Below are 57,671 nucleotides of genomic sequence, written 5' to 3' on the forward strand. Positions count from 1 at the left end.
TCACGATCCCGCTGCCCGACGAGGCGGTTGCCGTGGGTCACACCTGGTCGCGACCCTACGACATCGAGGTCACGCTCAAGACGGGCGAATTGAAGTCGATCAAGACCCGGCAGCGGTTCACCCTGGCCGAGGTCACCGGCGACGTCGCCCGAATCGAGATCGCCACCGAGATCCTGACGCCGATTCACGACCCGGCCATCGAGGCGCAATTGATCCAGCGCGAATCGGCCGGCACGGTGCAGTTCGACATCGCGGCGGGCCGCATCGTCGGCCAGCAGATCGACCTCGACAAGAGCGTCGTCGGCTATGCCGGCGAAGGCAGCTCGCTGCGCTACATCACCCGGTTCAGCGAGGAATTGCTCGACGCCGAGCAAGCGGCGCCCGGCACGGAAAACCGCGCCGCCGGCGGGCCGCGCAAGCCGGCCGCGCGCCGGCCGATTGGTCCGGGCCTGCCCCCCGGGCTGGTCGTGGGCGGCACGAGCGACTCGAAGGGCGCGATCGGCGACCGCACGGCGAGCCGGAAGCTCAACAACACGCGGCGCTAATCGTCAATTCCAGCTCTCGCGCAGGAAACGAATCCAGTTGCCGTGCATGATCGCGGCGACATCGGCGCTCGTATAGCCCCGCGCGGCCAGTAGCCCTGGCACCGTCTGCAGGTCGGCAATCGTGTCGAGATCGATCGGCGCTTGCTCGCGGCCGAAACCGCCATCCAGATCGGTACCGATGGCCGCGTGCCGCGCATTGCCGGCCAACTGGCACACATGGTCGATGTGATCGACCATGTGCCGCAAAGAGACGCCGGTTTCCTGGGGCGTCGTGCGGCCGCGCTGCCAGTCGGGCACCAACATCCACGCATCCAGCGCCGCGCCGATCACCGCGCCGCGCTCGATCAGCAGCCGCAATTGCTCGTCGGTGAACTGGCGCTCGTGAGGGACCAAAGCGCGGCAATTCGAATGGCTGGCCCAGACGCGGCCCGAGTAGCACGCCAGGGCCTCGGCGAAGCTGTCGTCGCACAAATGGGTCGCGTCGAGAATCATGCCCAGGCGTTCGATCTCGGCCAACAACTCGCGGCCGCGCGGCCCCAAACCACCGGTGGCGTGCGTCCCCTGTGCGTAGGTGCCGGGCCCGTAGTGCGCCGGCCCGATGGCCCGCAGACCGGCGGCAAAAGCGCGCTCCAAGTGTGCCGGCGTGAGGATCGAGTCGGCCCCTTCAAGGCTGAGTACATAGCCGATCGGTAGCCGCTCGCGCAGCTCGGGCGCAACGCCCGGCGCCGCGGCCTCGAACCAGCGGGCAACCTGTCGATCGAGCGACGCGCGGTCGACGATGGCCGCCATCTGTCCGGCCTCTTCCATGGCGCGGTACCAGGCCAACTGCCCCTGGGTCGTGGCCCAGGCAATCTCGGGGCTGTTGCAACCGGGCAAGCCGTTGGTCGGCTTCACATAACGGGCAATCAGCGTGGCGACGCACAGACCCACGCCACCGCGGCGCATGTCGGGCAGCGCCACGGTGCCCCGGCCACGGTCGGGTTTGTCGGACTGCCCCTGCTCGCGGCGGCGGATCTCCGCGACCGTCGCCGTCAGGTCGCGGTTCCACTGCAAGGCGTTCATCGACAGGTCAAGATGGGCGTCGAAGATGAGCATCGGTGATCCGTGAGAGAAATGGCGAGCGCTTATTCGCTCTGGCCGGAAAGGTGCTGGCGGACCAGATCGGAGACGCGCTTCCGTTCCGCAAAGTCGGCCTCCGGCTCCAAGGCCGGCACCGCGATGCCGCGCCGCGCAAGACGTCCCGTGGCCCACGAGCGCACGCGTCGGTCCGACGACATCAGCACCCGGGCCAGCCACTCGTCGGGCGGGGACTCTTGCAAGTCGCGCAAGTCCTCGGGTGCCAGCGGCTGCGGCGCCGCGGGCAACTCGATCGTGTGGCTCTTGAGCACGTAGGCGATCTGCGCGCGCTGCTCGGGCGATAGATCTTCGGCGGGCAGCGATCGCAGGTACCGCGCCACGTCGGGACCGGCCGCGATGAGCGCGTCGAGCGCCGCACGCCGCTCGGCGTATTCGTCGGCATCGAGTGCAGCCACCCACTGCGGCCACGCATCGGGCACCGCCGGGCCGGTCAACTCGATCGGCTCGCCCATCACCGCTTCGATCACCGTCGGGCTGTAGCGCGTCTCGGGGACGAACTGCAAGCCCGGCAGCGAGCATTCTTGCGCGGCTTGTTCCAGGTCGCGATAGACCTGCGGATATTCGAGCATCATTTCGACCAGCGACTTGGCGCGGGCAATCGTTTGTTCGGTGGCGCCGTCGCCCGACTCGCCCTTCGAGAGATAGAACATGCCGATGCCGCGCCGGAGGACGAAATGTTCCTGGACGACCCGGCCGTCGCGGGCACGCCGCACCTCGAAACGCAGCCGGTAACGATCGGCCACTCGCGTGGGTTCGAGTTCGACGGCAAAGCCGGTCTGCAAGGGACCCCGCGGACCGGCGACTTCGTCCCAGGATTCGACGCGGAATTGCCGCACGAGCCGTAGCGGCCCCTCGCCGGGCTCGACGAGGATCTGCGCCGAGGCCGAACGGTCGCGGACCGGCAGCTCGACGATGTTGTGATGGCCTGCCAGCAGATTTGACCAGAAGCGCAGTTGGTTGCTCTCTTCGCGGAGCAAGATCAGCATCTCGGCCGGCGCCGGCGATACGCAAGCGCCACAGCCGGCGATGGCCAGGATCAAGAGTGCCAGATTGCGCAAGCCAGAGTCTCCGCCGTCGCCACGGACCGCTCTAGTCTAACCGCAAACACCGAGCCGCGGCTGCCGGGGACGGCTCCGCCGGGACGATCCGCTGCGCGACGACGGCGACCTGCCGCCCCGCCTGCCGAGCGAGCAGCAGCGTCGCCGCGGAATCCCCTTCGAGGCGCAATTGCCGCCGCAGCAACTCGGGCTCGACTTCGACGCCCCGTTTCTTGATCTCCAGAACCCCGATCCCATGCTCACGCACGTACGATTTCAGCCGCCGGGTCTCCAGCGGCAGCACGTCGACGACGCGAAACGTGGACAAGGCCGGGTCCAGCACCGCCCGATTGCCCGTCAGGTAGGCCGCGCTCGCGTCGATTGCCTCGAGCGCGTGCTCGGCCGCCAGGGTTCCGAGCAGGTGCGCAGCCAACACGGCCGGATCGGGGTCGAAGACAAACTCGCCGAGACCAGCTGCGGTAGCAACCGGTTGATCCGGATCGCCGACGAGCGTGCGCGCGGTGGCGCCCAACACCGTGGCGGCGCGCCGGCCCGCGTGCTGCGCCAAGTCGCCAAACCAGGCGACGAGCTGCCGGCATTCGCCGCCGCGCGAGATCCACTCGCATTCGGCCTCGCGGGCCCAAGGCTCGGGGGGTGTCGCCCCGGGCGCGAGCTTGACAGCCGCATGCGGCACCTGGGCCCGCCAGGCATCGATCTGGCCAGCGCTGGGGCTGTGCAGTTCGGCGCGGAGTGAGCGTCGGCCACCGGTGCGGCGGTCAGGATCGACATGCCAGGCCCCGGCCTCGGCCAAATCGCCGGCGGCTGCGTCGCGGCAGGCAACGCGAGCCTGGGGACAGCTCGCCAGGTTCGCCCCGGCGAGCAGGGCCACGACCTGGTCCGAATCGATCCCCAGGACGGCTCCCTGATGGGCCAGCGCGGTCAGATCGCCTCCAATTCCACAGGCGAGGTCGACCACCGACGTGCGGCCCGCGAAACGAGAGGCCTTGTGCGCGGCCACCCCTTGGTCGGTCGACTGTTCCAGGCCGCGACGTGTGAAGAACATGTCGGCGGCGCGGGCAAACTTGTCCCGGGCCCGCCGCCGCAACTCGCAAGTCTCGAGGATCAGATGGGCCCGCGAGGCCGACAATTCGCGGCGCAGCCCGGCCGCCTGGCGCAGCAGGTCGCCCGGGACGCTGGCGCTGGTCCGATCGAGCCATGGCTGGGCCGCGCCGCTGACGAGCCAGCGGTAATCATCGATCGTGGCCATTTCGGTCATCGGTTACGCCAACAGCTCGAAGCGGCAACACGCTACCCGCGCAACGCGGGGCGCGAAAATGAGTATCATCACCTCTGCGGCCCGCTCAAGCCGTTCTTCCGCCCGTCGGGACGCTGCCGAGGTCATGTCTACGGCCAACTGCGATCTGCTCGGACTGTACCTGCACCTGGCGCGGGCCGCCGAGCAACGCCGCCGGCTGCTGGTGCGCGACAAGGTGCTGGTGCTGGCGGCCGCCACGGCCCAAGAGCTGGACTTGGACAGCGTGGCCGAATATTGCCGGCAAAAGGCCCTGGCCCACAATCCGGGGCATCTCGTCGGGCGTTTTGCCAACCTGGTCGACGCCTTGCAAGACGATCAGTTCCTAGCCTACCTGGCCCATCAGCGGCGGTCCTTCCCGCGCGAACGCGTGGAACACATGCTGCAAACGCTCGGGATTTCCTGGCATCGCGAGCGCGAGGCTTATTACACCGACGAAGAGTATGCGGCCGCGCTGCTGGGCATCTCACCGGCCGAACTGGCCCTGGGCTACTTCGCTCCCGCGCAATCGGCGCAAACGTCGTCTTCGGTCCCAAGCGGGGAGCCCACACGCGACGGCTATGGCCTGACGTTGGTGGCGGTTGCCGCCCTGATCGGGGTCGCCTACGAAATCGGTCGGCGATTCGGTTGGTGGTAGGCCGTCGCGCGATTCACGCGGAAGTGTCGGCTGGGCAAGTTGCGAAGAGAACCTCGCGTCGTGCGACATTCTTACGGCAACTCCGGCCGATACTCATTCGATGAGGCCTGCAGTTGCCGGCCGGCTCCGTCGCTCGGAACAGGAGATACCGTGCTCAGCCGTCGCCTGCTCTTGCCCGTGGTCGCTGCCACTGCGGTGGCGGGGCCTTACCTGTATTACGAATCGGGCGATCTACTGAAGCCGCTCGAGGGGCTCGTCAGCGCATCGAGCGCGGGCGACAACGTGCTGAGTGCAGCACAGCAGTATCTGGCCGCGAGCCAGTCGCCGAGTGCCGACGGGCAACTGCCACGGCCCGAGCTTGTCCCGCTTGAAGAAGCCCTGCAGTTCGGCATCACGCCGCAATGGGTCATGCGGCGCTGGGCCAGGGTCTCGACCCAGTTGGCCGACCTCGATCTGCAAGGCTATCGCGTGACGCTCGTCAGCGGCACGCAGCCGAGCGACGTGGCCGGATCGCTGACTTACTACTTCGACCGCGGCCATCAGCTACAGCGCATCGAGCTGCACGGCACAACAGGCGAACCGGGGCGCATCGCGGCGCTAGTGTCGCATGTTTATGGCTTGAAACGCACGGTCGGAGAACGACCCGGCGAGGTGCTGTTCCGCGAAAGTTGGGCCGGGCAGACGGGCAGCGAGCTGAGCGTCGTGCCGGCCGAGATCGTGCGCACCGAGATGCCGCACGCGCGGTTCGTCGTCGACCTGAAGCTTACCCGCCCGCGCGGTTGGCAATAGACCCGGCGCCCGGCGACCGCGCGGGGCGAGGCCTATTCGCCCACCGGCGGCTCGTACTCGAAATCTTTCCACTTCATCGGGCGGCGGAACGGCTCGATCCGCAGGACGACTTCGCCGTCCTGAAAGATCCGCACCGTACCGCTCGATTCGCTGACGGCCACGGCCACGGCCTTGGTGGCCCGGGTAATGGCCGCGGCAGCCCAATGCCGGGCTCCCAGCCCCTTGGAGAGCGTGATGTTCGTGGCCGGCGCATCGAGGTAGCGTGAAGCCGCCTCGACAGTGCCGTCGGGGGCCACGACGATGGCCCCGTCCATCTGGGCAATCTCCTTGATCCCTTCGCGCACGCGGGCGCTTTTCAGATTGCGATCCTTGCGGCTGTAACCCTTGACCGGATCGAAACCGGCCGCGCGGCTGCGCGACAGCACCTTGCGCGTGTCGCCGACGACGAATAACGTGCCGACCGGCTTGCCTTCGCGCCCTTCATGGCCGATTTCCAGCGCCAGATTGACCACCGTTTGCAGCGTCTCGAGCGGCACGCTCGTTTCGAGACGGCGCAAATCGCGGACGGTCAAACGGCCCAAGCGGTCGTCGAGCGCGATCACGCTCATCGAATCGATCGCGCCGGGCTCGAAGCCGCCGTAGAGCGCCAGCACCTTCGCCCCCGGGGCGAGCAGGTCGTCGGCCACGCACTCCAGCAGGGCCTGGCTCAGCTTGTCGTATACCGGGGCGTCGGGCATGTCGATCAGCACGCGCGCCAGCGGGGCTTCTTCGTGCCCTTCCAAGTGATCGGGCGACGTCGCGGCGACTACCAGCTTGACCCCGGCCAGGTGGCGTTCGCTCAATTTCCGCAAGCGCGGCCAATCGACCCGACCTTCGAGGAGCAGCAAGGCGCCGTCGGCCTCAACTTCGCGCACGATCCGCGCAGCCAGTTCGAAGAACAGCTCGAACTGCTCGGTGAAACGAAGCGGCTTGGCCGGTGAATCGGCAGGCTCGGGACGCACGTGAAGACCTGATAAGCATGGCAAGCGGGTCCGGTCGCCCGCATGGTACGCGCTCGGGCAAACTCGGGCAACCGCGGTTACGGCGGCGCACGCTAGGCCGACGCCGATTGCGGCAATCGGACCTTGACGACCGCCTTGTGAACCGGTTCGGACGCTTCGAGCGTACAGCCCGGCTGATGGGCATCGGTGGGAAAGAAGATCGCCACGTGACCGGCGGCCAGCTCGAAGCCTCGCGACCGGGCATTCTGACCGTAGAACATGATGTCGCGCTTTTCGTCGTAGGCGACGCGCACTTCGGCCGCCTCCGTGGTCGGGGTCCAAAGAATCTTTTCCCGACCCGAGATGATGAATTGCACGTCGACGTACTTGCGATGCGACTCGGGATCGACCACCCCGGGGTCGCGGGTCTGGTATTTCGAGACCACGGCGAACATGGCGTCGCCGTCGATCTCGTGGCGGCCCTCGGCCAGGCTCGGCTTGGCATTGATGCGCAAATAGGCCAGGGCCTGGTCGAGCCCCGGCAGCAGTGGCAAATAGCGCTGCGCGCCTTCGAGCGTATCGAGAATCATGACTGCGAAATCTCCGCCTGGGGGCCCTGCGAACTGGACAGGCCACGAGTGTAACGTCGAACGGTACCGGTCGTCGCGTCGAATTCGGCCAACAGGCCGACGGCGTCGACCGCCGCGCAAGCGGTTAGGTCGTCGTCGTAGCCGAGCTCGAGCAGGTTTAGCCCGCCCCGCGATCGGCGCAGCAGCTCCTCAAGTGGCGTCCCCCGCCGCAGCGCATCGCTCCATGCGGCGGCGGCCAACTGGGCCTCGTCGTTCAGCCGGACCAGGGGCGCGTGCTCGATCCAGCCCGTGGCCAGGGCGCCCGCCAACAAGGTGTCTTCCGCCGTCACATGCCCGTCGGTGCCCGCGCAGAGCAAATGCACGACCGGTTCGTGGCGCAAATGCTCGACCACCGCGGACCGGTTGGTGAAGGCGCCCAACAGGACGGTTCGCGCACGCGATGCCGCCAGCAGTGCCCGAGTGCCGTTGGTGGTCGTAAACACGACGTTCCGTCCGCCGACGCGTTCGGGGGAATACTCGGCGGGTGAATTGCCGAGATCGAAACCGTCGATGCGCACTCCGCCGCGCTCGCCACCCAGCAGGACGTTGCCGCCGCGAGACGCTGCCGCCGCGCGGGCATCGTCGATCGTCAGGCAAGGGATGATCTCGGTCGCTCCGCCGGCCAAGGCACCCAGCATCGTGGTCGTGGCCCGGAGCACGTCGATCACCACAACGGCATCGCCTGCGAGAGCCTGCGGAGTGACGAGCGAGGGCAATAGGTGGACGTAGATATCGCGCGACATGTGCGGCATGATACGCTCTCGGCCGGACCCTGGCTGCCCGGGCCCGGCGAACCGATTCTCTGGTGACCTCCGGCCATGCCCGTCGCGCGTCTGAACGATTTTCTCGAACAGCTTGCCGGCCAGCGGCAACTGGTTCGGGTGACGCAGCCAGTCGACGGCCCAGGGGAGGTCGCGGCGCTCATGGCCCACATGATCGCGTCCGGAGGACCGGCCCTGGTCTTCGACGCGGTCGCCGGCTCGAAGTGGCCCGTCGCGGCAAACGTGCTGGCCACCGAACCGCGCATCGCCGCGGCGCTCGGCGTGCCAGACCGAGCCGCGCTCAGCGAACGAGTTCGCCAAGGTCTCAGCGCGCCGCGTGAGCACCTGGCGCCGCGGCAGACGCGCCAGGCGCCCTGCCAGCAGGTCGCACGATTGGGCACCGACGTCGACCTGACGATCTGGCCGTTCTTGCGCCGCGGCGTCGAGGCCGCGCCTGCGATCCACGGCGCGCTGGTCGTCTCATCGAGTCCGGCAACCGGACAAGTGGCCGTTGAGCTGGCCGACCTGGCCGTCGCCGGTCCGCGCGAATTGGCAGGCTGGTGGAGTCCCACGCGCGGTGTGGGATTGCATCTGACCGAGCAGCGCGGTCGAGGGCCGCGGTTGCCCGTGGCCATCGTCCTCGGAGGCGATCCGGCACATGCGTTGGCGGCGGCGGGCTGGGTCGACGAGATCGATCCCTGGCGCTGGGCGGCCTTGATTCGCGGAGTTCCCCTCGAGCTTACGCCGGCGCGCACGCATGCCTTGGAGCTGCCCGGCGATGCCGAGCTGGTAATCGAAGGCTACCTCGACCCCGACGAAGCGCCGCGCCAGGTCCCGCCGATCGTCGCGCCCGACGGTGTGCCGTATGCCAGTTGCCCGGTGCCTGTGCTACATGTGACGGCGCTCACCCATCGCACACAGCCGATGGTCCCGGCGATGCTGCCCGGGCCACCCCCCGACGAGCGGTCGGCGATGCAAGCGTTCATGTCGGCGGCACGGCTCGAGGTCCTGCGCACGCGCACCGGGGCTGTGGCCGATCTGTTGCTCCCCTGTTGGGCCGGGTTCGAGCGGTTGGTGGTCGTCGCCGTCGACAAGCAACATCCAGCGCAGGGGTGGCAAGCCCTGCACGCGGCCGCCGCGTGGGAACCGTTGGCCGAGGTGGCCGTGTTGATGGCGGTCGACGCCGATGTGCCCTGTGACAATCCGGCAGCGCTCTGGCACGCGGTGGGCAACCAGGTCGATCCCGCCTACGATGTCCATGCTTGGCCGCGGCGGCTGCCGCAGGCCGAGGCGGGGGGGGCCGAGAAAATCGTTGCACAACGACTGGCGATCGACGCCACGCGGAAGCTGCCGAGCGAGCGGTCAGGCCGTCGGGGGCCTCGCACGCAACCACCGGCCGCATCGCACGGAGCGCTGGCCGAGCGGCTGCGCGAGCTGGGGCTTGCCGAGTTTGTCTCCCACGGCTCTGCGGCGCCTGCCCCATGGTCGAAGTGACGCCGCCGCGGTAGGTTACGCTATTTCCAGGCTGCATGCCCGGGAGGATGGCTGCGGATGCCGGTCGACAAGTCGGGCCAGCGCGTCCGGCAGATGTTTGGTCAGATCGCCTCGCGCTATGATCTGCTCAACCATTTGCTGTCGCTCAATACGGATCGCTATTGGCGCTGGCGGACGACGCGCGCCTTGAGCAACCAGGCAGGACCCGTGCTCGACCTGTGCACGGGCACCGGCGACCTGGCGCTGGCCTTCTACCGCGCCACCACGGCCGACACGCCGATCGTCGGGGCCGACTTTTGCCACGAAATGCTCGTGATCGGGCGCGAAAAGGGGCAACGGGCCGGCACCAACGGGCGGCTGACCTTCGTCGAGGCCGATGCCCAGCACCTCCCCTTCCCTGACGCCACGTTCGGCATCGTCACCGTGGCCTTCGGGCTGCGCAACGTGACCGACACCGACCAGGGGCTGCGCGAGATGGCGCGGGTTTGCCGGCCCGGTGGCAAGGTGGCCGTGCTCGAGTTTTCCCAGCCGTCGATCCAGCCGTTCCGCGCGCTCTACGGCTGGTATTTTCGCAATGTGCTGCCACGGATCGGGCAACTGCTGGCCAGCAACTCGCACGAGGCGTATCGCTACCTGCCTGAGAGCGTAGGCGAGTTTCCCTCGGGCGAGGCGCTGCTCGAACGGATGCGGGCCGCAGGCTTGAGCCAGGTTGTCCATCACCCCCTGACGCTGGGCATCGCCACGCTGTATCTCGGCACTCGGTGAGCGCGATGAATCGACAAGTCATCCTGGCGATCACCGGCGGCAGCGGCGCGGCCTATGCCGTGCGGCTGCTCGACGTGCTGTTGGCCTCGGGACACGACGTGCATTTGTCGATCAGCCCGGCCGGTCGCGCGGTGCTGCGTCAGGAGCTGGAAATCGACGTCGATCTGGGGCACTTCGATCCGGCGCTACTGCGGATCGATCCGGCCCGGTTGGGGATGACCGGGAATCCGCGCCCCGCCGACGGGCGCGACGCGCAAGGCCGTCCCTGGGTCGAACGCCCTGCGGGGGTCGAGCCGGGGCGCGTGGTGTATCACGCCTACACGAACCTGATGGCCCCCATCGCCAGCGGCTCGTTTCGCGGCGGCGGCATGGTTGTTTGCCCCTGCTCGGGCGGAACGCTGGCGGCGATTGCCACGGGCACCTCGCAAAATCTGATTCAACGTGCCGCGGACGTGCAGCTCAAAGAACGTCGCAAGCTGATCCTGGTGCCGCGCGAGACGCCGCTGTCGCTCGTGCATCTCGACAACATGCGGCGCGCCACCGAGGTGGGCGCGGTCGTGCTACCCGCCATGCCGGGGTGGTATCACGGCGTGCGGTCGGTGTTCGACCTGATCGATTTCCTGGTCGCGCGCATCTGCGATCAACTCGGCATCGAGCAGCGGCTGATGCATCGCTGGGGAGGCGCCGACGAGTGAACACCGCAATCGACACCTCGCCCTGGACGCGGCTGCGCCATTTGCTGGAGATGATCCGCTTCAGCCATACACTGTTCGCGCTGCCCTTCGCGCTGTTGTCGGCGGCCATGGCCTGGGCCTTGAACGCGGCCGCAACCCCGCCGCGCTCGATCCGCTGGCAAGAGATCGTCGGCATTCTGTTGTGCATGACGCTGGCCCGCAGCGCCGCGATGGCGTTCAACCGCATTGCCGACCGCCAGCTCGATGCAGGCAATCCGCGCACGGCGATGCGCCATTTGCCGGCCGGCATCCTGTCGCTGCGCAGCGTCGTCGTGTTTGCCGCGGGCTCGGCCCTGGGTTTCGTCGCCGCAACGCTCTTGTTCTTGCCGAATCGCTGGCCGCTGTATTTGTCGGTGCCGGTGCTGGCGTTTTTGCTGGGCTATAGCTTCACGAAGCGGTTCACGGCCCTCGCGCATTTCTGGCTGGGGGCGGCCCTGATGCTCGCGCCGATCGCCGCCTGGATCGCGCTGCGCGGCGAATTGGCGTGGGCGCCGGTCGTGTTGGGCACGGCCGTGCTGCTCTGGGTCTCCGGGTTCGACATCATCTACGCCACGCAGGATGCCGAGTTCGACCGCCGCGCAGGCCTGCACAGCGTGCCGGCCCGGCTGGGCGTGGCCGGAGCACTGCGGCTGGCGGCGGTTTGCCACCTGGCGATGGTGGGCGTGCTGTTGGCGCTGCCCAGCGTGTATCCGGCCTTCGGAACGGTGTTTTATCTGGGCGTCGCCGGGATCGCGCTGCTGCTGGTCTACGAGCACCGCCTGGTGCGACCCGACGACCTGACCCGGGTCAACGATGCCTTTTTCAACGTGAACGTGTGGGTGAGCATGGGCCTGTTGGTCGTGGGGCTCGTCGACCTTTGGGCCTGAGACTTCCCCCCACGGGCAGCACAGAGGGCGGCCCCGACGGCCTTGTCGAACCCCGTCCGACGGCTATTCTGAGGTTGCGGCGGACCAAGGCCCCCACCGGGCGATCGGAAGGAACTTGCGATGATTCGCGCTCAAAACGCACGCTTTCAAGAGATCGAGGCCAAAGTGGCCGCCGGCGAGCGGCTCAGCGCCGACGATGGAATCTACCTCTACTCGAACGAGGTGCCGCTGAACGATCTCGGCGCGCTGGCCAACCGGGTGCGCGAGCGGAAGAACGGCAACTACGCCTATTACAACATCAACACCCACCTGAATCCGACGAACGTCTGCATCTATCGCTGCACGTTTTGCGCGTTTCGCGCCGATCTGCGTTCGGATCGCGGCTATGTGATGAGCGACGAGCAGATCCTGGCCCGGGGGCAAGAGGCCGTCGCCTCCGGCTGCACGGAAATGCACATCGTCGGCGGGCTACATCACCTGAAGAAGTTCGACTGGTACCTGAACATCATCCGCATCCTGCACGAGGCCTATCCGAGCCTGCACCTCAAGGCCTGGACCGCGGTCGAGATCAACTGGTTCCGTGAGCTGACCGGCGGCAGCTACCGCTCGGTGCTCGAAGAGCTGCGGGCCGCCGGGCTGGGAAGCCTGCCGGGTGGCGGGGCCGAGATCTTTGATCCCGAGGTGCGCGACCAGATCTGCGAACACAAGGCCGGCGCAGACGACTGGATCGAAATCCACCGCACTGCGCACGAGCTGGGTCTGCGCTCGAACTGCACGATGCTCTACGGTCACATCGAAGAGCCGCGGCATCGCGTCGATCACCTGCTGCGGCTGCGCGGGCTGCAAGACGAGACCGGCGGCTTTCAGACGTTCATTCCCCTGGCCTTCCACCCGGAAAACACGAAGCTGTCGCAGATTAAGAAGCCGTCGAGCGTCCTCGACTTGCGGACCATGGCGATCAGCCGGCTGCTGTTGGACAACATCGACCACATCAAGGCCTACTGGATCATGCTCGGCATCGGTACGGCGCAAGCCGCGCTGGCTTATGGTGCCGACGATATCGATGGTACGGTTCGTCACGAATTGATCTATCACGACGCCGGCGCCCAGACGCCCGAGGTGCTCTCGGTCGACCAAATGTGCCGGTTAATCCGCGAGGCCGGGCGCGAACCGGTCGAACGCGACACGCTCTACCACCGCATCCGGCGCGAAGGCGAGGCCTGGCAAACCGGCGAGGCCATCACGGCCGCAAGGTGAGTTTTTCGCGGTAGAGTTGGGCAGACCGTCAGGTTCGGGTGCCCCGGCGCGCGCGAGCATGGGTTCTCGCCGCCGCAGCCATGGGCCACCCGTTCCATCTACCGGAGGAGCCCTGAGGATGCCGTCGCCATCGATGCGTTTGACATGTGTTGCGTTTGCGCTGATCGCGGCGCTGTCGTTCGTTGCACCCCTGGCCGTGGCTGCCGAGCCGCCGGTGATCGGCGACCCAGCGCCGGGCTTTGACCTCCGCACGATCGACGGGCAAAGCATTTCGCTGGGCGCGCTGACGACCGATTCGAACCTGGTGCTGGTCGTGATGCGCGGCTGGACCGGCTATCAGTGCCCGCTGTCCGCCGGCCAGATGGCGAAGTTCGCCAAGCAAGCCACGGCGTTTGCCAAGGCCGGAGCCAAGGTGGTGTTCGTCTATCCGGCTTCGGCCGAGCAAATCGACGCCCGAATGGCCGACTTCATGCAAGGCCGGACGCTACCCGACAATTTCCTGCTCGCGGCCGATCCCGACTTCGCGCTGACGACGGCCTACGGCCTGCGCTGGCAGGCGCCTTTCGAGACGGCCTACCCAGCGACATTCGTCATCGACCGGCAATCCGTCGTACGCTACGCGAAGGTGAGCCAGGGCCACGGCGGCCGCGCCACCGCAGCCGAGGTACTCGAAGCCCTCGGCAAACTGCAATAACCGGGGGGGCGGCACCCGCCTGCCCGGCCCGGCCGGCTTGCTCTCCGCCGTCGCGGCGCGTGATGATACCGCGCAAGTGTGGTACTTCTCGTCGCGAACTCCAGCGGAGGATCGAGCCATGGCGCGCAGCAATCGGCGGACCTTTCTGCAGCAGGCGGGACTCAGTGCGGCTGCCCTGGCGACGGCCCAGCAACTGGCCAGCGCGGCGGTCGAGGAGCAGCTCGTCGTCGGCGTGATTGGGCCCGGCGGCATGGGCAGCAATCATCTCAATCTGCTCGCGGCGCGTGGCGATGTGCGCGTGGCCTGGGTCTGCGATCCCGACTCCGAGCGGCTGGCCACGGCGGTCAAGACGGTCGAAACACACACGGGCCGCACTCCGCAAGCCGTCGCAGACCTGCGGCGCGTGCTCGACGACGCCGCGGTCGATGCCGTATTCATCGCGACGCCTGACCACTGGCACGCCCCGGCCGCGGTCCTGGCGCTCGACGCCGGCAAGCACGTTTACGTCGAGAAACCCTGCTGCCACAACATCCGCGAAGGCCGCCTGATGACCGCGGCCGTGCAGCGCAGTGGCCGGTGCCTGCAAGTCGGCACGCAAAGCCGCAGCGGCGAGTGCGTGCGCGAGGCGATCGAACGGATCGAGCGCGGCGAGATCGGCGAAGTGCTCGTGGCCAAGGCCTGGAACAGTCAGCGGCGCGGCTCGATCGGACACACGTCGCCCAGCGCGCCGCCGGCCACGCTCGATTTCGATCTGTGGCTGGGGCCCGCCCCGGTCGTCGAGTATCGCAGCAACCTGCTGCCAAGCGTGTGGCGCTGGTGGTACGACTTCGGCTGCGGCGACATCGGCAACGACGGCGTGCACGACATCGACGTCGCGCTGTGGGGCCTGGGCGTCGAAGGCCATCCGCACCGCGCGACCTGCATCGGGGGCAAGAGCTTCTTCGACGACGACCAACAGTTTCCCGACACGCAGTATGCGGTGTTCGAGTACCCGGCCGAGGGCGCGAAAAAGCCCCGGCAGATGATCTTCGAGCAGCGCATCTGGTCGCCCTACGTGCAGGAAGGCTACGAGAACGGCGCGGCGTTCTACGGCACCGGGGGCCTGATGATCGTGGGCCACAACGTGGGCTGGAAGCTGTACGGCGAGCGGAACAAGCTCGTGGCCGAGCGCGAAGGGCGCCCCGACCTGGCCCTGCATCATCAGAACTTTTTCAACTGCATTCGCGGGAGCGCCGAACCGTTGCACGCGGATGTTCACGCCGGCCACCGCGCGGCGACGATCGTACACCTGGCCAACCTTTCGGCCCGCCTCGGCCGGACGCTGAATTTCGACCCGACCGAGCAGCGGATCGTCGGTGACGACGAGGCCCAGGCGTTGACCGCGCGCAAGTATCGCGACCATTGGGCCGTGCCGCGAGACGCGTGAGCCCTCAGGGCGCGGCGCGGCATTACCAACGCTGCTTCATATGCTCCGCGAAGCCGAGCACGTCTTTGACCTCGAGCTTCGTACCGTCGTCGAGCACCAGCGTGCCGGAGTAGTAGCCGTGAATCTTGTAGAGCTCGGCGCTGATCAGGCCCAGGTCGGTCTTGGAGTGCTGGTTGTAGATTGGGCGGAACTCGAGCGTTAGCCGGTGGTCGTTGCTCGTGAACTGCCAGGGCTGCATGCGGTCGTCGGCGTTGAACCGGCAATCGACCACGTCGAGCTTGTGCAGGCGGCCGTCGACGAGAATCGCGTTGCAAGTGCCGTGTGCGTCGTCGCCGTAGCCGTGCCCCAGGTTCCAGGCGACTTGCCGGTCGCCGACCCGGCCGGCTGCCTGGCCCCAGAACCATTGGGACTCGTGCGGCCAGAGCCCACGCCCCCAGTCGAAGATGGCCCACGACTTGTCCGCGGGCAACGTGTAGGTTTGGTCGTCGACCGAGACGGCGCCGCTGGCGGGCAGTCCGAAGATCTTGTTCTCATAGAAGAACTCGCCTTCGCCGGCAAACGGCCGCGAGATGGCCACACTGTCGTGTTCCGGATCGGCCATCAATTCGACTTTGCCCTCGAGCGCCGGTGCGGGTCCTTTCTTCGCGATGCGGAATTCGATCTGGCGCCGGCCGTCGGCGAATCCGAGCGCGACAAAGTCGTCGCCCTGTTCCAGCCGCGTCGTCCCGTAGGGATCGGCCGGGAGAATCGCCTTGCTCACCGGCGTGGGTCGAATGAATTGCGTGCTGCGAATCGTCCCGGCTGCATAGTCGATCACCTCGGCGCTGCCGCTCACCAAGGGGCCCAATTGGACGAGCGTCACCCCCACAGTGAACTCGGGCGACATGATCGTGTAGTGGTCCCACTCCTTGATCCGGGCCTGGCGATTCGCCGGGATCGCCTCGCGGTTGTATTGCATGAGCGCCCGACGGGCCCAACCCCAGGCGGCCAGCGAGCCGTCGGGATTCAACAGCGGCGTCGGCTCGGTGAATTCGCGCTGCGCGGTCGCAGGCGGGGTGTCTTGACCAACGCTTGTCGAGCCAAGACCAAACAGGCACACGAGAACAAGGATCGTCGTACGCACGGTGATGGGTCCCAGAAGAACATTCGCGAAAACGACAAGCGTACCACGCCCGGCCGAGCGATGTACGCTCCCGGTATGTGATCCGGCTGCGGGACGTCCTTCGTCGGGCGGTCGCCCGACCACGGCAGCCTGCCGCGCCCCAGCCTGGCCCGCCCCGAACGGTGCGAAATCCGACGGCTCCAGCCTCAGTGCAACCAGGCAACCGCGCATACGAACCCCAGGTCGGTTTGCGGCGGTCGTTTCGCGTCGAATCCGAGGCCCGGGCACCCGGCCGGCGCCAAACACCGCCTCACGAAATGGATCACTCGCTTGAAACAACCCTGTTTCTCGAATCCGGATTTCATCATCTCCTTTGTGATTCTCGTTAAACCTTTGAGCGTCGATAAACTTCGCACACGTTGCGAGGTAAACAAGGTGCGAGTTCGCCGGTTACGTACGGCGCTCGCCAGCCTGATCGAAGAAGGCCTGCTGCAACAGCCCCCTGCCGTGCCACCTCGACGCCGACTTGAGCGCTGGCGGATCACCTCCCGCAGGACCTGGCGGTGACGACGTTGGAGGCCTGATCCGCCAACCGCCATCGACGGGCCACACGCACGTTTAGCCTGGGCGCGCCTCAGGCTGAACCGGCGCTGTTGGGCCGTCCTCCGGGATGGCTGGCGGCGGAGCCGGACAGTGCGGCAGCGGCAGCGGCTTGAACACCGCCTCGAGGCCCACCAGCGCAAACGCCGCCAAGGCCAACAACCAGCCCTGGCGGCGCGTGAGATATTGCCGCCGCGCGAGGCGCGGTTTGCGCTGCGGCCGGGTAGAAGGCACAGCCGTCATGCGTTCCAAGGGATCAGGACCTCGCCCCTGCTCATCCTAGCCAGGCCGCCGGCGCGGCAGGATGCCTTCGAATTTGCAGATGATCCCCAACATGATCTCGTCGGCGCCGCCGCCGATCGAAAGCAGCCGCGAATCGCGGAAGTAGCGGGACATGGGATATTCCTCCATGTAGCCCATGCCGCCGTGGAACTGCATGCACCAATCGGCCGCTTCGCGCACCAACCGACCCGCCTTGAGCTTGGCCATCGACGCCTCGCGGGTCATGTCCTGGCCGTCGCACAGTTTGCGGACACAGTGGTAGCACATCTGCCGCAGGTGCTCGGCCTCGGTGATCAATTCGGCCAGGTGGAAATGAATCCACTGGTTGTCGATCAATGGCTGGCCGAACGTCTTGCGTTCGCGGCAATACTCGATCGTCATGCGGATCACCTTCTCGATGCCCGAGTAGGCCATGATCGCGCTGACCAGGCGCTCCTTTTGGAACTGGATCATCTGGTAGATGAAGCCGTCGCCTTCCTCGCCGATGCGGTTGCGCTTCGGCACGCGGACATTGTCGAACACCAATTCGGCCGTGTCGCTCGAATGATTGCCGAGTTTCTTCAGCTTGCGGCTGACGCTGAAGCCCGGAGTCTTGGTCGGCACGATGATCAGCGACATGCCGCGATGGTCGGTGCCCGGCGAGGTCCGCGCTAACAAGCAGATCCAGTCGGCCTGGGTACCGTTGGTGATATAGAGCTTGCTGCCGTTGATGACATAGTGGTCGCCGTCGCTATCGGCGCGGGTCCGGATCGAAGCGACGTCGGAGCCCGAACCCGGCTCGGTCACGGCGATCGAGCAGACCGCCTCGCCGCGAATGGCCGGCTCGAGGAATTCCTTCTTCAATTCGTGCGACCCGAACATGTTCAGGGCCGGCGTCGCCATGTCGGTCTGCACGGCGATGGCCATCGGGATGCCGCCACAGTTGATCCGCGCCAGCTCCTCGCACATGACGACGTTGTACCAGTAGTCCTGCCCGAGCCCGCCGTACTCTTCGGGATAGGACAGACCCATGAAGCCGAGCTCGCCCATCTTGCGGAACAGTTCGTGGGCCGGAAAGATTTCGGCCTCTTCCCAACGATCAACGTAGGGGTTGATTTCCTGATCGATGAACCGGCGGAGCGACTGTCGAAACGCCTGGTGCTCTTCGGTGAAATAAAGGCTCGACTGCGATTGTTCTGCCAGCGTCATGGGACGACGAACTCCAGATGCGTTTGGGAACCAGACGACGGACCGTCGCCGCCATTCTAGCCGGCAATTCCTCGACCGGCGATTGGCGGCCGGCCAGCCGGGGCGGCACAATAGCCGAGACGGCCGCTGCCCGTTCCCTGGCCCCCCGGCTCTCTCCGCCGTGAATTCATCACCCGACCGCATCGTTTACCTGTCGCGGATGCCCGAGGCGACCGTCGGCGGGATTGCCACGCTGTGGCGTCACGTCCGGCTGCTGAACGAAGCGGGATTTCACGCCGTGGCAGCCTTTCCCGAGGGCATGCCGCTGGCCGGCTGCCCGGTGCCCTCGATCTACGAGGCCCAGCTCCGCGCCGGCGACGGCATCGTGTTTCCCGAGGCCTGGCGAGCCCGGCTGATTCGCCTCCAGGGACTGCCGGCCACGAAGGTCGTGTTTGTCCAGAACCACTTTCTGCTCGAACATGGTCTGGGCGGAGCGAAAGACTATGGCGTCTTCGGTGTGTCACACGCCATGGCCTGTTCGCAGGTAATTGCCGACGCGCTCGGCGAGCGCTGCGGGTACCAGCATGTGGCCGTGGTCCGCTGTGGCGTCGACTCGGAGCTGTTCCGCCCGCGGCAGAAGCGGCCGGCGATTGCCTACATGCCCCGCAAGCGGCCGCTCGAGTGCGTGCACATCCTCGGCAGGTTTCGCTGGCGGTTTCCAGAGTTTCAGCACGTGCCGATCGTGGAAATCACCAACCGCCCGATGGCCCAAGTCGCCGAGATCCTCGGCCAGGCGGCCGTGTTCCTCAGCCTGTCGCACCTCGAAGGGCTGGGCCTGCCGCCGCTCGAGGCCATGGCGGCCGGGGCGTTGGTCGTCGGTTTTCACGGCGAAGGAGGCCGCGAATACGCCACGCCCGACAACGGCCTCTGGGTCGACGAGGGACAGCTCGACGCATGCGTCACGGCGTTGGGGCGCGCCCTGCAGATCGCGATCGGCGAACCGGAGACGTACGAGCAGATGCTCGCCGGCGGGCGTCAGACTGCCGCGCGGTTCAGTCCCGAAGCCGAACGCCGGGCGCTCGTCGAATTCTGGAGCGACGTGGCTCCCGCTGCGCGGCGAACGAATTCCTGACACCTGGTCGATGCCGGGCTGCTGCCACCCCTTGGAACTTGAGTTCGTTAAGATAGGGGACATTCGTTCTACGTTCGACCCGGGTTCGTTGCGGAGCTGCTTGCATGCGAGTATGGATGTGGCTCGGTTGCTTGGTGCTGGTCAGCGCGGTGCCTGCCCTGGGCCAGGAATGGACGCGCTTTCATGGGCCGAATGGGTCGGGCTACCTGCCCACGACGACCGTGCCCACACGGTGGACCGACCAGGACTACAAGTTCCGCGTCGAGCTGCCAGGCGCGGGGCATTCGTCGCCCGTCGTGTGGGGGGAGAGGGTATTTCTCACTTCGGCCACCGATTCAGGCGCCCGGCGGCTGGTCCTGTGTCTGAGCGCGGACGACGGCAGCCTGCTCTGGCAACGCGAGCTCGGTTTTACGACGCACCCGAAGCACCTGCAGAACAGCTTCGCCTCGCCCACTCCCGCGTGCGACGGCGAGCGCGTCTATGTGGCCTTGAGCGATCCCGACCAATATCTGCTCGTCGCGCTCGACCACGAGGGCCAGGAGGTCTGGCGGCAGAACCTCGGGCCTTTTGTCGGGCAGCATGGCGGCGGTCCCTCGCCGATCGTCTATGAAGACCTGGTCATCCTGGGCAACGAACAAGACGGGCCGAGCAGCCTGCATGCCTTCGACCGGGCGACGGGCCAGCCGCGCTGGAAGGTCGACCGCAAAGCCGACATGGTGGCCTACTCGACCCCGTGCGTGCTCGCGCGACCGGGCCGGCCCGACGAGCTGATTTTCGCCAGCAGCGCACACGGCATCACGAGCGTCGACCCGCGCAACGGGCAGGTCAATTGGGAGCTGCCGGTGTTCGACAAGCGCTCGGTCAGCTCGCCCTTGGTCGTGGCGGGGCTCGTGTTCGGCAGTTGCGGATCGGGAGCGGGCGGCAACTATGTGGCGGCGATTCGCCCGCCCGGCGACGGCCAACCTACCGAGGCGTATCGAGTGTCGAAATCGGCGCCCTATGTACCCAGCAGCACGGTCAACGATGAACTGATGTTTCTGTGGAGCGATCAGGGCGTCGTCACGTGCATCGAGGCGGCCGATGGCAAACAGGTTTGGCAGAAGCGCGTCGGCGGCAAGTACTCCGGTTCGCCCGTCTGCACCGGCGAGGCCGTCTACGGCGTCTCAGCCGACGGGGAAGTGGTCGTGATCGCCGCGAAGCGCGAGTTCGCCGAGTTGGGACGCATGCCGCTGGGCGAAGAGTGCCGTTCGACGCCGGCCATCAGCAGAGGGCGGCTCTACGTCCGGACGGTGTCGCATCTAGCTGCGATCGGCGGCGACCGCCGATAGCCCACCCGAAAACAATCGCTCAAGGGCTGCCGACGTGAGGGGCCCACGTGGACCAGCATTCATTTTGGGAGAAGCGGATGAACAGCAGGGCGCTATTGCTTTTCGCGTCCGGTGCCGCGGCGGCCATGCTGGGATTGTCCGGTCTGGCCGGGCTCTCGACGATCTCTCCGGTGGCGGCCGACGAGGCGCCGGCCGATCCCGTGCCGGCGCTGACCACCGACGTGCAGACGCTCAAGGACAAGGCGCCCGACCAGGCGCACGCCATGGTCAGCGTTGCTTATCACTTCAACAACCTGTGGTTTGCCGCCGAGGCCCGAAACTGGCCGCTGGCCGAGTTCTACTGGAACGAAACGCGGTCGCACATGCGCTGGGCGGTGCGCATCATCCCGGTCCGCAAGGGCAAGGCCGGCAACGAGATCAAGCTCGGTGAGATTCTGGCCGCTGCCGAGAATTCGCCGCTGGCCCAATTGCACGAGGCAATCGTGGCCCAAGATCACGACAAGTTCGTGGCCGCTTACCGGTTTTCGCTCGAGGCCTGCTATGCCTGCCACAAGGCGGCCGAAAAGCCCTTCCTCAGGCCGCGCATTCCCGAACGCCCGGCCGAGCCCACGATCAACTTCGACCCGGCGGCCGATTGGCCGTGACGTGCCGAGCCGGCAAGACGCCACGCTTGGCGTCGTCGGGGGCGTTGGCTCGTTGACGTACGCGTGATGAAACCGCAAGCATGTCCCTTCCGTCGCCCGAGGTGCAACCGGCTGAGATCTCCCCCCAAGCGATGCGCGCAGCCGTGTCGTGGGGCGAGGCGCTACGCACCTGGATCCGGATCGCGCTGCTCAGTTTCGGCGGGCCAGCCGGGCAGATTGCCGTCATGCACCGGATCCTCGTCGAGGAGAAGCGCTGGATCAGCGAAGAGCGATTCTTGCACGCGCTGAACTACTGCATGCTGCTGCCCGGCCCCGAAGCGCAGCAGCTTGCCACCTATGTGGGCTGGCTGTTGCATCGCACGCTCGGCGGGATCGTGGCCGGCGCCCTATTTGTCCTGCCCGGGTTTCTCTCGATCCTCGCCTTGAGCCTGATCTACGCGAACTATCAACACACGGGCCTGCTCGAGGGATTGTTCTACGGTTTGAAGCCCGCGGTCTTGGCCATCGTCGTCGAAGCGGTGCTGCGCATCGGCAAGCGCGTGTTGAAGAACGGCGTCATGCTGGCCTTGGCCGCAGCGTCGTTTGTCGCACTGTTCTTTTTCGCCGTCCCGTTTCCGCTGGTAATCCTGACCGCTGGCCTCGTCGGTTTCTGGGGGGGACGATTGTATCCGGGCCGATTCCTCGTCCTCCAAGGGCACGCGGCCAAGGCGGCCGGTGAATCGTTCGACGAGGTGCCGCTGCACCATGCCGCGCCCACGTGGCGACGCAGTTTGTTGGTGAGTTGCATCTGCCTGACGCTGTGGTTTGGGCCGTTGCTCGCGTGTCGGGCCGCCCTGGGGCCCGAGTCGATCTACGTGCAGGAAGGGCTGTTCTTTAGCAAGGCAGCCGTCATGACCTTCGGCGGTGCCTATTCCGTACTGGCGTATGTGGCGCAGCAGGCCGTCGAGCGGTTCGGCTGGCTTCAGCCTGGAGAAATGCTCGATGGGCTCGGCATGGCCGAGACGACGCCGGGGCCCTTGATCCAAGTCGTGCAATTTGTCGGCTTTCTGGGGGCATATCGGCAGCCCGGGCCTTGCTCTCCGGTCGTGGCCGGTCTGGTTGGCTCGGTCATGACCACCTGGGTGACTTTCGTACCGTGCTTCTTCTGGATCTTTCTGGGCGCCCCCTACATCGAGCAATTGCGGGGAAACCGGCTACTGACCGCGGCCTTGTCGTCGATTACGGCGGCCGTCGTGGGCGTTGTGTTCAACCTGTCCGTCTGGTTCACTCTGCACACGCTGTTCCACGACGTCGCCGCCCAACGCCTGGGCCCGCTGCGAGTGCTCGTGCCCGACCTGGCAAGCATCGAATGGGGCGCATGCGCAGTGGCCATTCTGGCACTGCTGCTTACCTTCCGCTGGAAACAATCGCTGGCCAGGACACTGACCCTCTGCACGGCGCTGGGGGCGCTGTACTACTGGATCAAGGCCTGATCAGCCGCCCGACCCTCGGGCCAGGCCCCTTGCCCGGTCGGGGCGCGGCGCAAGATCCTGACGTCGCCATGCTCCAACGCGCCGCGACCGATGCCGGATGAGCGCACGAGCCCGGCGCGGTAATATCCGGCCACGATGAGCAACTGGGAATTCTGGATCGACGTCGGCGGCACCTTCACCGATTGCTTGGCGCGCGGGCCGGCGGGGCAGATGCGCCGATACAAGCTGCTCAGCTCCGGCGTGACCAAGGGGGCCGCACACGTCGGGTCGAGTTCGCTGGCGATTGTCGATCCGGCGCGCCGCGGCGATCCGCCCGGTTTTTGGGACGGCTGGCGTCTCGCGCTCGTCGATGCCGACGGCACGGTGGTGGCCACCTCGACGGTCGCGCGCTTCGAGCGCGCGGGCAGCCGGCTCGAGCTGGCCGAACCGCTGGCCGTGACCCCGCAGGCACATCAGCCATATGAACTGACCAGCGATGACGACGCGCCGCTGGTGGCGATTCGCTTTCTGCTCGGCGTGCGACCGGGCGAGCCGCTGCCGCCGGTGACCGTGCGGCTGGGAACCACCCGGGGCACCAACGCCCTGCTCACGCGCCGCGGCGCCCGAACCGCCTGGATCACCACGCGCGGCTTCGGCGACGCGCTGGCCATCGGCTATCAGAATCGTCCGCGGCTGTTCGAGCTCGATATTCACAAACCGGAGCCACTGTATGCGGCCGTCGTCGAGATCGACGAGCGCGTCGCGGCCGACGGCACGGTGCTCCTGCCACTCGACCCAGACACGGTGCGCCGGCAACTCGCGGCGCTGCGCGACGCGCAGATCGAATCGCTGGCCATCTGCCTGTTGCATGCCCCGAAACGCCCCGCACACGAGCAACAGGTCGCCAACCTCGCGCGGGAACTGGGGTTTCGGCACGTCAGCACCAGCAGCGAGGTGGCGCCGCTGGTGAAGATCGTGGCCCGCGGCGACACGACCGTCGTCGACGCCTACCTCACGCCGGTGCTGCGCGACTATGTCGATCGACTGCGCGAGCCCTTGCGCGGCGGATGCTTGCGGCTGATGACCTCGGCCGGTGGGCTCGTCGATGCGGCCAGCTTTCGCGGCAAGGACAGCATCCTCTCCGGGCCCGCGGGTGGAGTCGTGGGATTTTCGCGCGTGGCCCAGGCCGCGGGCCAGCGGCGCGCGATCGGCTTCGACATGGGCGGCACGAGCACCGACGTCTCGCGATTCGACGGCCATTTCGAGCGCGAATACGAGACCGAAAAAGCCGGCGTGCGGATCGTCGCACCGATGCTGGCGATCGAGACGGTCGCCGCCGGCGGCGGCTCGATTTGCGGCTTCGACGGCGTGAAACTCACCGTGGGGCCCGCGAGCGCCGGGGCCGATCCCGGTCCAGCCTGCTATGGACGCGGCGGCCCGTTGAGCGTCACCGACTTGAATTTCTACCTGGGCCGCATCCTGGCCGAGCGCTTCGCGTTTCCCTTGCAGCGTGCGGCCGTCGAGCGGCGGCTCGACGAGCTGATCGCCGAGGTCGAACGGGCCACCGGCCGGCGATACGCGCCGGTCGAGCTGTGCACGGGCCTGCTGCGAATCGCCAACAACAACATGGTGCAGGCGATCCGGTCGGTTTCGGTGGCGCGCGGCGCCGATCCGCGCGATTACGTGCTCGTCGCTTTTGGCGGCGCGGCGCCGCAACACGCGTGTGCCGTGGCGCGCGAGCTGAATATGCGCGAGGTGCTGATCCACGACGACGCCAGCCTGCTGAGCGCCTATGGGATCGGTCTGGCCGACGTGGTGCGGCATGGCGTGGCCGGCATCTATCAACCGGCCGGCGCGAGCACTTTGCAAGAAGCGACCGCGCAGCACCAGCGGCTGGCCGCGGCGGCCACGGCCGAATTGATCGCCGAAGCCGTGCCGCCCGAGCAGATCGGCGTGCGGCGCTCGCTCGACTTGCGCTACCAGGGCACCGAGGCTGCGCTGCCGATCTCCGAACCCGACGACGGCGACTATCCGGCGGCTTTCGCAGCGGAGCATCGCCGGCGCTACGGCTATGTCCACGCGGGCCGGCCGATCGAGATCGTCGCGGCGCGCGTCGAGGTGGTGGGCCGCAGCCCGCAGACGCTCCCTCCTGCGCGCCCTGCACCTGCGTATGCGGCGAGGGCCGAGCGCAGCGTGTCGGTCTGTTTCGACGGCGCCTGGCACGAAACGGCCGTATTGAACCGGGCAGACTTGCAACCGGGCGCGCAGATCGTCGGGCCCGCGCTCCTCTATCAGGCCCACTCGACGACGATCGTCGAGCCAGGCTGGGTGGCCGAGGTGTTGACGGGCGATCAAATCCGGCTGACCGACGCCGGAACCATCGCGGCGCCGGCCGTGTCGACCACGGCCGACCCCGTGATGCTCGAAATCTTCAACCACCAGTTTGCCGGCATTGCCGAGCGGATGGGCATCGCGCTGCGCAACACGGCCGGCAGCGTGAATGTCAAAGAACGGCTGGATTTCAGTTGCGCGCTGTTCACGGCCGCGGGGCGCCTGGTGGTGAACGCGCCGCATATTCCCGTGCATCTGGGCGCGATGGGCGAAACGGTCCGCAGCGTTCTGGCCGATAACCCGCAATTGCGGGCCGGCGACGTGTTCGTCACCAACGACCCCTATCGCGGCGGCTCGCACTTGCCCGACGTGACGGTGGTCACGCCGGTGCATGACGCCGCCACGGGCCAGCTGGTGTTCTTCACGGCCAGCCGCGCGCATCACGCCGAGATCGGCGGCATCCGGCCCGGCTCGATGCCGCCCGGTTCGCGCAACCTGGCGGAAGAGGGCGTGCTGATTCGCAACTTTCGGCTGGTCGAGGCCGGCCGGCCACGGTTCGACGAGTTGCGCGCATTGTTGACCGGCGGCCCGTATCCCTCGCGGAGTGTCGACGAAAACCTCGCCGACCTGGCGGCGCAGGTCGCGGCCAACCAGCAAGGAGCGCTCGACCTGGCCCGGCTGATCGAGCGTTATTCGCTGCCCGTCGTCACTGCGTACATGCGCCACATCCAGGCCGCCGCCGCCACGAAAACGCGCCGCAGCCTGGCGCGCCTCGAGGGCCGGCAATGTTCGTTCGCCGATCAGCTCGACAACGGCGCGCGGATCGCCGTGTGTATCCGCATTGAACACCTGCGGGCGATGATCGACTTCACCGGCACCGACGGCGTGCTGCCGGACAATCTCAACGCCAACCGCGCGATCGTCACCGCGGCGGTGCTGTACGTGCTGCGCGCGTTGCTCGACGAGGACATCCCGTTGAACGAAGGCGTGCTCGAGCCGGTCGAGCTGGTGCTGCCGACGTGCTTGCTGAACCCGCTCCCTGGGCCCACGCCCGCGACGAGCCCCGCGGTCGTCGGCGGCAACGTCGAGACGTCGCAGCGGGTCGTCGACGTGCTGCTCGGGGCGCTCGGGCTCGCGGCGGCGAGCCAGGGAACGATGAACAACCTGCTGTTCGGCGGTGCGCAGTTCGGCTACTACGAAACGATCTGCGGCGGCGCCGGTGCGACGCCCCATCGCCCGGGCGCCGATGCGGTCCACACGCATATGACCAATACGCGGATCACCGATCCTGAGGTGCTCGAAAACCGCTACCCGGTGCAGGTCGTCGAGTTCGCCATTCGCCGCGGCTCGGGCGGCGCAGGGCGCTTCCGCGGCGGCGACGGCGCTCGCCGCCGGTTGCGATTCCTGGCGCCCTTGGCCGTATCGATCCTGTCCAATCGGCGACCGCCGTTCGCGCCGTTCGGGCTGGCAGGCGGCGAGCCCGGCGCATCGGGCCGCAACGTGCGAATCTTCACCGATGGCCGGCACGAGGAGCTGCCTGGACGCGCGCAATACGACGCCGCACCCGGCGAAGAATTGCTGATCGAGACACCCGGCGGAGGCGGCTATGGCAGGCCCGAGTAAGTCCGCCCAGTAAGTCCGCCCCCCGACGCGCGATTGATCTACTTCTCGGGTACAAAATCGTGCCCGCTGCGCACGCCGGCGAGCACGAGGACCAGGCTCACCACCATCAAGGCTGCGGCAACCCAGAAAGGCAGCACCACGCCCTGGAAGAAGAGCATCACGCCCAGCATCGGGCCGAAGATCCGGGCCAGCGCGGCGGCGCTCTGATTGATGCCCAGGATACCCCCCTGTTTCGCCGGATCGGTGCGGCGCGAGATCAGCGAGTTGAGCGACGGCGTGATCATGGCAAAGCCGGTGATCTCGATCGTCAGCGCCACGAGCAACAGCCCCAGGCTGGCCGATCGAGCAACCAGGGCCATGAACACGAAGCCCACGATGGCGGCGATCGATCCGACGGTGGCCATCGTGCCCTCGGGCACCCTGGCCGACAGCCGGCGGACGAGAAACCCCTGGGCAAACGTGAGCACGAAGCCGATGTAGGCGAACACGAGCAAGATTCGCTCGTTGACGTCGTGGCCGGTGCTGCCCACCGCGGCGGCGGCGGCAGCCGCCTCTCCGGCCGTGTCGAAGCGGGCCTTGAGCAGCAGCGACAGCGTCGACTCGAGATTGGCAAACGCCACGCCGTTGACGAACACATTGAGAATCAGCAATCCCACGCTCGGCGTGGTCAGGGCCATGCGCAGCGAGGCCCAATCGAACCCTTCGCGATGGGTGGCCGTGCTGGGATCGCGCGATTCGGGCAAGGCGAAGATGGCCACGGACAGGGCCACCGCTGAAAGGCCGGCCGCGACGTAGCCCGGCCAGGGGCTCAAGCCTCCCGCGCTGGCCGTCACCAAGGCGACGGCGCCCAACAAAGGGCCCAGCATGAAACCGAGTCCAAAGGCCACGCCGATCAGGGCCATGCCTCGGGCGCGCTTTTCGAGCGTCGTGCAGTCGGCAATGTAGGCCTGCGCCGTGGGAATCGTCGCGCCTGCCATTCCTGCGCCAATGCGCGAGGCGAACATCAGCCCCAGGCTGCGGTAGACCGTCGCCACGCCGAACAGCAGATAGCACAAGGCCGAAGCCGCCAGGCCGACCATGATCACCGGCCGCCGCCCGATGCGATCGGACAAGCGCCCCCAAAAGGGGGCGAACACCAACTGCATGGCCGAAAAACTGGCCATCAGCAATCCCAACTCGATGCCCGCGGAATCGACGTTGAATTCGCTCGCGTAGCTGGGCAACAGCGGCAACACCATGCCAAAGCCCAGCAAGTCGATAAACACCGTCAAGAAGATGACCGCGAGCGATGCTTTCCCGGGGGTGCGTTCAGACATAACCAGGCGGACCGGTCGCGGCGAGCAGGTGTCGAAAGGGTGTTGCGCCAATCCACCGGAAAACATGAGTTGCCCGCGGCGCAAGCGAGCCATCTTAGCCTTCCCGCAGCGACGTGACCATGCCCGGCGCGACGCGGCGAACGCCCCGTGCTAGTGCCTCGGCAGACGGAGGTCTATGATCGAGGAATGAGCCGCAACACCGCCGAACAGCGCCGCCGGATCGAAACGCTCGACGTGTCGGCGCTCGAAACGCATCAACTCGCGCGGCTCAATGGACTGCTCGACGAGATCCTGCCGCACAACCGCTTTTACGCGACCAAGCTGGCCGCCTGCCCCCGGCCGCTCACCTCGCTCAATGCGCTGGCCGACCTGCCCTTCACGAACAAGCAGGAATTGGTCGGCGGACAGGCCAACGGCGACCTGGGGCTCAACCATACGTTCGACATCGATCAATACGTCCGCTGGCATCAAACGTCTGGCACGCGCGGGCGGCCGCTGGTCGTGCTCGACACGGCCCGCGATTGGCAGTGGTGGATCGGCTGCTGGCAACACGTGCTCGATGCCGCGGGCCTGGCGCCGAGCGACCGCGTGCTGCTGGCGTTTTCGTTCGGTCCGTTCATCGGCCTGTGGAGCGCGTTCGACGCGCTCGTCGAGCGCGGCTGCCTGGTCGTGCCCGGCGGAGGTCAAAGCACCCTGGCGCGGCTCGAGTTGCTGCGGTCGAGCCGGGCGACCGCGTTGGTTTGCACGCCAAGTTACGCGCTGCACATGGCCGAGGTGGCCGCGGGCCGCAAGATCGACCTGGCCGGCCTGCCCGTCGAGAAACTGGTGCTCACCGGCGAGCCGGGAGCGAGCGTGCCGGGCATCCGCCAACGGATCGCCGCGGCCTGGGACGCTGCCGTGTTCGATCACGGCGGCGCGACTGAGATCGGGCCCTGGGGCTTTCCCGACGATCGCGGCCGCGGGCTGCACGTCTTGGAGACCGAGTTCCTGGCCGAGTTTCTCTCGGTCGAAACCGGCAAACCGGCCGACGAAGGCGAACTGTCGGAGCTGGTGCTGACCAGCTTGGGCCGCATCGGCTGCCCCGTGATTCGCTATCGCACGGGCGATCTGGTGCGACCCGTCTGGCAGCACGATGCCCGCTCGCGGTTTGTCCTGCTCGACGGCGGAATCCTGGGGCGCGCCGACGACATGATGATCATCCGCGGCGTGAACATCTTTCCCAGCGCGATCGAGCAGATTCTCCGCAGCTTCCCCGAGGTGATCGAGTACCGCATGACGGCGCGGCGCGTCGAAGCGATGGACCACCTGATCATCGAGATCGAGGACCGGCTCGACCAGCCGCTGCGCGTGGCCGAAGAGCTGCGGCTGCGGCTCGGATTGAAGGTCGAAGTGCAAGGCGTGCCGCTGGGCACCCTGCCCCGTTTCGAGGGCAAAGGAAAACGCTTCGTCGACGAACGCTGAAGCGCCGCAGGCGATCGACGGCACACAAGGCAGTTCCGCGCGAAAGCGAAGACATGTCTCACGTTTCATCGGCGGCCGAAGTCCAGGAGCTGCGCGAACGCCTGACCGGGGCCACGGCCGCCGAGTTGCGCGCGGCGGTGCGGTCCGGTACATGGACCGGTCCCACGGCCGGACTGGCGCGCGGTTTCGTGCAGGCCAACGTGGTGATCTTGCCGGCGGCGGTGGCCGACGAGTTTGCCGAGTTTTGCCGGCTGAATGCGCGACCGTGCCCGTTGATTGCCCGGACGCTGCCCGGCGACGCGGAGCCGCGCAGCGCTGCGCCCGGCGCCGATCTGCGGACCGACGTGCCGCGCTACCGGGTATTTCGCGGCGGCGTGGCCGAGGCAGATCAACCGCTCGAGATCGGCCCGTTGTGGCGCGACGACCTGGTCGGTTTTTTGCTGGGGTGCTCGTTCACCTTCGAGAATGCACTAGTCGAGGCAGGCCTAGGCGTGCGCCATCTCGAAGCGGGGAGCAATGTGCCGATGTATCGCACCCATCGCGCCTGCGTACCGGCGGGGCGGTTTGCCGGGCCGCTGGTCGTGAGCATGCGGCCGTATCGGCCCGACCAGATCGACGAGGTCGCGGCGATCACGGGGCGATATCCCCGCATGCACGGCGCGCCGGTGCACGTCGGCGATCCGGCGGCCCTGGGCATCGCCGACCTGGCCCGGCCCGACTTTGGCGATCCGGTCGAGTTGCAGCCCGGCGAAGTCCCGGTATTTTGGGCCTGCGGCGTGACGCCGCAATTAGCGCTGGCCGCGGCGCGGTGCGAGTTGGCAATTACGCACGCGCCAGGCTGCATGTTCGTGACCGATCTGCGCGACGAGGCCTACTGCGAACGATGACTCCACCAGCCAGCCCGACAGCCCCGCTCGACGTCAGCGCGGTGCGGCAACAGTTTCCGGCACTGGCCCGCGAGGTGAGCGGCCGCCAGGCCGTCTTTTTCGACGGGCCCGCCGGGAGCCAGGTGCCGCAGCGCGTGATCGACGCCATCGGCGACTACCTGCGGAACTCGAATGCCAATCACGGCGGCGTGTTTGCCACGAGCGTGGCGAGCGACGCCCTGCTGGACGAGGTGCACCGGGCCGCGGCCGACCTGCTGCACGCACCCGACCCGCACGCGGTGTGCTTCGGCGCGAACATGACGACGCTGTGCCTGGCGTTGTCGCGGGCACTGGCCAAGACCTGGGAACCGGGCGATGAAATCATCGTCACCCGGCTCGATCACGACGCCAACGTCACGCCGTGGGTGCTGGCCGCGCGCGACGCCGGCGTACACGTGCACCACGTGCCCTTTCGGCCAGAGGATTGCACGCTCGATTTGCAGGCCCTGCAGAACGTGTTGTCGACGCGGACCCGGCTCGTGGCCGTGGGGTGTGCGTCGAACGCCGTGGGCACGGTCAACTCGGTCCGCGAGATTGCCCGCGTGGTGCAAGGCGTCGGCGCGGAGATCTGCCTCGACGCGGTCCACTACGTGCCGCACGGCCTGGTCGACGTGCAGGCTTGGGGTTGCGACTACCTGCTCTGCTCGGCCTATAAATTCTTCGGCCCCCACGTCGGCATCCTCTGGGGGCGCGCCGAACGGCTGGCCGAGCTGCCCGTGTACAAGGTGCGACCGGCACCCAATGACCTGCCGGGGCGCTGGATGACCGGCACGCAGAATCACGAGTGCCTGGCGGGGGTCCTGGCGGCGATCGAATACCTGGCCGCGCTGGGGCGCTCGATTGCGCCGGCAGCCGCGTCACGGCGTCAGGCCCTGGTGGCGGCCTACGAAGCGATCACCGCGTATGAACGCGGCTTGCAAGCGCGACTCTTGGCCGGGCTCGCCGAATTGCCGAGCGTCAAGATCTACGGCATCACTGATCCGAAACGGCTGCACGAGCGCGTGCCGACGGTGTCGATCACGCATCGCCGCTATCGGCCGCTCGAGCTCGCCCAACGCCTGGCCGACGAGGGCGTGTTCGTCTGGCACGGCAATTACTATGCGCTGTCGCTGACCGAGGCGCTCGGCCTCGAGCCCGAGGGCATGGTCCGCATCGGCCTGCTGCACTACAACACCCGGGAAGAAGTCGAGCGGCTGCTCGACCTGTTGCGCGGAATGGAAGCATGACCGCGCCAGTGCCCAGCCAGTTGCAACTGGTCGACGAACGGACGCTGCGGATCGAGTGGAGCGACGGCCTGGTGCGCGACTATTCGATCCAGGAGCTGCGCACGGCGTGTCCGTGTGCAACCTGCCGCGAGCAGCGATTGGCGCCGCGGCCGCCGTCGCAATTGACGGTGCTTTCGCCGGTCGAGGCGCAGCCGCTGCGGTTGCGCGGCATGCAGCCCGTCGGCAACTATGCCTATGGCCTCGACTTCAGCGATGGCCATACGTCGGGCATCTACACGATCGAATTGCTGCGCACGCTCGGCCGGGACGTGCCGGCCGGCTGAGCAAGCGCGCCGCGAGCCACGCGGGCAGGGTTCAATTCTCCGGCGTGCCGAGCCCCTGATCCTTGATCTCGTTGAACTCGTCGAGCCCACCCTCGGTCGTGGGCGGCGCCGCGTCGGTGCCGGCAGGTGCCGTGCCATCGGCTGGCTTCTTCGGTTGCACCACGTCGGCACGGGTCAGCTTGATCTTGCGATAAACGTCATCCGAGATGACGTAATACCAGTCGGCGAAGCGGTTGTTGAGCGTCTGGACCTGTTCTTCACCCTTCTTGACCTTGCTGTCGTACTCGTCCTGTTTGCGCTTGTTTTCCTGTTCGATTTTTTGGCGTTCGGCCTGCTGCGGCTCGGCCGGCTCGCCTGCCTGTTTCTCGCCCTCCTTGTTCTCGGCGGCCGGTTGGCCCTCCGCGGTGGGCGGCGCAGCGGGTTCGGCGGGAGCGCCCGGCACCGGCTGCAGCTCGGGCGCAGGAATCGCGCTCTTGTCGAATTGCGCCGTGACGAACAGGTATCGATTCGAGCCCTTGGGCTGTTCGCCTTCGGCCGGCTGCTCGGCACCCTCGTCGGGCTTCGCCTCTTCGGTGTCGGCGGCGATTTCACCGAACCGCAAGACGTACGTCACGCCGTCCTTGAGCTCGACGACGACTTCGCCCTCGTTGGAGTAGAGCTGCCCTTGCGAGATGATGTAGCCACGGCTGGCCAACGACAGGAACGTTTCTTCGTCAATGGTCAGCCCTTCGGAGGTGCGCAGATCGCGACCCAGCCCGGCCGGCTTACGGCGCACGTCGACAATTTTCAGATCGTCGAGCGCCACTTTCATGTCGTTGAGCTTCTGCGCGTTGAGCTCTTCGTTCGGGGCCAGCCCCTCCATGTTCCACTTGGCGTCCTTGTCGTTGTAGGTGAGCGCCAGCTTGTCGCCCTCAACGATCCGCCGGTTGACCTCGTCGATCGAGTAGTTGTCGTACTTGACCTCCGTGATGTCCCAGCTGTTGAGCTTCAGCAGATCGGGCTCGATCCAATCCTGAAACCTCGTCGTGAGCTTTTCGGGCGAGAGCTTCGCTACGTACACGGCGTCTTGCGAGGGCAAACGCACGTAACGCAGGTCGGGCTTGTCCTTGACGGGCAAACCGATGATCAGTTGCGCGAGCTTCTTGCCGCCGGCGTCTTCCAGGATGACTTTCTTGCCGATGCCGGTCATGCCCGCCTTGCTGTCCATCGGATCGACGACGCCGTACATCTCGTGATCGGCCCGTTCTTCGCTCACCATGCCCAGCTTTTTGAGGTCGATCACGCTGGCCGCGGCCTCGGCCAACTGGCGATCGGCGTCGGCCGGGTAGTTGAGCTTCGAGGGGATCGCCCAGCGGCCGTTCACCTGGGCCACGCGAAACTGCTTGGGTTCGGCCTTGGCCTCGTCCCACTCGATGATCTCGAGCGACTTAGCGGCGAGCGGGTCCTTGAATTCGGCAAAGAACTCGCTGCTCGCGTCGTCCGCCTTGGCGGCGTCGGCCACGCTCGCCGGACGGCTGGCATAGGCCAACAGGGCGCCCAGCAGGGCAATCCCGACAAAGGTCAGAGTCTTCGTGGTTTCGTTCATGGCTTAATCGGATCTCACAACTGAGTCTGCACGGCGGGGCCTCGGGTTCGGGCCTAGCCGCGGAGTCGTTCCTTGGTGGTCGTCTGGCGCTCGCGCGCCCGGAGATTAAACATCACGATGCCGGCCAGCAGCAGCGGCATGATCGGCGCGGTGGCCACGGCCAGGATCTTGACGCGGTTCTGGTCGCCCTGGATCGAAGCGGTCTTATCGCGGTCAATCTGCTTCTCGCGCCGCTCGCGTTCGTTCTTCAGCCGCTCAAACGCCGCGTCGAGCCGCCGCTGGCCCACGTCGCGGGCCAATTGCATCTCGATCACCTTCTGCTGCGGATCGATGTCCGTACGGCCCTCGAGTTCCTTGATCTTGCGATCGAACACTTCCTGCTCTTTGTTCTTCGCCGTGTCGAAATCGTCGGCGAACTTCTTGCGCTGGGCCGTCGCATAGTCGCGCGCCGCGGCCGTGATGGCCTCGAACCGCGTGAGCGTGCGATAGGTCGGCCTCCGCTTGCGGATCTCGACAAATCGCTCGTCCTTGGCCAGCACGTCGAGCACGTTGAGCACGAAGCTCACGTTATCGAGCGTCAGGTTGACTTCGGCGTCCTCTTCTTCCCCGCGGGCACGCAGGGCGAAGAAAGCCGAGTACAACACGTCGATGTCGGCCACGACCACCACGTTCAGCTCAGCCGGCGCGGCAGGCGCGGCAGGAGCAGCCGGCACTTCTCCGGCCGGAGGAGTCGCAGGAACTGCAGGCGGGGCCGCTGCCGGGGGCGCTTCCGTGGCCGGCGATTCTACAGCCGGCGTTTCTGCAGCCGGCTGCTCGGCCTGGGCCAATTGCAGCCCTTCGTCCGACATCTTGGCCGCGCCGCCGGCAGGGCCCGGCTTACCCGTGATGTAAGCGCCCAGCAGGTAACTCTTGTGCGTGGGAACCATGGCGCGGTCTTCATTGAGCCCGCCGCCACCGAGGAAGCTCTGCTGCAGAATCTCGTTGGCTTGCACCCGGCCCGTGTTCGTTCCGGTGACCACCAGCGGCGTGACCTTCAGGCCCGAGGCGTTGAGCTCCTGAATCGAACCGGGAAACAGAAACAGGACCTGCTGCAGTTTCGAGCTGATCGGGCTGTCGTCGTTGAACGGGGCGGCGGTCGACGTGGGATCTTGCCCCTTGTCGACAAACACGAACTCGGGCGGAAACTGGCCGATCTTCGGGTAAGGGTTGTAGTCCTGCCAGACGACCTGAGCGCCGTTGAAATTGATACCCAGCGATTGCCACAAGGGGGTGATGTCGCCCTTGGGCTGCGGGGGCTGCTGCATACCCATCATCCCGCCTTGCGGGCGGCGCTCCGCGGAGGTGCCCGGCACGTTCGGGTCGAGGTACGGGAACGGATCCTCGAAGACGGCCGTCGGTTGTCCGCTCATCACGGCCGCCAGGAAATTGTTCATCTGCTCCTGCGTCAGCGACGAGGGCTGCACGGCCAGCAACACGTCGTACTTTTCGGTGATCGGCGCATCGGCGTTGACCTGCACGACTTCGTACTGTTTCTCCAGCTCGGTGACGATCAGCTCGTTTTGCGTCTGATTCATCGTCTGCATGTTGAAGCTGCCGTACAGCTTGGCATCGGTGTTGAGTATGCCCACCTTCTTGCGCGACTGCTGACTGACCGTGGCGATCGAACGGACCAGTTCGTATTCGACCGGCACCCCGCGATCGATGAACGGCACCACGACCTTGTCCAAACCCGAGGTGAACGCCACGCCCATGAAGATCTCGTCGATGTTCATCGTGCCGCGGATCCGCGAGGCAACTTGCTGACCCTTGATGCCGAACTTCTTGTCGGCTTCGTCTTCCTGGGGGCTGAGCGATTCGGTCTCGTGCACCCGCACGACCACCTTGTCGCCGGCGATGGCCTGGAACTCGCGCAACACGTTGAGCAGGTTCAATCGCGTCTGGACGTACGACTCGGGCACGACCGGGCTGACATAGGCGTCGATCCGCACGGGCCGTTTGACGTCGAGCTTTTCGAGCAGCTCGATCGTCTGGGGCGCGAGCGAGCTGAGCTTTTCCGTGGTCACGTCGACGCGGCGATCGTACCGGGCCAGCACGATCGTCGAGGCAGCCAACAGCACGAACAGGGCCAGGGCACGGGTCACATAGTGGCCCAACAGCGAACGCCCCAGCCGGCCGCCCCACCAGTGGCGCCGGCCGATCAGCACCATCGAGACGTAGAGCATGACCACGACGATCAGCAGGAAGTACACCACTGCCGAAAAGCTGATCACGCCGCGACCAAAGTCGCGAAACTGTTCGGCGATGCTCAGGCGCTGAATCGAGCGGGCCCATTCCAAGGGCAAGATGGCGTCGGCCTGCTCGGCGAACACCAAGGGGGCGTTGAACACCGCACCCATGATGAACCCGACGGTCAGGTTGCCGGTCAGAAACGAGGCGACCATGCCGATGGCCAGCATCGCCAGGCCGACGATCCAGTAGCCGACGTAATTGGCGAACAGCAACCCCAAGTCGGGCGAACCCAGCAGGCTCAGGCAGACCACGTTGGTCAGCGAGAAGATCAACGCCACGGTATAGACGGCGACGGCGGCCAGGTACTTGCCCAGCACCACATCGAGGTCGCTCGCAGGGATCGTCAGCAGCAGCTCATCGGTGCCTTGACGCCGCTCCTCGGCCCAGATGCTCATCGTAATGGCGGGAATGAACACCAGCAGAATGTAGGGCAAGTACCGGTTCAGCTGGTCCAGGTTGGCCAGGTTGGCGTTGAAAAACTCGTTGGGCACGAACGTCGCAAAGGCCGTTAACGCCGCGAACACGCACAAGAACACGTAGCCCGCGGGGCTGACGAAGTAGGCGATGAAATTCCGTTTGAAGACGGCCCGGATGACGGCTGGATTCATGACTGACGTACCGTAGCTGGATGGACGAAGCGGAGCGGGATTCGCGGGCAAACGAGGCGCTCGTCGCAGGCGGCCTGTGCCGCCAGACGAGCGTAGCGGCCGGCTATTCCTTCCCCCCTTCGCTGAGGGCGTAAAACTGTTCTTCGAGCCGGGTCCCGCTGGCGGTGAGCTCGGACGTGGTTCCGTCGAACCGAATCCGGCCGCGCGCGATGAACAGCACACGGCTGGCCATCGCCTCGACTTCTTGCAGGATGTGCGTCGACAGCAAAATGGTCTTGGTCTCGCCGAGGCGGCGGATCGTGTCGCGCACCTCGCGAATCTGGTTGGGGTCGAGGCCGGCCGTCGGCTCGTCGAGGATCAACACGTCGGGTTCGTGCAGCAGCACTTGTGCCATGCCCACGCGCTGGCGAAAGCCTTTCGACAGCTTGCCGATTTGCTTGTTGAGCACGCTGCCCAGCGCGCACAAGTCGATCACCTCATCCATGCGCTGCCGCGCCGCACCGCCGCTCAGGCCGCGCGCTTCGGCAAAAAATTGCAGTAGGTCGCGCGGCGTCATGTCGGGGTACAGCGGCCCGTTTTCGGGCAGATAGCCCAACCGCTGCGCGCCGGCCAGCCGGTCGCTGGCCATGTCGTGGCCGGCAATTCGCGCCGTACCCGTCGAAGGCGACAGGTAACCGGTCAGCAACTTCATCGTGGTGCTCTTGCCGGCGCCGTTGGGCCCCAGGAAGGCGACGACCTCGCCTTGGCGGATCTTGAACGACACGTCTTCCACGGCGACGAAATCGCCGTAGTACTTCGAGAGCCCGTCGGCCTCGATCATGGCGGGACGCGAAGGATCGGTCATGCAACAACGCTCCGAACTGTTCGGCCTGACAAAAACAATCCTCGGTGCGGCCCTCGCCGCGGTTACCGCGCTTGCGCCGCGTCCGGGCGGGGAAACACCGCCGCCCTGTTCGACCGGACGGGGCGGCGTAATCCCGAACCGCGCTCGGACCGAGATTCACCTCGGGCAGGGACGCCGCGCCACCAAAGGGGGACCAGGATCCACCCTAGCTTTGCGCCCTCCGCTTCGTGCGCGGGCCGCGGTATTGCGCCCGCGCAGGCACACTCTCAGGCTGCGACGCGCCCCCCAAACGGGTACGACGGCCGCGCCAAGCGCCTACTAGGATAGGGATTGTCGTCCGGCTGTCCAGACAATCCGGACCCCCGGGCATGGCGGGCCGTTTCCCTAGGCACGCTACGTGCACGGCGGCCGAACGGTTCGCGGGTCTCGCCGCGGGGGTCGCCCTGCTGCGATGCCCGCCGGGCTACCTCATTAGGCTTCGACGTCGCTCGTGCGGCCAAAGCACAGGTGCCGGCAAAACTGCTGCTCGTCGAGCTGCGGGAAGTCGAGCCGCAGATGCACGCCCCGGCTTTCCTCACGAGCCAGGGCCGCGCGAATCATGATTCGCGCCACGGTCAGCATGTTTTGCAGCTCCCAGCCGTCACTCTGGGCGAATTGGCGCGGCAACACATAGCCGCACCAGTGATCGACCGCCTCGCGGGCCTCGATCAGGCTGCGGGCATCCCGGCGGATGCCCACGTTGCGCCACATGATACTCCTGAGCGAGTTGCGAATGTCGGCCAGGTCGGGCAGCTCGGCTCGCTCGGGCAGCACGGCATTGTCGAGCGGGATCGCGCGGAAATCGTCGGCCTCGCGGAGCGCGGCATCCGAAGCGCCGCGGCCGGCCAGTTGACCGTAGACCAGACCTTCGAGCAGGCTGTTCGAAGCCAGGCGATTGGCGCCGTGCAATCCGGTCGAGGTGACTTCGCCGGCCGCCCACAGCGCCGGTAGCGTCGTGCGGCCCGCCAAGTCGACCGTGACGCCGCCGATCATGTAATGAGCCCCGGGGCGCACAGGAATCCAATCGCGGGTGATATCCAGATCGAACCGCGCGCAATCTGCCGCGATGCCCGGGAACCGGCTGCGCACGCGTTGCGGATCGAGGTGCGTGAGATCGAGATAGACGTTCGGATGCCGCGTCTTTTCCATCTGCGCCACGATCGCCTGGCTGACGACGTCGCGCGGGGCCAGTTCGAGCCGGGCGTCGTAGTCGGGCATAAAGCGATGGCCCGCCCGGTCGACCAGGTGCGCTCCCTCGCCGCGGATTGCCTCGGTGATCAACGTGCGGCTGGCGCCGGCGATATACAGCACGGTGGGATGAAACTGCATGAATTCCATGTCGCGCAGCTCGGCCCCCGCGCGATAGGCGATCGCGTGGCCGTCGGCCGTGGCCACGGCCGGATTGGTCGTCTCGCGATAGAGCTGACCGGCGCCGCCCGTGCACAACACGGTCTGCTTGGCCCAGACGAGCGTCTTGCCGTGCATGCCGTTCCAGACCAAGGCGCCGCGGACCGCGCCGTCGTGCGTTAGCAGATCGATCGTGAACGTATCGGGCCAGGCCTGAATGTTCGCAGCCGCTTCGACGCGATCGACGATCGCGCGCATCACTTCGCGGCCCGTCGCGTCGCCCAGCGCGTGGACGATCCGGCTGTGGCTGTGCCCGCCTTCGCGGCCGAGGGCCAGCGCGCCGGCTTCTTCGTCGAAGTGCACTCCCCAGCCGATCAGTTCGCGAATCTGCGCGGGCGCCTCGCGCACGACCTGTTCGACCACCCGGCGATCGCACAAGCTGCCGCCGGCGGTCAGCGTGTCGGCCACGTGGTTTTCGAACCGGTCGTCCTTGTCGAGCACGCTGGCGATGCCCCCCTGGGCATAGCTGCTGTTCGATTGCGTGACGCTCTGCTTGGTGATCACCAGCACCGACAACCGCGGATCGACGGCCAGCGCCGCGCGAAAACCCGCCAGCCCGCCGCCGATGATCAACACATCGGCGAAATGATGCGGCACCCGTTTCGGATGAAACGGTACCAGGTAACGCGGAGTCAGTTCGGACATGAACGCGGGTGAGCAGCGCGAAAAAAGGGGGAAGCCGGACAGTCGCCCCATCTTAGTCGCCCCGGGGCCCGTTGACCGCCCCCAATGCCAGGCCGTGCGATGCGCACCTCACCGTACGGCAGAGCAGGCACGTCTTTTCCGGCCAGATCGCCCCGGCTTTCACTCGGCTTTACCCTGACATGCGTCGGGCGACGATGTCCGAGTGACGGTAAAGATGATAGAGCGTAAACGAGAGCATCTCACGCATGCTCAACCGGCCGATAAGCGGATGCAACAGTCGATAGCGGTCCAAGTCGGCATCTGGCCAACGATCGATTTCCGTAACCAGCGGCGGCACCACGCTGGTCCAGCGCGCGATTCGTCGTGCGCGCTCCGCAACGGGGTCTTTCGGAGCCGTGCCCTTCCTCGGAGTGAACGGACCTGCTCCGGCTCCCCGATTCAATACCGACTTGTACTTGTCGCGAATTTGTTCGTAGCTACGTGGGGGTGCCTTCGCCAGGCCGAACACGATTCGGGGGAGCAGCCGAGGCAACCTCAAGGACACGGTCACAATGTTGGTACTGAGGGCCAAATGCGACAGGTTCTGGGCAGGCGACCAGCCCCCATCTGCCGGGAAGGCAAAGAATATCTCCGGCCCGATGCGGTTCCAGAGGTCGGTTACCTGGCGATCGAGCTCTGTGAGCGACTGGCGCAATTCGGCGGTATTGGTCGGCGGCTTGGGTTCGGCAATCGTGATCATGAGGCACGGCATTCCCGCGAGGGCTCGATGACGGAGCCACAAGAATACCAAGAGCGCCGATCCGACCCGAAACCTACTTGCCGGACCGACGCCGCGAGGTGCCTTCGGTATAGGCCTCGTACTGCTCGGCATAGTCAGGCGGAGGCGCCGTGCGGCGCGAATCGCGCAGTTCCCGTAACGGGTCGCCGGCCGCCTGGCGGCCCGCGCGCTGAACGACGCGCGGACGCAGCCCTAGTCCTCGCAGGGCCTCGTTCAGCTTTTGCCGCGCCGCGTCGCCGTCCTGGCCTGCTTGTTTCGCGGCGCGTTTGAGCTCTTGCCAACGCTTCAAGAATCGTTCCAGGTCGTCGCGCGACCATTGCAACCGGTCGAGCAGGTCCTGGTCGGGTTGACCGTGCGCAAGCTGGTCGCGCAGGTGCTCCAGCGCCAGGTCCGTGGCCTGGCGCGCGTAATCCAGATTCGCTTGATCGTCGTCGCGCACCGGCGGAGTCGGGGTCGCGCTGTTGCCCGTGCCTTCGTGGCCGCCGGGGCCGCGTTGCTGCGGACCTTCGCCGGGGTTTTGCGCCGGCTGAGCGCCCGGGGCGCCGCTGCCCGGTGCGTTGCCGGGCGCGCCAGGCTGGTTGCCAGACTGGTCTGAAGTGCCCGACGACGGACCGCCCGACTGGTCGCCCGAATTGCCGGCATCGCCCTGCCCGGCCCCTTCACCTTGGCCGCGTTGCTTCGGGCCCGACGAGTTTGAAGCGGAACTGCCGGGCTGCTTGTCGCCGGCCTGGTCCGAAGTCTCGCCATTGCCCGAGCCGGGGGCTTGCGAGCTGCCTTCGTCGGCGGCCGTGTTCTGGCCTGCTCCGCCGGTGCCCGGCGAGTTGGCGTTTTGTCCAGCGCCTTGCTTGCCGCCGCCCGAGCGGTCACCTGCTTCGCCGCCTTCGGAATTCGATTCTTTTTCCGAGGTGCTGGGCGACGAGGCCTCGTTGGGCTTCTCGTTGCTCGAAGGCTGCTGCTGGCCACCGGGCTGCTTGTCGCGCGGCTTGCTGTTGCCTTGGGGTGAGGACGCGCCGGACTGGTCTTGATTCGATTGGCCCGCGCCGGAGTTGCCCGATTGATGGTCCGGATCGCCGCCCGGCTCGTTCGCCTCGCGCGAGGCATTCGGGTCGGGCTTGGCCGGTTGCTTGCGCTGGTCGCCGCGTCCGGCCGATTGAGCGCCCTGGCCGGGCTTGGAGTTCTGGCTCGATTCGTCGCCGCCGGGGGTTTCCTGCTCGGCATCGCCGGCGGGGCGCGGATGGGCAGCCTCGTCCGAGGCGGCATCTTCGGCTGCGCCTTGATCGCCGGGCTGCGGCTGTTCGGTGCGGCCCGGCTGCTTGTCGCCTGCGCCGCCTTGTTTCCGTTCCGGCCGCCCGCCCGATGGTTCGCCCGGCGTGCCTTCGGCCGATTCACCCTCGGGCTGGCTGCCCGAGGTGTCGCCCGGTTGGGCACCAGCCGGCTTGCGTTGCGACGGCTGGTTGCCGCCGGCTTGATCGCTCGCAGGCGAACCGCCGTTCTGCGTCGAGTCGGGCGATCCGTCGCCCGAGTTGTCACCCTGCTGCTGACCGGACGACGCATCACCGCCCGACTGCGGTTCGCCGCCGCTCTGGTTGCCCGGCGACGATGGATTGCCGCCCTGCTGCTTTGAACCCTGCTGCTTCGAGCCTTGCTGGCGATTGCCGCTGTTGTCGGGCTGGCCTTGTTCGCCGCCTGACGACGAATCGGGGTTCGACTCGGCGCTTTCCGGCGGCGGCGAAGACTGCTGTTGCTCGCCTTGGCCTGCGTTGCCCTCTTCGCCACCCGAAGGTTGATCGGCAGCCGAAGGCGGTTGCTGATCGGGCTGGTTCTCGGCGGGGGGCTGTTCGCCGCCAGAATTGTCGGGGGACTGCTCCTCGCGCGGCGGCGGTTGCCCGCCGTCGGGCTGCTGCTGTTCTTGCTTACGGGCGTGCTCGAGAATCTCTTGGAATGCATCGCCGGGTTCGGCGTCGGGATCGATGCGCTCGCCGGGCTGCTCGTCGTCGCGGGTGGCCTCGGCATCTTCCTCCGGTTGCTCGCCTTCGCCGGGCGGCTGGGGATCGGCGTCAGCTTCGCGCTGGCCAGCGCCCGGCTCGTCGGCCGAGGGTTCCTCTTGCGCGCCGCCCTCGGGGCGGGCTCGGTCGCGCTCGGCCGGGTCGACGACTGCCGGCTGCTTTTGCTGGGCAGGGTCGACCGGCGCCGTGACGTGCAGCCGCAGCTTGACCGTCGTCGCCTGGTTGGCCGCCGGAAGCTTGTTGTCGCGCGCCTCGGCAAACACCAAGGCCTCGTCGCCCGGCCGCAACCCCAGCGCCTCGGGGCGCAACACATACTGCCCGCGGAACTCGGCCGTGCCACGGGGCGAGGTTTCGGACAACAGCGCCTCGCGGGCGAGCGTTTGGCCATGCTTCTCGACATAGAGCCACACGCTGCGCAGGGCAAAGTCCTTGTCGCGCGCGCTCACCGTCACCGGCGCTTCGCCGTTGACCGGGACATCGAACGATTCCTGCACCGGTTCGACGATCTCAATTTCCGGCGCCTGATCGGGCGTCACCTGGATGCGATGCCGGATGGGCCGCGGATTCTCGGCGCCCGCGGCGGTGACGAACCGCAACTGATAGCTCTCGTGCTCGGGGCCGCCGCGGTCGGGCCGCAGCGCGAGCACCCATTCGGCGATCGCGGCCTTGTCGTTGTGCCGCATGTCGCTGTCGCGGTGGCCGTCGCAATCGAAGTCGATCGACGCCGAGGCGATCGATTCGTTGGCCCGGGCCGTCACCTTGATCTGCGTGCCTTCGAGCGCCGTCAGATCGCCCTGCCCTGCAACGCGCCGCACGCCCAGGCCCGTATAGTCGGGATAGTGATATTCGACTTCCTCGACGAGGATCGACGGGGCCATCAGCACTTCGATCTTGAAGGGCCCCACTTTGGCGTCGCCCGCCTGAATGCGGTAGCTGACGCTCTGCTGCAAACCGGCTCCGCCGCCGGGCAGTGCCGCCTGGTAGCGCAAGCTGCCTTTCGGCTGCTGCATGGCCAGGGGCTGATCGACGCTCCGCCCGTCGGCGGTGGTCAACAGCACGAGCACCGGTTCGCCGCTGCGCAGTCCCTGCACCACGGCCGAGACGTCGACCACGTCGTCGTGAAATGCCTGGATGTTGCCGGGACGCAAATCGTCGATCGTGACCCGCGTCGCCGCGCGCAACTGCGACCAGGGCATCATCAACCGGCCGACCGAGCGGAGAGGATTCTTCGGCGACAGCAGCGTGTAGGCGCAGCACACGAACACCACGCCCAACAGGACGTAGCCCCAACGGACGATCCGCGAATGATCGACCGCCCCTTCCTGAGGTACCTGGCTGAGGTCGTTGGCCGCGCGGCTTTCGAGCGCTTCGTACACGACCGGCGACAACTCCTGCTGCTGCCCGCGCAACAGGAGAAAATTGATCAGGCTGTTCTTGAGCGACGGCCGATGTTCTTCGATTGCCTGCGCGGCGTAGACCGGGTTCACCTGGCGCCGCACCAGCGGCACGATCCGGGTGACCGTCACGACGACCCAGCCGGAGACCAGGGCGAGAAAGAAGATCAGCCGCCCCCAGGCGTTCACGCCGCCGGGTACGAGCCATTGGTCGATCAACACGAAGACGAACAGGTAGGCCAGCGTGGCGACCGTGGCGGCCAGCAACACGCCGCCCAGCTCGATCGATTTCACCTGCCGGCGCGTGGCGCGAATGCGGGCATCGATCAGCCGCGCATAACGCTCGGCCGCGGTCGATTCGTCGCCCGAGGGTCGCACGGGGGTGACGGTCGCCATCGCAATGCCTCTGTTCCGACGGCCCAGGCCCACGGCCCGGCCGGCAATTTGGGACGAGCGCCCAGACCGATTCGTTCCACGCCCAGCGGCGGTCTTTCAATTATAGCCGTTCAGGACCGTGGTTCTTCTCGGCCGTCGCTGCGGTTTGAATTGCCCGCTTCGTGTCAAAAGTCGCGAAAAAAACGAGTGAAAGCGATCGATTCCTGTTGACATTGCCCGTACCCAAAGGTACAGTCAGTACCCGGCTTTTAAAGCTCGACGGCGCTTCAACTTATCGCTTTCTTCCGCGCACGGTCCGCTAATGCACGCCAGGTGAGTTGTTTGCGAATGTTGTCGTTCGCAACGCTCAACCGCTTCTCACGTTCCGGCGGTCCCGACTTGGATTCCGGGGGGCGCACTCCCCTGTGCATCCGAGCTTGCCGGCCCTAAGCCGCGTAGCTCATTCGACGTTTGCCGTACCGACGCCGCGGTGCTTCCGCGAGTTCTTCCGGCCGTTCCTTTGCGAACGTGCTGAGAGTCTCGGGGCCAGGTCGCGCAGCAAACTCGAGTCGACCAGCCGCGGCTACCGCCGCCCGTCGGTTGTAGAAGCATGGCGTGCTCAACTTGATCAGGAGACTCACTCCCATGCAGATGCGCTCCCTCACGCTTCCCACCTTCGGCTTGTTGCTTGCCGTTCTGGCAATGTCGCCAGGCACAGGCCTGGCCGCTGGCGAAATTCTCGTCGACGATTTCGCGCTTCCCGCCGATGCGGAAGGCGGAATCCTTGGCACCGACGTATCGGACCCGTTTTTCGGGGCCTACCTCGATCCCAGCCTGATGCATATTCTCGGCGGCGAACGCGAACTGTTGATTCAGACAAAGGGAGCAGGCACCCCCACGAGCTCGTTCTCGATCGGCGGTGGCAGTTTCTCGTTTACTTCGGGCGATCCCGGCGCCGCGGTCACGTTGATTTACGACGGCGATCTATTGCCCCCGCCTGGCACCCTCGACATCTCGAACCTTCAGGACCTACGGATCGACTTCGATTTCGTCTCGACGGGCGGCGCAGCCAGCGTGCCCATCGTCGTGTACTTCGAAAGCGCGGCGGGAAACATCGCGTTCCTCGGCGAACTTACTTCGAACGATGCACCCTTCTCCTATTTCGCGACGAGCGGATCGTTCTCCGACGGTGGTACGTTCGATCCGACGGCGGTGGTCCACACCGTCATCGCGATCAATCCGGAAGGCATCCCCGGCCTTGAGTTCAGGCTTAACCGCATTGTCGAGATCGAAGCGGTCCCGGAACCTTCGTCGGTGGCGCTGGCCAGCATCGGCTTGGGCCTGTTGACGATCGCCCACCGCCGGCGCGCGCTCAAACGGCACGAGCAATGAGCTTGTCGACCACTGCGCTGGCTGGGCTCGATCACCGCTTAGCTGCGCTGACCGATGCTTCTCGAAAGTTGGACCGTATCTTCGCGGCAGGTAAGCTGCCGAGTGCATGCCGAGACGATTGAAGGCCGCGGGAGACCGAATGTCGCCCAGCGAGCGGCTTGATTGCTATCCGTCGATCGAGGAGACGTATCGATGCCCGACAAAACCGGAACGGTTCGGCTGCACCGCGTCTTCACCGCGCCGCCCGAGCGCGTCTATCGAGCCTTCCTTGAACCCGGTGCCCTGGCCAAGTGGCTGCCGCCCTATGGGTTCACCTGCGCCGTGCAGCACCTTGACGCCCGCGTCGGGGGGAAGTTCCGCATGTCGTTCACCAATTTTGGCACCGGCAGCAGCCATGCGTTCGGGGGCGAGTACCTGGAGCTCGTACCCCACGAGCGGATTCGCTACACCGACAAGTTCGACGACCCCAACCTGCCGGGCGAAATCCAGGTGACGGTCCAGCTGAAACGAGTCAGTTGCGGCACCGAGGTCGAGATCGTCCAAGAAGGCATTCCCGCGGTGATTCCCCCAGAGGCTTGCTATCTCGGTTGGCAAGAGTCGCTGATGCAGCTCGCCACGCTTGTAAACCCGGAGATCCCCGACGGGGCGTGAATGCTTTCGCGATATCTATCTCGCGCAGGGGCGGCAGGAAACGCTCGAAGCCTTCAGCAGGCGGCTGATTCGGTCGAGCCAGTCTGATGGACCGGTGGAACCATAACCTCCACTACCACGCTCGCATTCTCGCCGCGGCGCCGGCCGGTTGTGTCCGCGCACTCGATGTCGGCTGCGGCGAAGGGACGCTCACGCGTGCGCTGCGTTCCGTCTCGGCGCACGTCGTGGGAATCGACGTCGACCTGCCATCGATCGAGCTGGCACGTGCCGAGGGCGGTGCAGGCATCGAGTACATCCACGGCGAATTCCTCGCGCATCGATTCGAGCCGGCGAGCTTCGATCTCGTCGCCTCGGTGGCCGCGCTGCATCACATGGACGCGGCAGCGGGCCTGACGCGGATGGCCAATCTCGTGCGGCCGGGCGGTACCCTTGTCGTCATCGGCTTGGCGCATTCGAGTCAGCCTGGCGATCTTGCGTTCGACGCCGCCGGTGCCCTGGCGACGCGCGTGCATCGACACCTCCTCCGCAAGCGTTACTGGGAGCATCCGGCGCCCAAGGTCTGGCCGCCGCCGCTCAGCTACGCCGAGGTGCGCAAGCTCGCTGCCCGTCTTCTGCCGGGCGTGGAATATCGCCGGCACGTGCTGTGGCGGTACTCGCTCGTATGGCGACGCGGCACCTGACGTCGCGGCGCCGCCCGCCGTGGCGCGGCCTGAAGCCAAGCAGCCGCCCCATTTGCCCGGCCTTGCCCGGGGCAGGTAAGCTGCCGGGCGTGGACCTGCTCCCCTGCAATTGCCCTCCGAGAGGCCTGCTGCGCGATGATTGCCCCGCCGAAAATGGATGTGGTCCTGATTCACCCGGCCGACAACGTGTGCGTCGCCGCGCGGGCCTTGGCCGACGGCGAACGGCTCGCGGCCGGCGGCGTCGACTTTGCCGTCCGCGGGGCGATCGGCCAGGGACACAAGGTGGCCCGGCAAGCGATCCGCCGCGGCGAACGGGTGATCAAATATGGCCAGACGATCGGATTTGCACAGACGGACATCGCCGCAGGCGACTGGGTCCATACCCACAACCTCGCGGCCGGCGAGTTCGAACGGGCCTACGAATATGCGACCGAGATCCCGCCCGACCCTGCGTCGATCGGCGACCGCACGTTTCAAGGCTACCGCCGGGCCGACGGTCGGGCCGGGACGCGCAATTACCTGGCCGTGATCTCGACGGTCAACTGCTCGGCCACGGTGAGCAAGTACGTCGCTCAACGGTTCAATCGCGAGTTGCTCAAGCGGTTCCCGAATGTCGACGGCATCCTGCCCCTGGCCCACAAGGGCGGCTGCGGCATGCAGTACGACGGCGAAGATCATCACCAGCTCAACCGTGTGCTGGCCGGTTTTGCCCGGCACCCAAACGTCGGGGCCTACATTCTGATCGGCCTGGGCTGCGAGACCGGCACCACGATGCACCTGATCGAACACGAGCATCTGGTGCAGCTCGGCGCCCGGCCGACGCCGCCGCCGGTGCTGTCGATCCAGGAATGCGGCGGCACGAACCGCACGGTCGAGGCCGGCATTCGCCTGATCGAAGAACTGCTGCCGCGCGTCAACGACGTGCGCCGTGAGACGATTCCCGCCTCGGAGCTGGTGCTGGGCACCAACTGCGGCGGCTCCGACGGCAACTCGGGCGTCACGGCCAACCCGGCCCTGGGCGTGGCGAGCGATTTGATCGTGGCCTGCGGCGGCACGTCGATCCTGGGCGAGACGACGGAGATCTACGGCGCCGAGCATCTGCTGACGCGCCGCGCCCGGTCGCGCGCGGTCGGCGAAAAGCTGATCGAGCGGATTCGCTGGTGGGAACAATACACGAGCCACTACGGCGTGAAGATCGACAACAACCCCTCGCCGGGCAACAAGGCGGGCGGCCTGACGACGATCTACGAAAAATCGCTGGGGGCCGTGGCCAAGGGAGGCTCGACCGCGCTGGCCGGCGTGTTCCACTATGCCGAGCCGGTGACCAGCCGGGGCTTCGTGATCGTCGATACGCCCGGCTACGACCCGGTGAGCATGACGGGCATCGTGGCCAGCGGGGCGAACGTGGCCTGCTTCACGACGGGCCGCGGCAGTTGCTACGGCTGCAAGCCGACGCCGTCGATCAAGATCGCGACGAACACGCCGCTCTACGAGCGGATGGAAGAGGACATGGACGTCAACGCCGGCGAGATCCTGTCCGGCAAGTCGGTGGCCGAGGTGGGCCGTGAGATCTTCGAGCTGATCCTCAAGGTGGCCAGCGGCCAGAAGACCAAGAGCGAGCTGCACGGCGTCGGCGAAGAGGAGTTCGTCCCCTGGTCGATCGGGCCGACGCTGTAGGTCGAGCCCTCTTTGCCGGGGCCCTCGCTGCATCTGCGCGCCATTTGCTCGCGTCGGCGGAAAACAGCGTTAAATTCGCGGTGAGTGGATCGCTTCGCGCCGATCATTGTTCATTCTTCATCGCGAGGGAGCCCCATCATGCTGTACCGACAGGGAGACGTCTTCATCGAGGCCATTCCCGGGATTCCATCCGGGGCCTCACGCCTTGGTCACGCGGTGCTCGCCGAAGGCGAGCTGACCGGTCACCAGCACCGCGTCGAGGATCACGCGCCGGCCGAGGTCTACCAGCACCGAGGGCAGTCTTATCTGCGCGTGCTGACCGACGGTACGCGGATTGTCCACGACGAGCATGGCCCTCTCGTGCTCGATCGCGGAGATTACCACTTCTGGCGGCAACGCGAGTACGATCCCGGCGCGCCGCAGGCGCCCGGTGTATCGGTGGCGGGGTTGCCATCCGCGCGGCTCGTCTTCGACTAGCGGACGAATCGGGCGGATTCTCGACTCACTCTCGCAGGGTTGCGACCATGTTGTCCTGGCTGGCGCGATTCGTGCCGCGCGCTCCCGAAACTGCGCGCGCGGCGATCCGCGATGGGCACGTGCCTTCGTCGCTGCGGGTGGGCGGGAACCTGTCGCTGGCCAACCTGCCGACGGTCCGACGGCTCCCGCAATGGCTCGTCTGCGAAGGGCTCGACGTCTCCGACTGCGTGAATCTGCATTGGCTGCCCCGCCGGCTCAGGTGCCAGACGCTGCTCGCCCGCCGGACGCAGCTCACCGTGCTGCCGGAAAACATGCGGGTCTCGCACACGATCGACCTGTCGGGTTGCCGATTGCTGCGGGCGGTACCGCCGCTGAGGCTGCACACGCTCGTGCTGCGCGGATGCTCGCTGCTTCGCGAGCTACCCGACGGAACGGCGGCGGCGGTACTCGACCTGTCCGGCTGCCACCGCATGCGCGCAATGCCTCTCAGTGCCGCGCGCACCGCGCGGCGGCTGACACTGCGCGATTGCGCCGGCCTGGAAGGGCTCCCCGACCGCGTCTGACCCTTGGAATCGCTCGACGTGAGCGGTTGCCTCAAGCTGCGCGAGCTACCTCCCGGATTGCGCGTTCAATCCTGGATCGACGTGGCCGGCTCGGGACTGCGGCAGCTTCCGTGGTCGCTGCGGTCGACGCGGATTCTTTGGCGCGGCGTGCCGGTCACCGACCGTGTGGCCTTTGACCCGGAGTCGATCACCGTGGAGGAGATCCTGGCCGAATCGAATCAGACGATACGGCGCACGCTGCTCGACCGGATCGGCATCGACCGCTTCATGCGACTCGCACACGCAGCGGTGATCGACGAGGACATCGATTGCGGCGGTCCGCGGCGATTGCTCCGCGTACCGGCCCGCGAGGGGGAAGACATTGTCTGCGTCGAAGTCCGGTGTCCGTCCACGGGGCATCGCTACTGCCTGCGCGTGCCGCCGCAGATGCTCACCTGCCGCCAGGCCATCGCGTGGACCGCAGGCTATGCACAACCAGAGCGATACCGGCCGGCGGTCGAGACTTGATGACCGACGCCATGCGAGATTGCGCCGCTCACATCACCGGGAGATGGCCCGGGTGTTCGCCGCGCTCGTAGACGATGTGCGCCCGGCCGACCAGCAGCGGGTCCAACGCGCCGATGGCCTTGGCGCTCTTGTTCGCATAGGCCAGCCGGTGCAGCACGTAGCGCATCGCGTTGAGCCGGGCCCGTTTCTTGCAGTCGCTCTTGATCACCGTCCACGGGGCGTCGGCCGTGTCGGTGTTGAAGAACATTGCCTCCTTGGCCTTGGTATAGGCGTCCCACTTGTCGAGCGACGCCAGATCGACCGGCGATAGCTTCCATTGCTTGAGCGGGTGGGCGCGGCGCTCTTCGAACCGCCGCCGCTGTTCCTCGCGGCTGACCGAGAACCAGAACTTGATCAGGTGCACGCCGCTGCGCACCAGGTTGCGCTCAAATTCGGGCGCCTGGCGCATGAACTCGCGGTATTCGTCCTCGCTGCAAAAGCCCATCACGCGCTCGACGCCGGCGCGGTTGTACCACGAACGATCGAACATCACGATCTCGCCGGCCGTGGGCAGGTGCTCCACGTAGCGCTGGAAGTACCACTGCCCGCGCTCGACCTCGCTAGGTTTTTCCAAGGCCACGACGCGGGCACCGCGCGGATTGAGGTGCTCCATAAACCGCTTGATCGCGCCTCCCTTGCCGGCGGCGTCGCGACCTTCGAACAAGATCACAACCTTTTGGCGCGTCGACTTGACCCAGGCCTGCACCTTGAGCAGTTCGACCTGCAGGTGATACTTTTGCCGCTCGTAGCTCTTGCGCGACAGCAGATTTCGATAGGGATAGCCGCCTTCGCGCCAGTCGGGCGCGAGCTCGACGTCGCGGTGCTGCCGATGCGAACCGGTCGTGGCGGCCGACTCATCGAGCATGCGCCGCAACATGGCCGCATCGTCGGGAGAGGAGCCGGCCATGATGGCCTGCAGCGATTTGGCGAGCGCGGCCACGTTGTGCGGCGGCGTGCTGTTGACGATGTCGCGCACGGCCTCGACCTTTGCACCTTGGGCCGAGGCGATCGCTTGATCGACTTCGAATTCCTCGATCGCCTCGACCGCCAGGTCCGGCGAGCGATCACCTTCTTCGACCGCGCGGGTCTTGCGACCATTGCGGCGCGCGGCCTTGGCGTCGGAATTCGATTCGTGGGCCGTCGAGTGGCCGTTGCGCGAACGATGCTTGGACATGCCTGCTAATTCTCCTCGCTGCGGCGAAAAACCGTGCTGGGGGTGCGGCGGCGCTTGTTCAAGTATTGTTCGAGCGAACGGCGCGCGTCGCAACTAAACAGACGCCAAGGCCCCCCTGACCGACCGGCCCGCGGCGCGAAGTGGCGAATTGCCAGCGACTTGCAACAGATCGTAGAGCGCCTTTTCCAGGGGCCCGGGCGGCCAATTGACGCCCGGGGCGCGGGTGTGTTAGCGTGTCGCGCATCTTGAAACCCCTTAAGTGGTTCTGACGATTCGCCGCGCTTGCGCCTTGGGGTGCCGGCCGCGTTTGATCAGTACGCACCCTTCGGTGGAGAAAAACCCATGGCTTACGAAGTGACCCTGATTACCGGCGACGGTACCGGCCCAGAGTTGGCCGAGGCGGCCCGCCGCACGATCGATGCGACCGGCGTAAAGATCAGGTGGGACATTCAGGAAGCCGGCGTCGACGTCATGGAGCGGACCGGCAACCCGCTGCCCGACGCGGTGATGGAAAGCGTCCGCCGCACGAAGTGTGCGCTCAAGGCGCCGATCACCACGCCCGTGGGCACCGGCTTTCGCAGCATCAACGTCCACTTGCGCCAGGCGCTGGGGCTGTATGCGTGCATCCGGCCCTGCAAGCAATACCGCGGCGTGCGCAGCTTCTTCTCCGAGGTGCCGGTCGACCTGGTGATCGTCCGCGAGAATACCGAGAGCCTGTACTCGGGCATCGAGTTTGAAAAAGGCAAGCCCGAGACCGCCTCGATTATCAAGGAGATCAATCGGCTCTCGACCTCGAACAAGGTCAAGACGGGCGAGCAGGAAACAGGCCTGACGATCAAGTCGATCAGCGTCTCGGCCACTGAGCGGATCGTGCGCTGCGCGTTCGACTATGCCCGCAAGAACGGCCGCAAGAAGGTCACCTCGGTCCACAAGGCGAACATTCTCAAGTTCACCGACGGCCTGTGGCTGGACGTCTCGCGACGCGTCGCGGCCGAATATCCGGATATCGAGTTCGACGACCGGATCGTCGACAACATGTGCATGCAGCTGGTCCAGAAGCCGGAGTTGTATGACATTCTCGTGCTGCCCAACCTGTACGGCGACGTGCTCAGCGATCTGTGCGCGGGCCTGGTGGGCGGTCTCGGCGTGGCCCCCGGTGCGAACATCGGGCCCGAGGGGGCCGTGTTCGAAGCCACGCACGGTAGCGCGCCCAAGTACAAGGGCCTCAACAAGGTCAACCCGACGGCGCTGATCCTTTCGGGCGTGATGATGCTCGAATACCTGGGCGAGAAAGACGCCGCCATCCGGCTCGAAAAAGCCGTGGCCGACGTGATCGCCGAGGGCAAGGACGTGACGTACGACCTGAAGCCCCATCGCGACGACCCGACCTCGGTCGGCACCAGCCAGATGGCCGACGCGATCATCCGCCGGCTGTAGTTCGCGGCGCCCCGCCGCGCAAACCGCGAAGACCGGCGGCCGCCCGCGCCAAGGAGGGCCACGCGTGCTCGACGCCGATGCATTTCGCGCCCTCGTCTCGGGCCAGCGGCGCGGTTGGACGGCCTCCGCGCTGCGCGCCGGCTTGCGCCTGGCCGAGGGGCCCTATCGACTGGCCGTGGCGTGGCGCAATCGGCGCTACGACCGCGGCCGGCTGCCCATCGAGCGCGTCGGCGTGCCGGTCGTCAGCGTCGGCAACCTGACGCTGGGCGGAACGGGAAAAACGCCCCTGGTGGCCTGGCTGGCGCGGTGGCTGCGTACGCGCGGCGTGCGCGTGTCGATCGTCAGCCGTGGTTACGGCGCGCAGCACGGCGGCCGCAACGACGAGGCGCTGGAGCTCGAGCAACTGCTGCCCGACGTCCCGCATTTGCAGAACCCCGATCGAGCTGCGGCCGCGCGGGTCGCCGTCGAAGAGCTTGACACGCAGCTCATTCTGCTCGACGACGGGTTTCAGCATCGCCGGCTCGCGCGCGATCTGGACATCGTGCTGATCGATGCCCTGGCGCCGTTCGGCTACGAGCACGTGTTTCCCCGCGGAATGCTCCGCGAGCCGGCCGGGTCGCTGCGCCGCGCCGACGTCGTGGTGTTGTCGCGCGCCGATGCGATCGACGACGCGGCACGCGACGCGATTCGCCGGCGCGCGAAGACCCTCGCGCCGGGAGCCTGCTGGCTGACCGCGGCGCACGTGCCCGACGCCTGGCTCTGCGCCACGGGGCGCGCCGAACCGTTGGCCGCGCTCGCGGGCCGGCCGCTGGCGGCGTTCTGCGGTCTGGGCAACCCGCGCGGCTTCGAACATACGCTGGCCGCGGCCGGCATGCAGGTCGCTAGCTTCCGCACGTTTCCCGATCATCATGCGTATCACCGTACCGACGTCGAGGCGCTGGCCCACTGGGCCGAGGCGTGCGGCGCCGAGGCGCTGGTCTGCACGCACAAAGACCTGGTCAAGATCGGCGTCGATCGGCTCGGGCGCGTGCCGGTTTGGGCGCTGACGATTCGCCTCGAGCTGCAGGGGGACCTGGCCGCGCTCGAATCACAGCTTACGGCGCTGGCCGAGCGTGCGGCAGCCGCTCGACCGTCTGACGCCACAGCGTAGGAATCGTGCGGCGATGATCGCCGCAGAAGTAGTAGCTGCGGCCGCCGTCGGCCACGGTACGCACCAGGATCGTCTTCCACGGGCGGTAGTAATACTGCGGGTGATCCTTCGAGGGCGGACCGACCCGGTAGCCCTCGGGCAGCTCGACCAGATCGAACACGGCGGTGGTGAAATGGCAGATCGGCTCGCCGCGCTGCCGGGCCACGTTGCGGGCCATCGACAGCGCCTTGAGATACACCTCGGGCCCGGTGACGGCCGAACCAATGTTCAGGAACACGCCCCCTTCGAGGTCCTGTACCGCGCGCGCGAGGATCAGAAAATCGGTATAGCTCGCCGCGCCGAGCGCGGCGCCGTCGCAATTGGCATGGGCGTGGATGATGTCGCTGCCCACGCTGACGTGACACGTGACCGGCACTCCGCAACGCCACCCGGCGGCGGCCAGGCTCAAGGCGCGATGCTCGAACTGCTCGGTTTCGATCACGCGCCCGACGGCCTCGCCCAGGCCCTCGCCGCGCTCGGCCCCTGCGCGAATCACGTCGTTCAAGCGGCTGGTCTGCTGCCACAGTCCAAACTGCCCGACCTTGATCCACTTGGGCACGTCTTCGCTCGTGCCGCCGCCCAGGGCCAGTTCGTAATCGTGAATGATCCCGGCGCCGTTGGTCGCCAGGTGCGTCACCAGGCCGCGCTCGATCAGGTCGATCAAGAACCGCGACAGCCCGAGCTTGATCGGGTGCCCGCCGATCATGACGATCACCGGGCGTGCCCGGCGGCGGGCCTCGACCAGCTGCTCGACCAGTTCGACGAACTCGGGATGCTCGTAGGCCGGCACGGCGGCATCGAGCGGCAGGCAGGCGTCGGCGGTGAGATCGTGGCCCCGCTCGGCCAGGTCGCGGAGCACGATCTGGCTGCGGTCGAACAGTTCGTAACGGCTCACGACCCTCGATCCTTTCGCCTGCCAGCGTGCTAGCACATTGCCCCTGCCGCGGCGCCTTATACCAGCGCCGCAGTGCAGTGACAAAGCCCGGCCCACGGCCGGCGCGCTGCGGTTGACCCCGTGTCGCGACACGGCCTATCCTCTGTCGCCGCGATTTCGCGTCGAGCGGCGTGCGCGCACCGTTGGCCGTGCCCCGCGTCGGCGACCCCGGTCGCGATCGCGTGCGCAACGGGCCCCGGGCCGACCCCAGGCCATGTGTAGTGCGCCGGCACCGTGCTGCGTGACCGCGGGCCAGAAGACATCGTGTGCGTCCAAGGATGGACCCGGCATGAGCGCGTCGTCGTTGTTGGATTGCCTGGAATTGCTGGGCCGGCCTCGCCTGCTCGTCCTCGGCGACTTGATTCTCGACCGCTATACCTGGGGCGACGCCGAACGCGTCAGCCAAGAGGCTCCGGTCATCTTGCTGCGCACCGACCGGCGCGACGATCGCCTGGGCGGCGCGGCCAACGTGTGCCACATGCTGCGCGGGCTCGAGGCCGAGGTCACCTGCGCCGGCCTGGTCGGCGACGACGAGCAGGGCCGCGAGCTGCTCGAGCTGCTCGCGCGGTCGGGCGTCGACGCTTCGTCGGTGCTGGTCGACCCGAGCCGCCCCACGACGCTCAAAGAACGCTTCATTGGCCGTGCCGCGGGCCGGCACCCGCACCAGATTCTGCGCGTCGACCGCGAAGAGCGGCATGCGCTGGATCGCAAGTTGGGCGAGCGCATGTTGGCCGGCCTCGTCGACCGCCTCGACCAATTCGCGGCGATCTTGATTTCCGACTATGCGAAGGGGGTTTGCACGCCTGAGGTGTTGCGGCCGCTGATCGCGGCGGGCCGGTCGGCAGGTGTCCCGGTGATCGTCGATCCCGTGCGCGGCGGCGATTATGCGCCCTATCGCGGTGCGACGACGATGACCCCCAACCGGCTCGAGGCCGAGCTGGCCACGGGCCGCAAGATCGCGCAGCCCGCAGACGCGGTGCCCGCCGGTTACGACCTCTGCCAACGGCTCGACCTGCAGTGCGCCATCCTCACGCTGGACAAGGACGGCATGGTCCTGGTCGATGCCCAGGGACAGGGCGAACTTTTTCCCACGCGCGTCCGCGAGGTGTACGACATCACCGGCGCGGGCGACATGGTGCTTTCGACGATTGGCCTGGCGCTGGCCTCGGGTTTGACGCCGGCCGACGCCGTGCGGCTGGGAAACGTGGCCGGCGGCCTCGAGGTCGAAAAGGTCGGCGTGGCGCAAGTCAGCCGCGCCGAGATCCGCGCGGAAATCCTCGCCCGCGAAGGCGGCAACCGCCGGCACATCCTGGCGATCGACGAGCTGGCTGCCGCGGTCCAGCGGCACCAGGCGCAGGGTCAGCGCGTCGTGTTTACCAACGGCTGCTTCGACCTGTTGCACGTGGGGCACGTCACCTATCTCGAAGAAGCCGCGCAACTGGGCGACGTGCTGATCGTCGGCCTGAACAGCGATGCCAGCGTGCGGCGGCTCAAAGGGCCCTCGCGGCCGGTGATCAACCAGCACGATCGGTCCTTGATGCTCGCGTCGCTGGCCTCGGTCGATTACGTGATCGTTTTCGACGAGGCCACGCCGCACGCCCTGCTGCATCGCCTGCGCCCGGACGTGCTCGTCAAAGGCGGAACCTATGCCCCGCACGAAGTCGTCGGCCACGAGGTGGTCGAGGCCTACGGCGGGCAGGTTTGCGTGACGGGCGTCGTACCGGGCCGTTCGACCACGGCCATCCTCGCCTCGGTCGGAGTGCCCGCGCCCGGCACCGCTGCGCCCCCGGCGCTGAGCATCTTTGCGCCGGACGACGTGGCGCCCCGTCATGAAAGTCTCGGATCGGGCCAGGTGTGGCGCGAATCGGCGTGAGAGTCCTCGCAGGCGGGCCCCGTACGAACATGCACCTCGGCGTCTTTCTCCCCAACTGGATCGGCGACGTCGTGATGGCGACGCCCGCGCTCCGGGCCTTGCGCCATCACTTTCCCCAAGCGCGAATTACCGGCTTGCTGCGGCCGTACGTGGCCGATGTACTGGCCGGCACCTCTTGGCTCGACGCGACCATCCCCTACGATCCGCGCGGCAAGGACGCGGCACAGCGGACGCTGAGTCTATTGCGCCGGATGCGGCGCGAACGGTTCGACGCCATCGTCCTGCTGACCGGCAGCTTTCGCACGGCGCTGTTGGCCTGGGCAAGCGGTGCGGCGCGGCGCGTCGGCTATGCGCGACACGGCCGCGCGCTGCTGTTGACCGACCGCCTCGAGGTACCCCGCGTCGGCGGGCGGATCGTGCCAGCGCCGGTGCTCGATGCCTACCTGCAGTTGGCCTATCGCCTGGGCTGTCCGAGCGAGTCGCCGCGGATGGAGCTGGCCACGTTACCCGCCGACGAAGCGGCCGCCGATGCGGTCTGGCAACGGCTGGGGCTCGCGCCGGCATCGCACGTCGTCTGCTTCAACATCGGCGGCGCATACGGTGCGGCAAAGCTCTGGCCGAGCGAATATTTCGCCGCCCTGGCCCAGCGGTTGGCTGCGCAACGGCATTGCCAGGTCCTGGTGCTTTGTGGACCACACGAACGCGAGGCGGCGCGGCGGATCGTGTCGATGGCCGGACATCCGCACGTCACGAGCCTCGCCGATGGCCCGACGACGCTCGGGCTGATCAAGGCCTGCGTCCGGCGCAGCGAGTTGCTGATCTCGACCGACAGCGGCCCGCGTCATTTTGCACCGGCCTTCGACGTCCCGGTGATCACGTTGTTCGGACCCACGCACATCGCCTGGAGCGAGACGCACTACGCGCGTGCCGTGCATTTGCAGGTCGACGTGCCTTGCGGACCGTGTCAACGGCGGGTCTGCCCGCTGGGGCATCATCGCTGCATGCGTGATTTGTCGGTCGATCAAGTTTTCGCCGCGGCCAGCGCGATGCTCGGCCGCGCGGCCCACGAACAGGCGGCGTGAGGACCCCTTCCCCGATGCAGGCGTTCGAGTGGATTGATCCTGAGTATCGTT

At 66.9% G+C, this 57,671-nt stretch carries 50 protein-coding genes (2 of these 50 cut by a window edge); 31 read left to right on the forward strand and 19 right to left on the reverse strand.

From position 1 onward, the window contains the following. Nucleotides 1–545: the 3' portion of a hypothetical protein gene (locus K1X74_12910; GenBank protein ID MBX7167222.1), read on the forward strand. The gene continues 496 nt to the left of window position 1, outside the view; the window shows 545 of its 1,041 coding nt (coding positions 497–1,041); its start codon lies off the left edge, out of view; it ends in the stop codon at nt 543–545. A gap of 3 nt (nt 546–548) precedes the next feature. On the opposite strand, the gene K1X74_12915 is transcribed toward K1X74_12910, so the two are convergent. Genes K1X74_12915 through K1X74_12925 form a run of 3 tightly spaced genes read right to left on the reverse strand, consistent with a single transcriptional unit; the run spans nt 549 to nt 3,986 of the window. Further along, entirely contained in the window at nt 549–1,640 is a 1,092-nt protein-coding gene (locus K1X74_12915; GenBank protein ID MBX7167223.1) for a membrane dipeptidase, read from the reverse strand. Nucleotides 1,641–1,669: 29 nt separating this feature from the next. Further along, a complete protein-coding gene (locus K1X74_12920) occupies nt 1,670–2,740 on the reverse strand; it encodes a hypothetical protein (GenBank protein MBX7167224.1) in 1,071 nt (356 codons plus the stop codon). Nucleotides 2,741–2,771: 31 nt separating this feature from the next. Then, complete coding sequence (locus K1X74_12925) at nt 2,772–3,986, reverse strand: hypothetical protein (GenBank protein MBX7167225.1); 1,215 nt, start codon at nt 3,984–3,986, stop codon at nt 2,772–2,774. Nucleotides 3,987–4,119: 133 nt separating this feature from the next. Between K1X74_12925 and K1X74_12930 the strand changes: the two genes are divergently transcribed. Next, a complete protein-coding gene (locus tag K1X74_12930; GenBank protein MBX7167226.1) occupies nt 4,120–4,668 on the forward strand; it encodes a hypothetical protein in 549 nt (182 codons plus the stop codon). A gap of 150 nt (nt 4,669–4,818) precedes the next feature. Then, nucleotides 4,819–5,457 carry a hypothetical protein gene (locus K1X74_12935; protein ID MBX7167227.1) on the forward strand — a complete coding sequence of 213 codons (639 nt, stop codon included), beginning with the start codon at nt 4,819–4,821 and terminating at the stop codon, nt 5,455–5,457. 32 nt (nt 5,458–5,489) lie between these two features. Here the strand turns inward: K1X74_12935 and K1X74_12940 are convergent, their stop codons facing one another. From K1X74_12940 to K1X74_12950, 3 genes are all read right to left on the reverse strand, one after another. Further along, nucleotides 5,490–6,458: a DNA integrity scanning protein DisA nucleotide-binding domain protein gene (locus K1X74_12940; protein ID MBX7167228.1), complete on the reverse strand. Its 969-nt coding sequence runs from the start codon at nt 6,456–6,458 to the stop codon at nt 5,490–5,492. Between the two features lie 92 nt (nt 6,459–6,550). Then, nucleotides 6,551–7,027, reverse strand: coding sequence for a YhcH/YjgK/YiaL family protein (locus K1X74_12945; GenBank protein ID MBX7167229.1), 477 nt, complete (start codon nt 7,025–7,027; stop codon nt 6,551–6,553). After that, entirely contained in the window at nt 7,024–7,818 is a 795-nt protein-coding gene (locus tag K1X74_12950) for a 2-phosphosulfolactate phosphatase (GenBank protein ID MBX7167230.1), read from the reverse strand. Before K1X74_12950 ends, K1X74_12945 begins: the two co-directional genes overlap by 4 nt. Before the next feature lie 66 nt (nt 7,819–7,884). On the opposite strand from K1X74_12950, the gene K1X74_12955 reads away from it, so the two are divergent. The 7 genes from K1X74_12955 to K1X74_12985 all read left to right on the forward strand — a co-directional run bounded on the left by K1X74_12955 (nt 7,885) and on the right by K1X74_12985 (nt 15,063). Further along, on the forward strand, nt 7,885–9,321 hold the full coding sequence (locus K1X74_12955) for a UbiD family decarboxylase (GenBank protein MBX7167231.1): 1,437 nt from the start codon (nt 7,885–7,887) through the stop codon (nt 9,319–9,321). A gap of 57 nt (nt 9,322–9,378) precedes the next feature. Further along, the gene (gene ubiE / locus K1X74_12960) at nt 9,379–10,086 is read left to right on the forward strand and encodes a bifunctional demethylmenaquinone methyltransferase/2-methoxy-6-polyprenyl-1,4-benzoquinol methylase UbiE (protein MBX7167232.1); all 708 of its coding nucleotides are present in this window, start codon (nt 9,379–9,381) and stop codon (nt 10,084–10,086) included. A gap of 5 nt (nt 10,087–10,091) precedes the next feature. Further along, the gene (locus tag K1X74_12965; protein ID MBX7167233.1) at nt 10,092–10,781 is read left to right on the forward strand and encodes a UbiX family flavin prenyltransferase; all 690 of its coding nucleotides are present in this window, start codon (nt 10,092–10,094) and stop codon (nt 10,779–10,781) included. Nucleotides 10,782–10,831: 50 nt separating this feature from the next. After that, nucleotides 10,832–11,686 carry a putative 4-hydroxybenzoate polyprenyltransferase gene (ubiA, locus tag K1X74_12970; GenBank protein MBX7167234.1) on the forward strand — a complete coding sequence of 285 codons (855 nt, stop codon included), beginning with the start codon at nt 10,832–10,834 and terminating at the stop codon, nt 11,684–11,686. A 120-nt stretch (nt 11,687–11,806) separates the two neighbouring features. Further along, entirely contained in the window at nt 11,807–12,943 is a 1,137-nt protein-coding gene (mqnE, locus tag K1X74_12975; protein ID MBX7167235.1) for an aminofutalosine synthase MqnE, read from the forward strand. A gap of 133 nt (nt 12,944–13,076) precedes the next feature. Then, on the forward strand, nt 13,077–13,637 hold the full coding sequence (locus K1X74_12980; GenBank protein MBX7167236.1) for a peroxiredoxin family protein: 561 nt from the start codon (nt 13,077–13,079) through the stop codon (nt 13,635–13,637). 118 nt (nt 13,638–13,755) lie between these two features. After that, entirely contained in the window at nt 13,756–15,063 is a 1,308-nt protein-coding gene (locus K1X74_12985) for a Gfo/Idh/MocA family oxidoreductase (GenBank protein MBX7167237.1), read from the forward strand. Between the two features lie 22 nt (nt 15,064–15,085). Here the strand turns inward: K1X74_12985 and K1X74_12990 are convergent, their stop codons facing one another. From K1X74_12990 to K1X74_13000, 3 genes are all read right to left on the reverse strand, one after another. Next, a complete protein-coding gene (locus K1X74_12990) occupies nt 15,086–16,186 on the reverse strand; it encodes a DUF2804 domain-containing protein (protein ID MBX7167238.1) in 1,101 nt (366 codons plus the stop codon). Nucleotides 16,187–16,783: 597 nt separating this feature from the next. After that, entirely contained in the window at nt 16,784–17,017 is a 234-nt protein-coding gene (locus tag K1X74_12995; GenBank protein MBX7167239.1) for a hypothetical protein, read from the reverse strand. 27 nt (nt 17,018–17,044) lie between these two features. Beyond that, a complete protein-coding gene (locus K1X74_13000; GenBank protein ID MBX7167240.1) occupies nt 17,045–18,235 on the reverse strand; it encodes an acyl-CoA dehydrogenase family protein in 1,191 nt (396 codons plus the stop codon). Between the two features lie 160 nt (nt 18,236–18,395). On the opposite strand from K1X74_13000, the gene K1X74_13005 reads away from it, so the two are divergent. From K1X74_13005 to chrA, 4 genes are all read left to right on the forward strand, one after another. After that, entirely contained in the window at nt 18,396–19,346 is a 951-nt protein-coding gene (locus K1X74_13005) for a glycosyltransferase (GenBank protein MBX7167241.1), read from the forward strand. Nucleotides 19,347–19,450: 104 nt separating this feature from the next. Further along, nucleotides 19,451–20,674, forward strand: a complete 1,224-nt coding sequence (locus K1X74_13010) for a PQQ-like beta-propeller repeat protein (protein ID MBX7167242.1) — start codon at nt 19,451–19,453, stop codon at nt 20,672–20,674. Between the two features lie 77 nt (nt 20,675–20,751). Next, nucleotides 20,752–21,318 carry a hypothetical protein gene (locus tag K1X74_13015; protein ID MBX7167243.1) on the forward strand — a complete coding sequence of 189 codons (567 nt, stop codon included), beginning with the start codon at nt 20,752–20,754 and terminating at the stop codon, nt 21,316–21,318. Between the two features lie 131 nt (nt 21,319–21,449). Continuing rightward, a complete protein-coding gene (chrA, locus tag K1X74_13020) occupies nt 21,450–22,790 on the forward strand; it encodes a chromate efflux transporter (protein MBX7167244.1) in 1,341 nt (446 codons plus the stop codon). Here chrA and K1X74_13025 read toward each other — a convergent pair. After that, nucleotides 22,772–23,014 (reverse strand): hypothetical protein, encoded by a 243-nt coding sequence (locus K1X74_13025; protein ID MBX7167245.1) that lies wholly within the window; start codon nt 23,012–23,014, stop codon nt 22,772–22,774. The genes chrA and K1X74_13025 overlap by 19 nt on opposite strands. On the opposite strand from K1X74_13025, the gene K1X74_13030 reads away from it, so the two are divergent. Beyond that, nucleotides 22,926–26,723, forward strand: a complete 3,798-nt coding sequence (locus tag K1X74_13030) for a hydantoinase B/oxoprolinase family protein (GenBank protein MBX7167246.1) — start codon at nt 22,926–22,928, stop codon at nt 26,721–26,723. The two genes, K1X74_13025 and K1X74_13030, sit on opposite strands and share 89 nt — an antisense overlap. A gap of 38 nt (nt 26,724–26,761) precedes the next feature. On the opposite strand, the gene K1X74_13035 is transcribed toward K1X74_13030, so the two are convergent. Beyond that, nucleotides 26,762–28,132: an MFS transporter gene (locus K1X74_13035; GenBank protein MBX7167247.1), complete on the reverse strand. Its 1,371-nt coding sequence runs from the start codon at nt 28,130–28,132 to the stop codon at nt 26,762–26,764. A gap of 93 nt (nt 28,133–28,225) precedes the next feature. On the opposite strand from K1X74_13035, the gene K1X74_13040 reads away from it, so the two are divergent. From K1X74_13040 to K1X74_13055, 4 genes are read left to right on the forward strand one after another with little or no spacing between them, the layout of a single operon-like run. Next, nucleotides 28,226–29,500, forward strand: a complete 1,275-nt coding sequence (locus tag K1X74_13040; protein MBX7167248.1) for a phenylacetate--CoA ligase family protein — start codon at nt 28,226–28,228, stop codon at nt 29,498–29,500. Between the two features lie 53 nt (nt 29,501–29,553). Next, nucleotides 29,554–30,387, forward strand: a complete 834-nt coding sequence (locus K1X74_13045) for a putative hydro-lyase (protein MBX7167249.1) — start codon at nt 29,554–29,556, stop codon at nt 30,385–30,387. After that, nucleotides 30,384–31,652, forward strand: coding sequence for a cysteine desulfurase-like protein (locus K1X74_13050; protein ID MBX7167250.1), 1,269 nt, complete (start codon nt 30,384–30,386; stop codon nt 31,650–31,652). Before K1X74_13045 ends, K1X74_13050 begins: the two co-directional genes overlap by 4 nt. Beyond that, nucleotides 31,649–31,975 carry a DUF971 domain-containing protein gene (locus tag K1X74_13055; GenBank protein ID MBX7167251.1) on the forward strand — a complete coding sequence of 109 codons (327 nt, stop codon included), beginning with the start codon at nt 31,649–31,651 and terminating at the stop codon, nt 31,973–31,975. Before K1X74_13050 ends, K1X74_13055 begins: the two co-directional genes overlap by 4 nt. A gap of 31 nt (nt 31,976–32,006) precedes the next feature. On the opposite strand, the gene K1X74_13060 is transcribed toward K1X74_13055, so the two are convergent. The 6 genes from K1X74_13060 to K1X74_13085 all read right to left on the reverse strand — a co-directional run bounded on the left by K1X74_13060 (nt 32,007) and on the right by K1X74_13085 (nt 43,966). After that, nucleotides 32,007–33,560 carry a DUF4340 domain-containing protein gene (locus tag K1X74_13060; protein ID MBX7167252.1) on the reverse strand — a complete coding sequence of 518 codons (1,554 nt, stop codon included), beginning with the start codon at nt 33,558–33,560 and terminating at the stop codon, nt 32,007–32,009. 53 nt (nt 33,561–33,613) lie between these two features. After that, nucleotides 33,614–36,457 (reverse strand): Gldg family protein, encoded by a 2,844-nt coding sequence (locus K1X74_13065; GenBank protein ID MBX7167253.1) that lies wholly within the window; start codon nt 36,455–36,457, stop codon nt 33,614–33,616. Between the two features lie 103 nt (nt 36,458–36,560). Further along, nucleotides 36,561–37,277 carry an ABC transporter ATP-binding protein gene (locus tag K1X74_13070; GenBank protein ID MBX7167254.1) on the reverse strand — a complete coding sequence of 239 codons (717 nt, stop codon included), beginning with the start codon at nt 37,275–37,277 and terminating at the stop codon, nt 36,561–36,563. A gap of 495 nt (nt 37,278–37,772) precedes the next feature. After that, a complete protein-coding gene (nadB, locus tag K1X74_13075) occupies nt 37,773–39,392 on the reverse strand; it encodes an L-aspartate oxidase (protein MBX7167255.1) in 1,620 nt (539 codons plus the stop codon). A 169-nt stretch (nt 39,393–39,561) separates the two neighbouring features. Further along, nucleotides 39,562–40,131, reverse strand: coding sequence for a DinB family protein (locus K1X74_13080; GenBank protein ID MBX7167256.1), 570 nt, complete (start codon nt 40,129–40,131; stop codon nt 39,562–39,564). Nucleotides 40,132–40,204: 73 nt separating this feature from the next. Further along, nucleotides 40,205–43,966, reverse strand: coding sequence for a hypothetical protein (locus K1X74_13085; protein MBX7167257.1), 3,762 nt, complete (start codon nt 43,964–43,966; stop codon nt 40,205–40,207). Nucleotides 43,967–44,590: 624 nt separating this feature from the next. Here K1X74_13085 and K1X74_13090 point away from each other — a divergent pair. The 7 genes from K1X74_13090 (at nt 44,591) to K1X74_13120 (ending at nt 49,892) form a co-directional block, all read left to right on the forward strand. Then, the gene (locus K1X74_13090) at nt 44,591–45,337 is read left to right on the forward strand and encodes a PEP-CTERM sorting domain-containing protein (protein ID MBX7167258.1); all 747 of its coding nucleotides are present in this window, start codon (nt 44,591–44,593) and stop codon (nt 45,335–45,337) included. Nucleotides 45,338–45,529: 192 nt separating this feature from the next. Continuing rightward, nucleotides 45,530–45,988: an SRPBCC family protein gene (locus K1X74_13095; protein MBX7167259.1), complete on the forward strand. Its 459-nt coding sequence runs from the start codon at nt 45,530–45,532 to the stop codon at nt 45,986–45,988. Nucleotides 45,989–46,074: 86 nt separating this feature from the next. Further along, nucleotides 46,075–46,668 (forward strand): class I SAM-dependent methyltransferase, encoded by a 594-nt coding sequence (locus K1X74_13100; GenBank protein MBX7167260.1) that lies wholly within the window; start codon nt 46,075–46,077, stop codon nt 46,666–46,668. Between the two features lie 135 nt (nt 46,669–46,803). Further along, nucleotides 46,804–48,345, forward strand: coding sequence for an altronate dehydratase family protein (locus tag K1X74_13105; GenBank protein ID MBX7167261.1), 1,542 nt, complete (start codon nt 46,804–46,806; stop codon nt 48,343–48,345). 138 nt (nt 48,346–48,483) lie between these two features. Then, complete coding sequence (locus K1X74_13110) at nt 48,484–48,822, forward strand: hypothetical protein (protein ID MBX7167262.1); 339 nt, start codon at nt 48,484–48,486, stop codon at nt 48,820–48,822. 71 nt (nt 48,823–48,893) lie between these two features. Further along, the gene (locus tag K1X74_13115; GenBank protein ID MBX7167263.1) at nt 48,894–49,385 is read left to right on the forward strand and encodes a hypothetical protein; all 492 of its coding nucleotides are present in this window, start codon (nt 48,894–48,896) and stop codon (nt 49,383–49,385) included. An 18-nt stretch (nt 49,386–49,403) separates the two neighbouring features. Beyond that, nucleotides 49,404–49,892: a hypothetical protein gene (locus K1X74_13120; protein ID MBX7167264.1), complete on the forward strand. Its 489-nt coding sequence runs from the start codon at nt 49,404–49,406 to the stop codon at nt 49,890–49,892. A 28-nt stretch (nt 49,893–49,920) separates the two neighbouring features. Here K1X74_13120 and ppk2 read toward each other — a convergent pair whose 3' ends face one another. Then, nucleotides 49,921–50,808, reverse strand: a complete 888-nt coding sequence (gene ppk2, locus K1X74_13125; GenBank protein MBX7167265.1) for a polyphosphate kinase 2 — start codon at nt 50,806–50,808, stop codon at nt 49,921–49,923. 639 nt (nt 50,809–51,447) lie between these two features. Between ppk2 and K1X74_13130 the strand changes: the two genes are divergently transcribed. Continuing rightward, the gene (locus K1X74_13130) at nt 51,448–52,542 is read left to right on the forward strand and encodes an isocitrate/isopropylmalate dehydrogenase family protein (GenBank protein MBX7167266.1); all 1,095 of its coding nucleotides are present in this window, start codon (nt 51,448–51,450) and stop codon (nt 52,540–52,542) included. A 64-nt stretch (nt 52,543–52,606) separates the two neighbouring features. Beyond that, a complete protein-coding gene (gene lpxK, locus K1X74_13135; protein ID MBX7167267.1) occupies nt 52,607–53,692 on the forward strand; it encodes a tetraacyldisaccharide 4'-kinase in 1,086 nt (361 codons plus the stop codon). Here lpxK and K1X74_13140 read toward each other — a convergent pair. Beyond that, nucleotides 53,637–54,626, reverse strand: a complete 990-nt coding sequence (locus K1X74_13140) for a hypothetical protein (protein MBX7167268.1) — start codon at nt 54,624–54,626, stop codon at nt 53,637–53,639. The two genes, lpxK and K1X74_13140, sit on opposite strands and share 56 nt — an antisense overlap. A gap of 328 nt (nt 54,627–54,954) precedes the next feature. On the opposite strand from K1X74_13140, the gene rfaE2 reads away from it, so the two are divergent. The 3 genes in view from rfaE2 to K1X74_13155 are tightly spaced (each overlapping or abutting the next) and all read left to right on the forward strand, a layout consistent with a single transcriptional unit that may run on beyond the window. Beyond that, the gene (gene rfaE2, locus K1X74_13145) at nt 54,955–56,538 is read left to right on the forward strand and encodes a D-glycero-beta-D-manno-heptose 1-phosphate adenylyltransferase (protein MBX7167269.1); all 1,584 of its coding nucleotides are present in this window, start codon (nt 54,955–54,957) and stop codon (nt 56,536–56,538) included. Beyond that, nucleotides 56,535–57,620, forward strand: a complete 1,086-nt coding sequence (gene waaF, locus K1X74_13150) for a lipopolysaccharide heptosyltransferase II (GenBank protein MBX7167270.1) — start codon at nt 56,535–56,537, stop codon at nt 57,618–57,620. The genes rfaE2 and waaF overlap by 4 nt, the downstream gene beginning before the upstream one ends. Next, nucleotides 57,617–57,671, forward strand: partial view of a hypothetical protein gene (locus K1X74_13155; GenBank protein ID MBX7167271.1) — the start only. The gene runs 1,643 nt beyond the window's last position; the window shows 55 of its 1,698 coding nt (coding positions 1–55); the start codon lies at nt 57,617–57,619; its stop codon lies beyond the right edge, outside the window. Before waaF ends, K1X74_13155 begins: the two co-directional genes overlap by 4 nt.

This window comes from Pirellulales bacterium (assembly GCA_019694435.1).
In the GTDB taxonomy this organism is placed as follows: Bacteria; Planctomycetota; Planctomycetia; order Pirellulales; family JAEUIK01; genus JAIBBZ01.

Excerpts from the sequence above, each read along its gene's own strand:
- K1X74_13000 (MBX7167240.1), bottom strand. The coding sequence starts at position 18,235 with ATGACGCTGGCAGAACAATCGCAGTCGAGCCTTTATTTCACCGAAGAG.
- K1X74_13015 (MBX7167243.1), top strand. The coding sequence starts at position 20,752 with ATGAACAGCAGGGCGCTATTGCTTTTCGCGTCCGGTGCCGCGGCGGCC.
- mqnE (MBX7167235.1), top strand. The coding sequence starts at position 11,807 with ATGATTCGCGCTCAAAACGCACGCTTTCAAGAGATCGAGGCCAAAGTG.
- K1X74_13040 (MBX7167248.1), top strand. The coding sequence starts at position 28,226 with ATGAGCCGCAACACCGCCGAACAGCGCCGCCGGATCGAAACGCTCGAC.
- K1X74_13065 (MBX7167253.1), bottom strand. The coding sequence starts at position 36,457 with ATGAATCCAGCCGTCATCCGGGCCGTCTTCAAACGGAATTTCATCGCC.
- K1X74_13035 (MBX7167247.1), bottom strand. The coding sequence starts at position 28,132 with ATGGCTCGCTTGCGCCGCGGGCAACTCATGTTTTCCGGTGGATTGGCG.
- ubiA (MBX7167234.1), top strand. The coding sequence starts at position 10,832 with ATGATCCGCTTCAGCCATACACTGTTCGCGCTGCCCTTCGCGCTGTTG.
- K1X74_12915 (MBX7167223.1), bottom strand. The coding sequence starts at position 1,640 with ATGCTCATCTTCGACGCCCATCTTGACCTGTCGATGAACGCCTTGCAG.
- K1X74_13100 (MBX7167260.1), top strand. The coding sequence starts at position 46,075 with ATGGACCGGTGGAACCATAACCTCCACTACCACGCTCGCATTCTCGCC.
- ppk2 (MBX7167265.1), bottom strand. The coding sequence starts at position 50,808 with ATGTTGCGGCGCATGCTCGATGAGTCGGCCGCCACGACCGGTTCGCAT.
- K1X74_13080 (MBX7167256.1), bottom strand. The coding sequence starts at position 40,131 with ATGATCACGATTGCCGAACCCAAGCCGCCGACCAATACCGCCGAATTG.
- K1X74_12985 (MBX7167237.1), top strand. The coding sequence starts at position 13,756 with ATGGCGCGCAGCAATCGGCGGACCTTTCTGCAGCAGGCGGGACTCAGT.
- K1X74_13010 (MBX7167242.1), top strand. The coding sequence starts at position 19,451 with ATGCGAGTATGGATGTGGCTCGGTTGCTTGGTGCTGGTCAGCGCGGTG.
- K1X74_13110 (MBX7167262.1), top strand. The coding sequence starts at position 48,484 with ATGCTGTACCGACAGGGAGACGTCTTCATCGAGGCCATTCCCGGGATT.
- K1X74_13090 (MBX7167258.1), top strand. The coding sequence starts at position 44,591 with ATGCAGATGCGCTCCCTCACGCTTCCCACCTTCGGCTTGTTGCTTGCC.
- K1X74_12945 (MBX7167229.1), bottom strand. The coding sequence starts at position 7,027 with ATGATTCTCGATACGCTCGAAGGCGCGCAGCGCTATTTGCCACTGCTG.
- K1X74_12980 (MBX7167236.1), top strand. The coding sequence starts at position 13,077 with ATGCGTTTGACATGTGTTGCGTTTGCGCTGATCGCGGCGCTGTCGTTC.
- K1X74_13030 (MBX7167246.1), top strand. The coding sequence starts at position 22,926 with ATGAGCAACTGGGAATTCTGGATCGACGTCGGCGGCACCTTCACCGAT.
- K1X74_12950 (MBX7167230.1), bottom strand. The coding sequence starts at position 7,818 with ATGCCGCACATGTCGCGCGATATCTACGTCCACCTATTGCCCTCGCTC.
- K1X74_12965 (MBX7167233.1), top strand. The coding sequence starts at position 10,092 with ATGAATCGACAAGTCATCCTGGCGATCACCGGCGGCAGCGGCGCGGCC.
- K1X74_12955 (MBX7167231.1), top strand. The coding sequence starts at position 7,885 with ATGCCCGTCGCGCGTCTGAACGATTTTCTCGAACAGCTTGCCGGCCAG.
- K1X74_13050 (MBX7167250.1), top strand. The coding sequence starts at position 30,384 with ATGACTCCACCAGCCAGCCCGACAGCCCCGCTCGACGTCAGCGCGGTG.
- K1X74_13130 (MBX7167266.1), top strand. The coding sequence starts at position 51,448 with ATGGCTTACGAAGTGACCCTGATTACCGGCGACGGTACCGGCCCAGAG.
- K1X74_13045 (MBX7167249.1), top strand. The coding sequence starts at position 29,554 with ATGTCTCACGTTTCATCGGCGGCCGAAGTCCAGGAGCTGCGCGAACGC.
- K1X74_12930 (MBX7167226.1), top strand. The coding sequence starts at position 4,120 with ATGTCTACGGCCAACTGCGATCTGCTCGGACTGTACCTGCACCTGGCG.
- K1X74_13095 (MBX7167259.1), top strand. The coding sequence starts at position 45,530 with ATGCCCGACAAAACCGGAACGGTTCGGCTGCACCGCGTCTTCACCGCG.
- K1X74_12925 (MBX7167225.1), bottom strand. The coding sequence starts at position 3,986 with ATGGCCACGATCGATGATTACCGCTGGCTCGTCAGCGGCGCGGCCCAG.
- K1X74_13105 (MBX7167261.1), top strand. The coding sequence starts at position 46,804 with ATGATTGCCCCGCCGAAAATGGATGTGGTCCTGATTCACCCGGCCGAC.
- nadB (MBX7167255.1), bottom strand. The coding sequence starts at position 39,392 with ATGTCCGAACTGACTCCGCGTTACCTGGTACCGTTTCATCCGAAACGG.
- K1X74_13055 (MBX7167251.1), top strand. The coding sequence starts at position 31,649 with ATGACCGCGCCAGTGCCCAGCCAGTTGCAACTGGTCGACGAACGGACG.
- ubiE (MBX7167232.1), top strand. The coding sequence starts at position 9,379 with ATGCCGGTCGACAAGTCGGGCCAGCGCGTCCGGCAGATGTTTGGTCAG.
- K1X74_13085 (MBX7167257.1), bottom strand. The coding sequence starts at position 43,966 with ATGGCGACCGTCACCCCCGTGCGACCCTCGGGCGACGAATCGACCGCG.
- chrA (MBX7167244.1), top strand. The coding sequence starts at position 21,450 with ATGCGCGCAGCCGTGTCGTGGGGCGAGGCGCTACGCACCTGGATCCGG.
- K1X74_13070 (MBX7167254.1), bottom strand. The coding sequence starts at position 37,277 with ATGATCGAGGCCGACGGGCTCTCGAAGTACTACGGCGATTTCGTCGCC.
- rfaE2 (MBX7167269.1), top strand. The coding sequence starts at position 54,955 with ATGAGCGCGTCGTCGTTGTTGGATTGCCTGGAATTGCTGGGCCGGCCT.
- K1X74_13060 (MBX7167252.1), bottom strand. The coding sequence starts at position 33,560 with ATGAACGAAACCACGAAGACTCTGACCTTTGTCGGGATTGCCCTGCTG.